Here is a 54,978-nt window from a genome sequence, read left to right as displayed (position 1 = left end):
TGATCGACAGCATGGGAGGCGATTATGCCAACGCACTCGCATGCCTGCATCGGTCTCTCGTCCTCAGCCCCGAGGACAGCATGCTCCATATGTGGATGACGGGACTGACCGCGTCCTACTTTGCCCTCGGGCAGTACGAGGAGGGCGTTGCCTGGGCGCGCAAGTCGGTTCGGCACAATCCGAGCAACGGCACCGGACATCGCATGCTCGCGGCCAACCTGGTCGGGGTCGGCCGGCTGGAGGAAGCCCGCGAGGTCACCCGGGTTCGCGATGCGGCACAAAAAACGACGATCCGCGATCTGCGCGCCATGCGCTTTTTCAAGCAGCACGAGGCGCTTGAACGCTACCTTTCGGCCCAGCAGATCGCCGGCGTGGCCGACTGAGCCTCAAGCGCCGAGTGCAACGAGCAGCGTGCGCACGGTCATGAAGACCAGGATGACCGAGCCGACGGTCCACAGCATTGCGCGAATGTCGTGAATTTGCCCGGTGAGATAGGCGAGAAAATGCAGCAGGCGTGAGGCAACGTAGCCGTAGAGCAGGCATTGCGCGAGAAGCAGCGACGGCTTTGTGAGAACATAAAGAAAGCCCGCGGCCAGGAAATACGGCAGGCTCTCGAGATCGTTCATCTGGATCCGGCGGATCCGCTCCACATCTTCGTTGGGAAGAAGCTGCGCCGGATCGGGTGCGGGATTCAGTGGTGTCTTCTTGATGTCCTCCGGCGAACGGTAGCCGCCCTGGGCCCTCACCATCCGGACCACGGTGAGCCACGACATCGCCACGGCCTTGAGGATGATCAAGCTGGCGGCAACGACATAGGTGGCGAAGAGGGGATCGTGAAGATTGATTCCGTCCAATTTGGTACCCCGCTCCGGCAGGGCCATACTACATGTCCGAGCGGGTTGCGCCACTACGTAAAGGCAGCCGCCAGTCCAGTCCCAGCCTGATCTCGCCTTATGCCTTCGCCAGCGCCGATCGGCCATCCGTTCGGCATGACCGGCGCGCGGCTCACCGGCCACATCCTCCAGGAAGGCAAGCGCCGCAAGGCGAAGTGGGGCGTCGTGACGATGTGCATCGGCGGCGGCCAGGGCGGCGCGGGACTGTTCGAAATCTACAGCTGAGATCGAGCCTCATGAATGCGGAAGGCACGGCGTCGCAAGCGCCGTGCCTTTTGCTTTCTGGCGTGTGCTTGGGGATACGCCCGCGGCAACTCAACCGTTCTTCTCGGGCGCGACAGGTCGGAACACCCACTCGCGCCAGACCACCAGCAACGCCGACATGATCACCGGGCCGAGAAACAAGCCCAGAAGGCCGAAGGCAGCCAAGCCTCCGAAGATCCCGACAAACGCGAACAGAAACGGCAGCCGCGCCGAGTCGCCGACCAGGGTCGGCCAGACGAAATGATCGCCGGCCAACATGACGATCGCGCCCCAGAAGAAGACGCCCGCGGCTGCGAAGCCGCTGCCTCCGCCAGAGACCAGCACCACCGCCGCAGCGGTGAAAGCGAGCCAGGCGCCGAACGGAAGCATGGCGAAGGCCGTGGTCAATATTGTGAATACGATGGCATGCGGCACGCCCGCGACGAAATAGGCCACGCCGATCAATAATCCCTCGCCTGCGGCGACCAGCACCGTACCGTTCACGGTGCCGCGGATCGCATCGACCATTTGCTCGGCGAGACCCTCTCCCGCCTCACCGAAAAGCCGATCGCAGGTTTCCAGCACGCGGTCCGAGATCGACCGGCCGTTGCGCAGCAAGACGAACAAGGCGATCAGCGAAAAGAACAGAAGAAACAGGCGATGAAGCAGCTGTCCGCCGAACGTTCGAAACAGTTCCGATGCGTTGTCTGCGTTGACGCTTTTCAGCCATGCGGTCGCGGCTTTGGGATCGGAAAGATTGCTGCGCCACCACTGCTCGATGCTCTCTGCGGCGATCGGAAGGCGGGCGAGCCAATCAGGCACTTCGATCCCGCTCTCTCCGGCCTGTTTCATCCAGCCCACGAGCAGATCGCCTTGCTGCGCGATCTGATAGACGGCAAGCGACATCGGCGTAAACAGGATGAGGGCGACGACGAGCGTGAAGACCAGCGGGGCCAGGCTGGAGCGGCCGGAGGTCACGCGTGCCGCAAACTTGGTGTAGAGCGGCCACAGGCTGGTTGCGAGTATCGCGGCCCAGATCACCGCGGGCAGAAAGCCCGCCGCCGTCCACAACGCGAGTGCGACCAGCGCAAGGGCAAGCACGACTCGGGCGTTCATGCGCGCGCCTGCGCCGGTAGGCAGCGGCTTTCGCTCAGTCGTGGTCGGGCCTCTGTCGCTCCGCACCGCCTCGCTCCGCTTGGGCGGACGCTGCTTCGATGCCACGGATTTCGCTCGTTCGGTCATTTGAAGTCGCTGGAGTGCGGAGCTGCAGTGTCGAACTGATCAGCAGGAGAAACGCTGGGTCCAGGCTTCAAGCCGCAACGAGGGGCTTCGGTTCCGCTCGGGAAGAAGTCGCAATGAGCTGGCGCCCTTCGCGGGGCGCGGCTCGGCCGAAGCCGCCCGTGCACCGCGGGCAGGAAATCGCGTTCGCCGCTTACGCCTGCGCCAGTGCCGGTGCGAACACCACCTCGATCAGCGAGCCGGAGTTCGCCGCGCTCTTGATGTTGAAGCGGGCGCGGTTGGCTTCGACCAGGGCCTTGGTCAGCGACAAGCTCAGCGCCGAACTGTCTTCGGCGTCGCCGGGCGGCGGCGTGCGGAACGGCTCCATCGCGGCGGCGACTTCGCGCTCGCTGAGGCCGTGACCGGTGTCGCGGATGCGAAGTGCGACCTCGCCGCGGTCGGTGAGCGCGGTCGAGACGATGACCTGGCCGCCGGCGCTGGCGAGCCGGATCGAGTTCGAGATCAGGTTCATGGTGATCTGCCGCATCGCGCGCGCATCCGCGCTCACCTGCGGCAGGGCATGGCCGAGCGAGGTGCGGATGATGATGCGCTCGCGATTGGCCTGCGGCTGCATCACCACCACGCAGGCCTCGACGAGATCGTTGAGGTTGAGGTTGGCGAAGTTGAGGTCGAGCTTGCCGGTCTCGATCCGCGACAGCTCGAGCAGGTCGTCGATGATGGCGATGACGCGCTCGCCGGAGGCGCGGATGTCCTTCATGTACTCGCCGTAGCGCTCGTTGCCGAGCGTGCCGAAGCGTTCCGAGATCATCACCTCCGAGAAGCCGATGATGGCGTTCAGCGGCGTGCGGATCTCGTGGCTGATCCGCGCCAGCATGTCGGCCTTGGCATTGGCCGCGCCGTCGACCAGACGTCGCGCCTGCGTCAGCTCGCTCTCGCCCTGCTTGCTGTGCGAGAGATCGCGGAACACGGCGAAGAAGTTCGGGCCGTCGGGCCGGGTGCGGCCCATGATCATCGCGAGCGGAATGACGCCGCCCTTCTTCTCGCGCCCCAGCACCTCGCGGCCGTGGTCGAGCAGGCTCGCGATGTCCTGGCTCTTGAGGTTTTCCAGATAGTCGATCACGACATGCTGGCTCTCCGGCGCGAACAGCGTCACCAGATTCTGCTGCATCAGCGTCTCGCCGTCATAGCCGAACAGCGCCTCGGCGCTGCGGTTGCAGGCGTGGATGTTGCCTTCGGCATCGAACATCACGATGCCCTCGGCCGTGGTGTCGAGGATCGCGGCGAGATCTTCCGCGGCCGCCTCGCCGGCGTCGGGCTCCGGCGCGGTGGGGAAGGTCTCGGGGACAATGGTCTCGGCGGTGACGGTCTCGGCGATGACGGGCGCAGCCTGCGGCAGCGCGCAGATCAGCGCATGCGCGCTCTCGCCGTCCCAGTCGATCGCGTGCAGATGCGCCTCGGTGGTCGGCAGCGGCGCTTCGCCATTGGCGAGCGTCGCGCTGATCGTGACAGGCGTGCCGGCTTGCGACGTGCTGCTGGCCGCGGACACGCCCGGCTCGACATAGAGCGCATCCAGCCCGCCGGCATTCTCCAGTGCGCTCAGGCTGGCATAGCCCATGCGCGCGAGAAACGCGGGGTTGGCGTAGAGCAGGCGGTCGAGCCGGTAGATCAGGATGCCGGTCGGCAGCAGGTCGAGCAGCGCGCGGTCGCGCGGGCTGTGGCCGTGCGCGGGCGGCGCGGGCGCGGTCAGCCATTCGGCCGGCGCGTGCGGCGTCTCAGGCTCGGGCTCCGGCGTCGCCGCCTCAGGCGTGATCTCGGCATCCGGCGGCTCGGACGATGCCGCGATGGTTTCCTTGTCGCGTTCGAGGCGCTCGGACAATTGGCGGGCGAGCTCGTTGAACGCGCTGTTCTCGACCGGCGTCAGCGTCGGCGATCGCGTGTCGCCGGGCGCTCGGAACGGCAGGACATTGGGAGGCGTTTCCACTGGCGGTTCCGGATCGGTTGGATGTGAATTCGCGTCGGGTGTGGGTTCGGGCAGTTCAGCTTCAGGCTCAGGTGCGGGCGGCTCGATCGGCGGAGGCGGCGGCTCTGGCTCGGGCTCCGGCTCGACCACATTGGCGGACAGGCTTTGCGGCGCCGCCGGTTCGGCCAAAAGCTCAAAACGCCTGAGCGCATCGAGCCGGTTGAGGCCGTCGAGATCGCGGCAGACGCCAAATCCCCTGAAGCCCGCGAAATTGCGCTCGCCGTCATAAACCGGAATTCCGGCAAGCTCGACCGGCAGATGCTCGCCGCCATCGGCCGGCCAGTTCACGGTGATCCCGGCCCAGGTGTCCTTGCTCGCAAGCGCCTGCGCCACGCGGCTCTCAGGATCGAGCGCGAAGGCGTCGGCGATCTCGCGCCAGGGGCGGTCGAAGCCGGCGGCGGTGCGCGCACCGATCAGGTGGATGAATTCGTCGGACAGAAGCACAAAGCGGCCCTCTGCATCCGCCTTCCAGAGGAAGCGCAGCGGATGCTGACGCGGTGCGGGCGGCTCTTCGTGGCCCGACGGCGGCTCGACCATGCCGGTTACGGTCGGCGCGGCCTGCGGCGACACCATGGCTTCGGCCGAGTTTTCAACCGGAGTCTTCGGTTCGACCTCGGCGCGCGCTTCGGCCGCTTGCTCGACGGCTTGCTGGATCGAGACGATCTCGGTCGCCGGCTCGCTTACGGGCGGTTCGTGCGCGATCGTTGCTTGCGGCGCGTCGACCGGCTCGGCGAAGGCGTCGAACAGCGCGATCTCTGATGGCGCCTCGTGCGACGGCGCCGCTTGCACATCCTGCGGTACGGCGGCTGGAGCAGCGGACGGCGCAGCCTCATGCTGAGCGATGTCTTCTCGGGCGATCTCTTCGCGCGCGACCTCTTCGGCGGCCTCGGACTCGACCTCATCAGTCGCAGCCGCCGCCTGCTGCACGGCAGGCTCGATCAGCGCGACCAGGCCGACATCGGCCCCGCTGCCGACCCGCTGCAGCACCATCTGGCCGATGCCGATCGGCGTCTCGGCGCGGCCAAGGCTGAGCGCATCGCTGCGCGCCTGTTCGAGGCCGCCCTCGGTGAGATCGCGGAAGCCGAGCAGGGTGCGGGCCGTTTCGCTGGCCCCGACGAACAGGCCGTCGGGTGCGAACGCCGCCATCGGCGTCTTGGCGCCGTCGACCAGACGAAGCAGCCGCTCGACCAGCGGCATGGTGCGCAAGCCGGGGTCCATCGCGGTGACCAGCACGGCGCGGCCGCCATCGGCGAAGTCGAGCCGGGCGCAGGCGCAGGTCATCAGAGTGCCCAACCGCGCGCCGAAGCCGCGCAGCCGTTCGAGCCGGATCGCGCCGTTCGGAGGCAGCCGGCCGGCAAGCCGGATGATCTGGCGGCGGTGGCTGTCGGCGGGCCCGAAGGTCTTGTCTGCGAGCGCCGTGGCATGGGCCGCGCCGAACAGTCTTGCCCCGACCGGATTGGCCCAGAGCACGCGCGTGCCGTCGATCGACCACAGCCAGACGGGCAGCGGCGAGGTCGCGTGCACGGCCAGCCGGGGATCGCCCACGCCTCGCAACTGGAAATCCGAACTCGTCATCCGACCGGCTTCGCGTCCCGCTTGTGCGCATCAGGCTGCCGGGAATGACAGCCTTAAGAAAGGGTTAGTATCGCCCGCAGGGCCGGGCAGGTCCACGGCCGAAGCCTATGCGCCAAGGCCTAAAGCCGCGATAACCTTAATGTCCCTGACCCCGCAAGCCGTAGCCCGTTCGCATCCCCATTCTTCGAGATCCCCGCGTCCGCAGATACCCATGCCGCCCAGCCTCATCCTGAGGAGATCGCGCAGCGGTCGTCTCAAAGGACGAGGCGCGCGCTCAGGCACCACCTGATTACCTCAACCACCGGTTCCCCATACCGGGAACCTCATCCTCCCCGCGATTAAATTTGCGCAATGCACCCCAAAACCCGTTGCGTTGCACAATGTTGACATCTTAGGCAGGCATGGTCTCCGCGCTGGGCGAGCCATCATTCGTTTTGTGTTTCCAGTCTTCGCACCCGTCACCCGGTTGGCCGGCGGGCGCGCCTGAAGGCTCACTCCGTTTTTTCATTAGTGTGAGGGACAAAGCATGACAGGTACGACTGATCCATTCTCCGCCTCCGTCATTCCGTTCGAGGTTCCGGAGCAGATGCGTGCGTTCGCCGAAAAGGGCGTGTCGCAGGCCCGCGAGAACTACGCCAAGTTCAAGGACGCCGCCGAAACCCACAACGGCACCGTCGAGGCCGTGTTCGCGTCCGCCCACAAGGGCGTCAGCGAATACACCGCCAAGCTGATGGAGTTCGCGAAGGCCAACACCAAGGCCCATCTCGACTTCACCCAGGAGCTGTTCAGCGTGAAGGCGCCGCAGGATGCGTTCGCGCTGTGGACCAACCATTCCAAGACGCAGCTCGAAACCTTCCAGGCCCAGGCCCGGGAGCTCGCCGAGATCACCCAGCGCGCGGCCACTGCCGCCGCCGAGCCGATCAAGGCCTCCGCCGCGAAGCTCTACCCCGCCGCCTGATCTGGCCGGGTCGTTTGAATTAAGAAACCCGGGCCTAGAGCCCGGGTTTTGCTTTGGAAATAACCTCGTTTGCGGGACGTTTTGAGGGTGTTGCGGCCTTGCCAAAAACGCCCGTTGCACCTAGTTTCCGCCCCGTCCAGCCCCCCTCGGTGACCGGCCCTATCAAGGGCGCCCCTCGGGCGGCTCGCAAGGATGCAGTTGTAGCTCAGTTGGTTAGAGCGCCTGTCTGTGGAACAGGAGGTCGGTGGTTCGAGCCCACCCAACTGTACCAGCGGTGCAATTCTCAGACACCTTAAGCCCCGGCACATTTGCGTCTTGAGAAGACCGATGCAGATCCGACCGGGACAAAGATCACTATCGTTGCTCATTATCTTGAACGTTCAAGCGCGTCCGGGGCAGTCCGGGAGCCCAGTTTTGCTCAGCGATGGGCGAACCATCGCAGCGATGATAATCGGCAGTTACGCTCCTAGGGCAGGTGGCGGCATCAGCTTGGGCGGTGTTGACCCTCATACCTTGCATCAGACCACCCACGCGATTTCCGCTGAGTACATTCGCGAGTTGCAGTCATGACCTTCGATTTCGAAAATTCTACGTCACTTGATTGGATAGGAGCGCTTCCGGCCGCTCATGCAAAGACTATAGAAGCGATGCTCTCCAATGGAAACGAGCTTAGAGGAAATCGGTCAGAATTGGCTGTCCAGGGTCGGTCCCGAGAACACCTTCCCTTTTGGAGCAAGTAGCGGGTCGCATAGTTTTTTCCGTCGAGTGATGGAAGAGGTGCGCAAGTTCATTGCGGAGACCCCTCTTACAAGGACTTGCGCAAAAAAGATCGAGAGCCTCACTAACAAGCATAAGGTTGAAGTCGTAGGCGCCATAGCCGCTGGAATTGGCTCTGTCGTTGGTTTATCGGCAGTTGTCTTGGTTCCTGTGGTCGGCATTGCACTTGCAGTAGCTTGTCGGATCGGCGTGAACGCATATTGCGCCGTACCACAGCCTGCAAGCGAGGCGACAAGCGGACAGAGGGGCACATAGACAAAACGCCGCAATAGCAGATTGCCGCTTGAGACGTGGGGTTAGTCGACCTGCCAGGTTACCCATAACAGTGCACTAACCTCTCGATCCCAGGGCACTCGTTTTCTGTAATCCCAATTTCACGCACTGTAACCGGAATCTCTTTTGTTGCAGCGCGTTTAGGTTGCGCTTCCCCGTACGTTGCGGTTGGATGCACGGCTGGGGGAATAGAACATGCGAGTTTTGGGAATCGTAGCGCTTGGCGTCGCGCTATGTGGTTGCGCTTTTCAGCGCGCCGAAATCGCCCAAGATGCACGAACGCAAATGGTAGGCATGTCAAAGGAGCAGGTGCTCTCTTGTATGGGCGCACCGGCCAACAAAGCGGCCGAGGGCGCGACCGAGGTCTGGGGCTATGATTCCGGCAATGGCATGGAGGTCGCCAGCGTCAGCGGCGATCGGTACGGCGCCACCGCGGTCAGCTCACGTCGCTTTTGCAAGATCAATGTGGTGTTTGCCGGCGGCCAGGTCTCTTCAATGAACTACACCGGCCCAACTGGCGGTCTCCTAACTGCCGGGGAGCAGTGCGCTTACGCGGTGGACGCGTGTGTGAAGACGCGGCAATAGCCCAGGTCCTAATTTCACGCCCACGGACATCCGAACACCGAAGCGTTAATCTGCCAAGCCCCTTTCGGGGCGCCTTGGCGCGCGCCTTCTGTTAGAACCTTCGGATGGCTCGCCTCCCGCCGCAACGCGGTGCTGCTCGCCGTCGCGTTTCTCGCTGGCTGGGCCGTCTATCGTTGTTCACGTAAGGAAGCGCCGGTGTCATCGCGGCCGGAGCTGCGGCTTTCGTCGCCTATCGCCTAGGAAGCTCCCAAGCTGAGGCGGCTCGCCTCCAGGCAGAAGTTGCCAAACAAAACTGGCAAACCGAGAATGAGCGCGTCGTGCTAGAGCTGTTCGACTGCCGTATAGCAATCTTTGAAGCAATAAGACATGTGGTAGCCAAGACCATGTCCTCCGGACAACCAGACGATGGCACACTTTATGAGTACGCGGAGGCAATCGAAAAAGCGCCGTTTTATTTTGGACCAGACGTCAACGAATATCTTGAGCGCATCCGAATTGTGATCATCGATCTGATGGACTCGAACTCTGCAATCAAACTACACGACCCGGCTGGCCCGAAGCTGCACTATGATCGAATGAATGAGCTGAACGAGTATTACCGGACTGCTCCCAAGCTGTTTGGCCCCTACATTCAGGCGCATCAAAAAGTTGGGAGTTGGCAATCTTAGTCCTTGGTTGCAATTTGCTCTCGTCAAGGTCGGCTGGGCCGCCTATCGCTGGCTTTAAGCTCGGGGAATAAGCGAATGACCGACAAGGCACCGTACGAAGGCGCGATTGAAGAAAGCGCAAAAGCCGCCAGCAAGGCGCTGGACCTTGTGAAGGCCAGTTCTCAGCAAATCGCCGATGTTTACGGTATTCTGATTGGAGACCCGCTCCACGCTGCACGGCACCGGCGACTGGATGCAATAACCCGGCGAACACAGGAGATATTGCGGGAGCGCGACGCTAAGACGACCGAACTGCCAGAGCAAATCGCTATACCGTTGCTGGAAGCAGCCCAGCAAGAATCTCGCACGGAGATGCAGGAGATTTGGGCAAGACTTTTAGCTAATGCGATGGACACCGATCGTGCCGCGGATGTCCGACCCGAGTTCGTTGCTGCTCTCCAGAAGCTGCAGCCGCTTGATGCACTTCTATTGCAAGAGGCTCGCGCGCTCGTCCAAAACCCCAATCAGGCAACTGTTGATCCAAAAATCTTTGCGGACCGATTGAGTATTCGCGAGACTCTAGCGGCTGTTTCGATCGAAAATTTGGTAATTGCTCGCTGTTTGTCGCGGCATCTTTCTGGTCAAACCGACTACTACAGGTTAGCTGGATTCGGCATCGAGCTGTTGCACGCATGCCGACCTTGAAATTCGGCGCTCAGTTAGCCTGTACTTGAAGCCCGCTCATACAGTGCTGGGGCAGTGCGGCGCCGGACAAGTCGGCCAGCCGTTCCTTTTAAAACTCTTGGGGTTACGGTGACGCAAAACTCCCGATGCGGGGAGTGCCCATCCGCAACGCTGCTTAAAGTGAGTTTTGTGCGCGGTCACCGTAGCTCCCCCGTTCGCAATGCGCTATCGGTAGCGAGCCAAAAGACGTTCATGGACAAGCAAGCCGGGCGAAAAAGATCGTGAGTTTCTTCGAGCGTCTCAAGACAGCAGCATCCGTTGAGTGGCGGGCTTACACCGAGCATCCCTTCACGAGCGGATTGGCAGACGGCTCGCTCCCCGAAGCGGCGTTTCGTCACTACCTCGTTCAGGACTATTTGTTCCTCATCGAGTTTGCTCGCGCCTACGCGCTCGCGGTCTACAAGTCGCCCCGACTTGCCGACATGCGTGAAGCCGCGGCCGGCCTTTCGGCTATCCTCGATGTCGAGATGAACCTGCATGTGAAGCTCTGCGCCGATTGGGGTCTGTCCCCGGCCGACCTTGAACAGGCCCCGCCGGCGGCCGAGATGCTGGCCTATACACGCTACGTGCTCGACGCAGGAATGCGCGGCGATCTGCTGGCGCTCAAGGTGGCGCTTGCCCCCTGCGTGATCGGGTACGCGGAGATCGCAACGCGGCTCGCCTCGCTCCCCCTCGCGGACGCTGCGACGAACGCCTACCGCGTCTGGATCGCCGAGTATGCCGGCGCGCCGTACCAGGAGGTCGCTGCCAAAGCGCAGGCGCACATGGAGCATCTCGCCGATCTCTACGCCACACCGGCCCGCGAGGCAGAGCTGATTGCGATCTTCAAGGAAGCCACCCGACTCGAGGCGGACTTCTGGCAGATGGCCTGGCGCGCGGGCCAGCGTGTTCAATAACTCTTTCGGCAGTCAGGTTCACAGCCTGAACGTCATACAATTCGAATTACTATGACAGTGCACCAAACTCACCAACGTCAGGCGACACTAACAGAACCTCACCACGCGTCACGCAATCATCGCCTTGATCTGCGCAGTGTCCGCAAACTCGATCAGCTCGATGATCTTGCCGTCCTTAAATCTGAACAGATCCAGGATCTCGGTGCTTGAAGCCTGCCCGGTCGGGCGGTATCGAACGACGAGGCGGGAATGGACGGCGACGCGATCTCCGTCGACCAGCTCAGCCAGGATTTCGCGACCTTCGAAGCCGAATTCATCAATCAATCTACTGAAAGCTCCACGCAGGGTCGGGTGCCCTTGCATGCTCCCTGTCAGTGCGAGCGCGCTCTTGTCGCCCATCAAGGTGAACAAGCCCTCGGGATGAAAGGCTGTTACCAAGCCCTCGGCGTCACCGCCATCGCGTGCTGCGTAAGCGCTTCTGATCACTGCCAGTCTCTCTTCACGCTGTCCCATATCACCCTCCCTGCAGGACGTATCAAGTCAGCCTAGCGACCTTTGCGTGTAAACGCAAAATCATCAGTTGAGGGGGGCGAAGGCTCAGCACGCCACGAAGCAGGATCGGTCGCTTTCGTTCCCCCATTTCAGGAGAAATCGGCGTCGGGCAACGCCGAACCTTTTCACGACCTGGAGTGTTTGTGTTGCGGCAGGACTGACAACGCTGAGGAGCTCAGACATGAACGGCATTATCTATTTGGTCGGACTCGTCGTCGTGATTGGTGTGGTGCTCTCGTTCCTGGGCCTGCGCTGATTGTATTTGGGAGGTGGTGCGGCGCACTCGCCAAGCCGCCGACCACCTCACCTCGCCACCACCCACACCACCACCGGCAACGTCACCGCCGCCAGCAGCGTGCCCGGAGCCACCGCAACTGACACCGGGTTCACCCGCCGCTGATACTGCACGGCGAAGATGTACGTATTCGCGCAGGTCGGCACCTGCATTGGGTCGAGCGCGCATACCACCAGGATGCTCGGCTTCTCGCCCCCTCGAAGCACGAAGCCACAGCTCCGTCGGGAAATCAGTCTGCCAGCTACCCGCCCCATCACGGCGTCGGGGCGACCACATCCTTGAAGTCAGACAAAGCGCGAATGGCTGCCGTTCTGTTCAACACAAATCGCTTCACTTCCTCTTGCTGGCTCGAACTCAAATCCGTCCAGTGATGTTTTTCAGTTGGGAAGCTGATCAGAAGGCCTTCGCTGCGGTGCTGTGCGACTTGGACAGGAACAACGTCATCAGGTGTGTCGACGAGATACTGGTCTGACGGATGATTTTCGGCTTTGAGTGTTCCGGATTGCACCTGATTGGATACCTCGGGAATACCCAACGAGAAACCGAGCGCCTTCAGATCGAAGACCAATGAGCCGGGATGAGTATCGACGCTGACGAACTGGAGAAAGCTGGTCTGCGACTTGGTCACGCCGGTTTTAAGATGACCGTGAACGACCCGCACGAGCTGGCCTTCCGATCCGTTGATCCAGTCTTCGAAGTCCATGAGCGGCGTCGTGAACACGACCGGCTTGCCCACTTGCGCATCCCGCAATTGTTTGGGATCGAACTTGTCGAAGCTCACGGGCGACACCTTGGGCACCTTCTTGAACATGCCGGCACCGATGGTCAGATCACCGCCGATAATCGGCCCAAAAAGCGAAAGTTCGCGCCCTGTACTCAAGTTCTTGATCTTCACGCGGAGCAAGCTCGATTTGACGCCGATACCCGAGGCGCCAAAGAGCGCTGCGATTTTCATCTCCCAGAAGGTGCTCGGCGCATAAACAAGCCGAGGCGGACGGTGCACCTTCTTGTAACCGCCCGTACCTGTCCAAACCAGGTCGACCATGAGGACGACACTGCGATCGATGGCGGCGTTATCTTCGCCGGCCGTCGGAAACGGTTCCGTGCTCCCGACTGCCTTTTGGCCAAGCGCGACGGGCAATCCCGGCAGCTGCATTTTGACGATGGGATCGACCTGGTCGAAGATCGTTTTCGCCCTGAATTCCGATAGGCGTTGGTTCAGTGCGGATGCCGCCGCCTTCGTGCGGGCACCTCTCCAGCGTCGGCTGGCGTGACCAACGCATGTGATGCGGACCGAAACCGTCCCATCTTTGGGAATGCCCATGGAACTGCTCCTTTATTGCAGATCTCTTTTTGGTCAGTTGAGCGTTTGGACCGGTTCAATGCGCCGAAATGGATTTATCACGCGTGTGCTGTCAGGGGTTCCACGCAGATCACACGGCTTTGGACAGCGACGACAAGGTGTCGCCACGAACGCTGATATGCGGATTGCGTTCGATGCCAACAGCTGGATGACATCAAAGAAGTTTTGCTCCAAGCGAGTTATCGCGCACAGCCTGCCTCACCTCGCCACCACCCACACCACCACCGGCAACGTCACAGCCGCCAGCAGCGTGCCCAGCGCCACCGCGCCCGATACCGGGTTCACCAGCCGCTGATACTGTACCGCGAAGATATACGCATTGGCGCCGGTCGGCATCGCCGCAAACAGCACGACGACGCCGGCCGCGAGTGGCGGCAGGTCGAGCATCCTTGCCAGCGCGAAGGCGGCCGCCGGCATCGCCAGCAGTTTGAGCGCGCTCATCACGACCACGCTCAACATCTCGCCCTTGACCTCGAACCTGAACAGATTGATGCCGAGCGCGATCAGCGCCGCCGGCGATCCCGCCTGCGCCAGCAGCTCGACGGTCCGGTCGACGACGGGATGCAGGCCGAGGCCGGTGAGGCGCCAGACGAGGCCGAAGCCGATCGCGAGCATGATCGGGTTGCGGGCGAGATCGCGCAGCACCGGCAGGATCAGCGACGCGGCAGAGGCGGTCTGCTTGCGGTCGACCAGCTCCATCTGCAGCGTGCCGCAGAGCCAGAGCAGCGGCGTGTTCACCGACAGGATCAGCGCCATCGGGCCTGCCGCCTCATTGCCGAGCGCCGAGAGCGTCAGGGGAATGCCGAGCATCACGATGTTGCCGTAGACCGAGCCGATCGCGAACACGACGCCGTCCTCGCGGTCCTCGCGCCGCTGCCGCAGCAGCGCCGAGAGCAGGAGCGCCGCGATCCAGGTCAGCGCGAGCGCGCCGTAATAGGCGCCCCACATCCGCCACGGGCTGACGCCGGAAAATTCCGAGACGACGATGGTGCGGAACAGCAGCGCGGGAATCGCGATGCTGAAGGCGAATTCGCTGATGCCCTTGTGCGCGGTCTCCGAGACGAAGCGAAACAGCACCGCGGCATAGCCGGCCGCGATCAGCGCAAACACCGGCGCGACGATCAGCACCGTGGTCATGCGCCGCTACGACCCCATCTCGATGATCCGGCGCGCCATCCGCACATTGGCATAGTCGATCATCTTGCCGTCGAGCGTCACCGCGCCCTGGCCCTGCGCCTCGGCGTGCTCCATGGCCGCGACCACCCGCCGCGCGTGCGCGAGCTCGGTGTCGGACGGGACGAACGCCCGCAGCGTCGGCTCGATCTGGTCGGGATGGATCACCTGCTTGCCGTCAAAACCCATCGCAGCCGCCTTGAGCGCGCTGCTTTCCGTCAGTCTGCCATCCCGGAACGCGCCGCACGGACCGTCGATGGCGCGCAGGCCGAACGCGCGCGCCGCCACCAGCAGGCGCATCATCGGATAGGCGAACAGATCGAGCGGGGCGGTGGCATAGCCGCTCTGGATGGAGCCGACATGGCGGTAGTCGTCCGGCGACGCGCCGATTTCCGAGGAGCGGGCGCCGATCGACGCCGCGAAATCGCCGACGCCGAGATGAAGGGCGGCGACGCTGTCGTGCGCGGCCGCGAGCGCGTCGACATTGACGAGACCGAGCGCAGTCTCGATCAGCAGTTCGAGCGCCACAGGCGAGGGGCGATCCGGCGCGGCGGCGCGCAGCTGATCGGCAATGGCGGCGATGTCGCTCGCGCGCTCCGCCTTCGGCACGATCACCGAATCCAATCTGGGAAGCGCAGCGAGCGTGCCGATTTCCTGCGCGATGAAGGGGCTGTCGACGGCGTTGAGCCTGACGGCGACGACCTTGTTGCCCCAATCCAGCGAGGATAGCGCCCGCGCAGCTTCCTCCAGCGCCGCGCTCTTCTCGGAGGGCGGGACGGCGTCCTCGAGATCCATAAACACCGCATCCGCGGCCGAGGCAGCCGCCTTGGCGACGAGACGGGAGCGATGCGCCGGAACGGCCAGATAGACCCGCGTCGGCCGCTGAGGGGCCATCGTCATGTCTCCTTTGCGAGACCGAGTTCGCTGAGGATGGATTGGTTGTGTTGCCCGACGTCAGGCACGGGATCCATCCGGGGCGACAGGCCGGGAATGGTGAGAGCCGGCAGGAAGCTCATCACCGGGCCGCAACGAGATCCCACCGTTTGCACCCGGGAGCGGGCGCGGAGCTGCTCGTGCTCCAGGAAAGCCTCGACCGAATTCAGATGCGCGTTGGCGATCGAGGCCTCGTCGAGCAGCCGCAGCACCTCGTCACTGGTCATCGCTGCAAAACGCTGCTCGATATGGACCTGCAGATCGTCCCTGTTCTGCATGCGCAGCGGATTGCTGCGGAAGCGGGGGTGGTCGGCAAGGGCCGCCTCGCCAAGCACGACGGCGCACAGCGATCGCCATTCCCGGTCGTTCTGGATGCCGAAGAAAATCGTGTTGCCGTCTCCGACGCGGAACGGGCCATACGGCGCTATCGTTGCGTGCCTTGCCCCGGTTCGCGGCAGTGGCCGGCCCGTACTCTGCGTATAGAAGGCGGGATAGCTCATCCAGTCCGTGATGGAATCGAACAGCGAGGCCTGGAAGGCGGTGCCCTTGCCGGTGCGCTCGCGGCGATATAGCGCCATCAGCACGCCGTTGAGGATGTACATGCCGGTGGCGATATCGACCACCGACAGCCCAACCTTGGCGGGCTCCGCCTCGGTGCCGTTGATGGCGAGAACGCCGGCCTCGCACTGCACGAGGAGATCGTAGGCCTTCTTGTCGCTGTAGGGACCGCCCGCGCCATAGCCCGACACGTCGCAGGCGATGATCCGGGGATACTTCCGCAGCAGCGATGCGGCATCGAGGCCCAGCCGCTCCGCCGCGCCGGGCGCCAGGTTCTGGATGAAGACGTCGGCCTGCGGCAGCAGGGCCTTGAGCACCTCCTGGCCTTCAGGGCTCTTGATGTCGATGGCGAGGCTTTCCTTCGACCTGTTGGTCCAGACGAACTGGCTGGACATCCCGTTCATCACGTGATCGTAGTCGCGGCAGAAATCGCCGTCGCCCGGCCGCTCGATCTTGATGACGCGCGCGCCCCAGTCCGCAAGATGCCGGCTGGCAAGAGGAGCCGCGATCGCCTGCTCGAGCGAGACCACCGTCACGCCGGACAGCGGCAGCTCCGCCTCATGTCGCTCCATGCAATCGTCTCCGCTCCCGCTCACGCTTTTGTCCAGCGCAGGAGACAAGCCGACCACCCCACGCACGTTCTGTGATGATGGCATCATGCTCCTGTTTTGCCCGACGAGTCAAACCTCATTTCGTAAAATCCGCAAATCGCGATCCGCAAAGTTCAATCGCCACATGGACTTGGCTACTGTGCATGGGGTTGTTTTCGCGTTTTTTGTTTTGGGGGTCCCTGTTGCCGAGACCGCACACGTCCCGCCTTTCGCATCTCCCCTCGGTTGCCAACGAACCCCCGTTCACCCACTATCGTCTCCGACTCGACATTTGGGGGATCGATGCCGGCGTTCCGCTTTAAGAAATCCGTGAAGACATACACGGCTGCCGCGATCACGGGGATCGCCCTGGCCGTCCTGATCCAGCCGGGTGAAGGCTTTGCCTACTCCCAGGAGGAGCAGCAGGCCTGCACGCCGGATGCGATGCGGCTGTGCGGCGAGTTCGTTCCGAACGTCGACGCCATCACCGCCTGCATGATCCAGAAGAAGTCGCAGCTCTCGCCGCAGTGCCGCGCGTTCTTCCGGCCTGGACCGGAGCCGGGCATGGCGGCCGCGCCCCGCGCCGGCAAGCCGACCAGCATCGCGCCCAGGAGCTCGGGCCGGACGGCGAAGAAGAGCACCAAGCCGGCCAAGAAGAAGAAAGCCAGCGAAGGCTGAACGCGGGCGCCGCGTTCCCTTTTTGAAACTCGATCATGCCCGGGCCACAGCGCGCAGTGCGTTTGATGTCCCGGGCATTTGCGTGTCCAGCCCTCGTTCGCTCGCCCCTTGAGTCAAACTGACCCAGGCATCAGCCCCACACCAGCCACCGGACTCCTTTTGTTCGCCTCGGCGTGCGGAAGCTTGCGATAAGGCAGGACGGAAACGGCTAGCGAAACGGATTGCGCGGCGAGGTTGCATTCCGCTTCGTCCTGCCAAGGCTGCTCAAAAAACGCACGATTGCTGGCGTGAAGGTGTTGCGATGCAGCTCGCACCCGTCGTCGCACGCAGTAGTGTGACTCAAAAGCCAACGCGCTTTGTTATTTCATGGCGCCAGCATAACTTATGATAAATTTTTCTTTCCCGAATCACCGCGGTGATTCATTTTCGCCGCCTGGGGTCAATCTGGAGGCAGAGGTATGAACGTTATTGTTTTTGCATCGCGTAAAGGTGGCTCAGGCAAGAGTACGCTGGCCGCACATCTCGCCGCGCAGATCAAGGCGACCAAGCCGATCCTGCTCGTCGATGCGGATCCGCAAGGCTCGCTCACGCTGTGGCACAAGCTGCGTGGCACCAACGAACCGCCGATCAAGTCCGCGGTGAACTCGGTCAGCGGCATCGTCTCCGCGGCCAAGCGCGACGGTTATGAATGGGTGTTGATCGACACGCCGCCGAACCTGTCGGCCGTCGTCGACGACGCCATCCGCAACGCCACCATGGTGGTGATTCCCGCCCGTCCCGGCGTGTTCGACGTCAACGCGGTGCAGGAAACCATCCAGATGTGCCGTGCGGCACGCAAGCCCTACGCGGTCGTGCTCAACGGTGCGCCGGCGCGCCGCGACGAGTCCGAAAGCCCGATCGTCACCATCGCCCGCGAGGCGTTGGCGAAGTTCCGTGCTCCGGTGTGGGGCGGCCAGATCACCAACCGTTCGGATCTGCTGATGGCGCTGAGCCACGGCGAGGGCGCGCGGGAATATCAGGCCGAGAGCCGTGCGGCGCAGGAAATCGCAAGGCTGTGGGCGGCGATCGAACGTTCGGTAAAGGCTATTCGCGGCACGGCGTCGGCGTCCGGCGCAATGCACAAGCAGGCGGCGTAATTTTCATAAATCATTCCCCGGACGAAAAACGCGCGGACATCCGCGCGTTTTGCGTTTTTGGGCGAGCACGATCCGGAAAAGTGTGAAGCGGTTTTCCGATAAGATCGTGCTCAAGAAAGTGGATGGAAGTTACGCCACCATCAGCATGTAGAACACGATCACCGGCGACAGAGTGAGGATCACCGACCAGATGCCGGCGGCCCACAGAATGTCCTCGGTGGTAAAGCCCTGCTGTCCAGCGTCGTAATGCGACGCCATCTCGTTATGACTATTCACAAACGCCCCCGCGATTTCTTCGCTTATGGGCATGAACGCTACACGGGATATTTTAAAATTCCGGGTCGCAGTTTCGCGCGCTTTTGAACACAGCTGCTACCACGAGTTAACCATCGCGGCGCGCTGGCATCACGCCAGCCAGACTCGAAACACCAGCACCGGCATCAGGCCGAGCATCACCGCCCAGAAGCCGAACGACGACACCACCACAATTCCCCGCAAGAAATCAGCCGACGCGAACATGTCTGCCGCCGTCGGGCGGATGCGTTGCCCCATGATCATTCCCCCATTTGAAAAGACTTTGAATGAAGACGATAGGCGCGTTTGCGTAAACGAGCCGTGGATGCGCCATGCGGCAGCAGCGAAGGCCGTTGGGGCGGGGTTAACCACGGTGCGTCTTCCCTTCTCCCGCAAGAGAGAAGGGAAGCCTGCCGGGAGAGGTGAAGCATCTAAGCCGCGACTTGCATCCGCCGTTCGATCTCGCAATCGAGCTGCACGGCGAGTTCGCTGCCGATCTCGACCATCGGCAGGCGCACTTCGGGGCTGTCGATCAGGCCCGCGCGCCACAGCCAGTATTTTGCCGGGGCGGGACTGGGCTCGGTGAACAACAGGCGCGTCAGGTCCGCGACCTCCTGCCAGCGCGCCAGCGCTGCATCGTGATTGCCGCGCTTCAGCTCGGCATGGACAGCCGCGAACGTCGCGGTCTCGAGATGGGCTGACAGCACGATGCCGCCATCGGCGCCGTCGCTGAGCGCCTCGAAATAATTCGCATCCTCGCCGGTCAGCACGCGAAAGTCCGCAGGGCGGTCGCGCAGCAGCGCGATGGATTGCTCGCGGCTCGCGCCGCAATCCTTCAGGCCGATGATGCTCGGATGCCCGGCGAGCCGCAGCAGCGTCTGGTTGGTGATGTTGACCGAGGTGCGATAGGGAATGTTGTAGAGCGCGAACGGCCAGGCGGCGTGATCGGCGAGCGCCTCGAAATGCGCCAGCAGCCCCCGCTGCGACGGCCGCACATAATACGGGCTCGCGATCAGATAACCGTCGATCGGCCAGTCCGCGGTCTCGTCGAGACGCTCCTTCAGCCGCGAGGTGTCCGCGCCTGAAAGTCCGAGGCAGATCGGAAGCTTGCTGTGGGCGGTGGTCAGCTCGTCGCGCACGATGGCGACGAGGCGTTCGAGTTCGGCTTCGCGCAGCGTCATGCCTTCACCGGAGGTCGCCCCCAGGATGAAGCCGTCGACGGCCTGCCCGCTGTAATGCCGTGTCAGCCGGCGCAGCGACCTCTCGTCGAGAGCGCCGTCGCGAAACGGCGTTATCAGCGGCAGCCAGAGCCCGTGCAATTGTTCCTGTAGTCCGGTCATGTTCCATCTCCTTCTCGGGAAAAATCCTGAGACGGGGCACATGAAAAAACCCCGTCCAGGCGGCGGGGTTTTCGAAGTTTCGGCTCGCGATGACGAAGGCTGTTAGCGCGCGCAAAAATCCGAGGTCCCCAGATGGGGGCCTTTTTTCGAGGCGACTGCCTGCGAGGAGATTGCGCACGACTTCGTGATCATTCGCAAATGATGCGGGGTAAGCATGGAACTGTCAATACACGCGGAGGGCGATGGCCGGATTTGCCAAAAAAAAGCCGGGCTCGATCGAGCCCGGCTTAAGGTATTGGCCACGTGAGGCCGACACAATCACCTTCCAAGAGGGATTACTGAACTCCCGCGCCACTGGAGGAGGGGGACAAATGCGCAACGCGAAGGCTCAGCGTAGAAACATTATGGGCTAGCCTCGCGCCATGCATCAAGCGTCCAAGCCGCATGTCAGACATGCGGAAATCAGGACGGCCAGCGCTGCGCTTTGCTCACCACGAAGTCGCGGAACACTTGCACGCGCGCGACCGTCTTCAGCTCTTCCGGATAAACAAAATACGTATCGAGCTGGATCGAATCCGATTCGCCGAACAGCTGCACGAGGCGGCTCTGTTCTTCGATCAGATAGTCCGGCAGCGCCGCGATGCCGAGGCCCTGCTGACAGGCGCGGACGAGGCCGAGAATGTTGTTGACCCTGAAATAGGCTTCGCGCGGACCCGAGCCGTTGCGCCCCGCTTCGACCAGCCAGTTGCGGTTCTGAAGATGCGGGGCGAAGTTGCCGTCAGAGAGCGTGATGATGCGGTGGGAGTCGAGCTCCTCCAGCGTGCGCGGCGTGCCGAAGCGCTTGATGTAATCAGGCGAGCAATAGGCGTGGAAGCCCATCGCGAACAGCTTGCGCTGAATGAGATCCGGCTGCGTCGGCTTGCGGGTGCGGATCGCGACGTCGGCCTCCCGCATCGACAGGTCGAGCTCCTCGTCGGTGACGATCAGCGAGATCCGGATTTCCGGATAGAGCGCGGTGAATTCGCCGAGCCTGGGGATCAGCCAGTTGATGCCGACGCCGGGCGTGGTGGTGATCTTGAGATCGCCGCTCGGCCGCTCGCGGCTGTCGGTCAGTTTCGCGCGCGCCGCCTGCAGCTGCATGAAGACGTCATGGGCGGTGCGGAACAGGAGGTCGCCCTGTTCGGTGAGGATCAGGCCGCGGGCGTGGCGGTGGAACAGCGAGACCGAGAGCTCCTGCTCCAGTGCCGAGACCTGGCGTGACACCGCCGATTGCGACAGGCCGAGCTGCTCGCCCGCGTGCGTGAAGCTGCCCGCTTCCGCCGCGGCGTGAAACACCTTCAGCTTGTCCCAGTCCATATCCGTAAATCCGTCGCGTGTTCTTGCCATGATGTCTATTCCGCTGCCGCGCGCTCGCTGGCGCGCAGGGCCAAAAATCGTTCCGCCTCGAGCGCCGCCATGCAGCCGAGGCCGGCCGCCGTGACCGCTTGACGATAGGTCTCGTCGGCGACGTCGCCGGCGGCGAACAGGCCGGGGACCGAGGTCGCGGTCGAGTTCGGGGCGACCTCGACATAGCCCGACGGTTTCAGCTTGACCTGCCCAGCCACGAGCTCGGTCGCCGGGGCATGCCCGATGGCGATGAAGACGCCGTCGGTCGGCACATCGGTCAACGCGCCGGACTTGACGTTCTTGAGTCGCACATGGGTGACCTTGTTCGGGTTCTCGGTGCCGCAGATCTCGTCGACGGCTGAGTCCCAGACCACCTTGATCTTCGGGTGCTTGAACAGACGCTCCTGCAGGATGCGTTCGGCGCGGAAGTGATCGCGACGATGCACGATGGTGACCTGCGAGGCATGGTTGGTGAGATACAGGGCTTCTTCGACCGCGGTATTGCCGCCGCCGACCACCACGACTTGCTTGTTGCGGTAGAAGAAGCCGTCACAGGTGGCACAGGCCGACACGCCGCCGCCCTGGAATTTCGCTTCGGACGGCAGCCCGAGCCAGCGCGCCTGGGCGCCGGTGGCGAGGATCACGGTGTCGGCGAGATAGACGTCACCGCTATCGCAGGTGAGGCGAAAGGGTCGCTGCGAGGTGTCGAGCTTCGTCACCAGATCGGTCTTGATCTGGGTGCCCACATGCAGCGCCTGCTTCTCCATCTGCTCCATCAGCCAGGGGCCCTGGATCACGTCGGCGAAGCCGGGATAGTTCTCGACCTCGGTGGTGATGGTGAGCTGGCCGCCTGCCTGGATGCCCTGGATCAGGATCGGCTCGAGCATCGCGCGCGCGGCGTAGATCGCCGCCGTGTAGCCTGCGGGGCCGGAGCCGATGATGACGACCTTTGCATGGACAGCGGCGGACATTTCGACAGATGCCTTTCACGGGGGACTGCAGCGCGGGCGCGGAACGTGCCGGGAGGCCTCGCGGAGGCGCTGAAATATCAGAGGTAATCTAAGCCTTCTGGTGAGCTATGCAAGAATTGCATTCCCTATCGGCGGATTTTTCCAACAGGGAACAAAAGTCGATTGCGCTGCACGCGCAATAAAATTGCGCCGGTCGTGCGGTCTGGGCTATGAGGATTGCGACAAAGCCACCGATACCGCCGCAAGACCAGGAGTTCCAATCACGTGTCGCGGAACCTAGACGAGATCGACCTGAAGATTCTCACCGAGATTCAGGCCGACGGTCGAATCACGAATGTCGAGCTGGCCAAGCGCGTCGGCATTTCGCCCCCGCCCTGCCTGCGCCGCGTGCGGGCGCTGGAGGAGGAGGGGTATATCCACGGCTATCGCGGGCTTCTGGATGCACGCAAGCTCGGCTTCGACGTCACGGTGTTTGCCGCAGTGCACCTCTCCAGCCAGGCGGAGGCCGATTTGCGCGCCTTCGAGGAGTTCGTCCGCGCCGAGCCGCTGGTGCGCGAGTGCTGGATGCTGTCGGGCGAAGTCGATTTCATCCTGAAATGCGTCGCACCCGACATGGCCACCTTCCAGGATTTCGTCACCCACCTGACCGCCGCCCCGCACGTCCGCAACGTGCGGACCTCGCTGGTGCTGCACAATTCGAAATACGAGGCGGCCGTGCCGCTCGACGTGAGAGGAAGAAGGTAGTTCGTCCTCTCCCCGCAGGCGGAGCGAGGTGGAGTAAGCCGCACCCCCTCGGCAACACTAGATATAAAAAGGCCGCGCATCGCGCGGCCTTTTCAAATCACGCGCGACGGCAAATCGTTACCGCCACTCCACCTTGGTGATCTCATAAGCCTTGGCGCCGCCGGGTGCGTTGACCTCGACGGTTGAGCCCTTCTTCTTGCCGATCAGCGCGCGCGCGAGCGGCGAGGTGATGGAGATGCGGCCCTTCTTGGCGTCGGCCTCGACCTCGCCGACGATCTGCCACACCGTCTTCTTTTCGGTGTCCTCGTCGACCAGTGTCACGGTCGCGCCGAACTTGATGGTGTCGCCGGACAGCTTCGAGATGTCGATGATGTCGGCGCGCGCCAGCTTGTCCTCGAGCTCGGCGATGCGGCCTTCATTGTGGGACTGCTCTTCCTTCGCGGCGTGGTATTCCGCGTTCTCCGAAAGGTCTCCGTGCGAGCGCGCCTCGGCGATATGCTCGATGATCCGCGGACGGTCCTCCGACTGGCGCTTCTTCAGTTCTTCCCCGAGCGCGGCAAAGCCGCCCGCTGTCATCGGTACCTTTTCCATCTCTTCTCTCGTCCTTCGGTCGCGCGCGCCCTGAAAAGTCAGCGCGCACGCAACTTGATTCGTCAGTCTGTCCGGGGGCTCAACGCGCGTGCCGCCGAACGTTCATATGGGCTTGGCACCGGAACAGAACAACCATATGGCCGGACAGTTCCTCCGGCCATAGTGGCTTCACCGCCAATCACTAACAGAAGGTTGGGCCTTCCGCTCGCGATCAGGTTTCCGAAAAGTAGCTCTGCAGGGTCCGAACCTCAAGGTCCCCGCCCAGATAGGCGCGGATGCCCTGCGCGGCCGCCACGGCCCCGGAAAGAGTGGTGTAATACGGCACTTTATGCAAGAGGGCCGCGCGCCGCAGAGAACGGCTGTCGGCGAGCGCCTGCGGGCCTTCGGTGGTGTTGAAGACGAGCTGGACGTCGCCATTGGTGATGGCATCGACGATGTGCGGCCGGCCCTCCAGCACCTTGTTCACCTTCTCGGTCGGGATCCCCTGGTCGGTCAGGAAGCGGGCCGTGCCCGACGTCGCCAGCACCTTGAAGCCGAGCGAATGCAGCTCGCGAACGGCCTCGGTGATGCGCGTCTTGTCGCTCTCGCGAACCGAAACGAACACCGTGCCCTTGCGCGGCACCCGCGTGCCGCCGCCGAGCTGGCTCTTGGCGAACGCCACCGCAAAGGAGCGGTCGATGCCCATGACCTCGCCGGTCGAGCGCATCTCGGGGCCGAGCACGGTATCGACCCCGGGGAAGCGGGCGAACGGAAACACCGATTCCTTCACGCCGACATGATCGAGGTTCGCCTTCTTCAGGTTGAAATCGGCGAGCTTCTCGCCGGCCATGATGCGCGCCGCGATCTTCGCCACCGGCGTACCGACCACCTTGGCGACAAAGGGCACCGTGCGCGAGGCCCGCGGATTGACTTCGAGCACGTAGATCTCGCCGTCCTTGATGGCGTATTGCACATTCATCAGGCCGACGACGTCGAGGCCGAGGGCCAGCTCGCGGGTCTGCCGCTCCAGCTCCTCGATCATCTTGTCGTCCAGCGAGTGCGGCGGCAGCGAGCAGGCGCTGTCGCCGGAATGGATGCCGGCTTCCTCGATGTGCTCCATGATGCCGACGATGAAGGTGTCCTTGCCGTCGCAGAGGCAGTCGACGTCGATCTCGGTCGCATCGGACAGATAGCGGTCGAACAGCAGTGGGTTCTTGCCGAGCACGGTGTTGATCTGGCCGGTCTTGTCGTTCGGGTAGCGCGCCTTGACGTCGCCCGGCACCAGCTCCGGCAGCGTGCCGAGCAGGTAATCACTGAGCTGGTTTTCCTCGCGGATGATTTGCATCGCGCGGCCGCCGAGCACGTAGGACGGGCGCACCACCAGGGGCAGCCCGAGATCGGTTGCGACCAGGCGCGCTTGCTCGACCGAATAGGCGATGCCGTTCTTGGGCTGCTTCAGCCGCAGCTTGTCGAGCACCCGCTTGAAGCGGTCGCGGTCTTCCGCAAGGTCGATGGCGTCGGGCGAGGTGCCGAGGATCGGCACTTCGGCGGCTTCCAGCGCGCGCGCGAGCTTGAGCGGGGTCTGGCCGCCGAACTGCACGATCACGCCGTGCAGCGTGCCGTTCGTGCGTTCCTTCGCGATGATCTCCAGCACGTCCTCGGCGGTGAGCGGCTCGAAATAGAGCCGGTCGGCGGTGTCGTAGTCGGTCGACACCGTCTCCGGGTTGCAGTTCACCATGATGGATTCGTAGCCGGCGTCGTGCAGCGCGAAGCAGGCGTGACAGCAGCAATAGTCGAACTCGATGCCCTGGCCGATGCGGTTCGGTCCGCCGCCGAGGATGATGACCTTCTTCTTGTCGGACGGCGAGCTCTCGTCCGCAGGCGCGCCCGCGAACGGCGCCTCATAGGTCGAGTACATGTAGGCGGTGGGCGAAGCGAACTCGGCCGCGCAGGTGTCGATGCGCTTGTAGACCGGGCGAACGCCGAGCGCGTGTCGCTTCGCCGTGACCTCGGCCTCCGTCGTCTCTGCGATCACCGCGAGCCGGGCATCGGAGAAGCCCATGGCCTTGAGCGTGCGCATGCCGAAGGCGTTGCCCGGCAGGCCGTTCTTGCGGACCTTCGCTTCCATCTCGACGATGCCGCGCATCTCGCTGAGGAACCACGGATCGATCTTGCAGGAATTGAAGATCTCCTCGTCCGACCAGCCGAGCCGCATCGCCTGCCCGACCTGGAGCAGCCGGTTCGGTGTCGGCGTGCCCAGCGCAGCGCGGATCGCATTCTTATCGTCGTCGCGACCGAGACCTTCGATCTCGATCTCGTCGAGGCCGGTGAGGCCGGTCTCGAGCCCGCGCAATGCTTTCTGAAGGCTTTCCTGGAAGGTGCGGCCGATCGCCATGACTTCGCCGACCGACTTCATCGACGTAGTCAGCGTGGTGGAGGCACCGGGGAATTTCTCGAAAGCGAAACGCGGCACCTTGGTGACGACATAGTCGATCGTCGGCTCGAACGAGGCCGGCGTGGCGCCGCCGGTGATGTCGTTGGCGATTTCGTCGAGCGTGTAGCCGACCGCAAGCTTGGCGGCGACCTTTGCGATCGGAAAGCCGGTGGCTTTCGAAGCCAGGGCGGAGGAACGCGACACGCGCGGGTTCATCTCGATGACGACCATGCGGCCGTCTTCGGGATTGACGCCGAACTGCACGTTGGAGCCGCCGGTCTCGACGCCGATCTCGCGCAGCACCGCCAGCGAGGCGTCGCGCATGATCTGGTATTCCTTGTCGGTCAGCGTCAGCGCCGGCGCCACCGTGATGGAATCGCCGGTGTGAACGCCCATCGGATCGAGGTTCTCGATCGAGCAGACGATGATGCAATTGTCGTTCTTGTCGCGCACCACCTCCATCTCGTACTCTTTCCAGCCGAGCACGGATTCTTCGATCAGCACTTCGTTGGTGGGAGACGCATCCAGGCCGCGCTCGATGATGTCGAGGAACTCTTCCTTGTTGTAGGCAATGCCACCGCCGGTGCCGCCCATGGTGAAGGAGGGGCGGATGATCGCGGGCAGGCCGATCTCGGACAGCGCCATCAGCGCCTGGCCAAGCGCATATTCCTGGTAGCGCTTGCGGCGGTCGCTTTCGCCGAGTGTCCATTGCCGCTCGAGTTCTTCGAGTGCAGCGCCCGATGCCTTGGCGCGTTCGGCCTGGTACTTGTCGCGGAACGACTTCTTCAGGGCGGAGGCGTTGGCGAGCCGCGACTTAGGCGTCTCGAGCCCGATCTTGGTCATGGCCTCGCGGAACAGCTGGCGGTCCTCGGCCTTGTCGATCGCGTCCGCGGTGGCCCCGATCATCTCGACGTCGAACTTGTCGAGCGTGCCTTGCTGGCGCAGCGACAGCGCGCAGTTCAGCGCGGTCTGTCCGCCCATGGTCGGCAGCAGCGCGAAGCCGCCGGGAATGACGTGACGTTCCTTCTCGATGATTTTCGCGACGATCTCTGGCGTGATCGGCTCGATATAGGTCGCATCAGCCAATTCCGGATCGGTCATGATGGTGGCCGGATTGGAATTGACGAGGACGATGCGATAGCCCTCTTCCTTCAGCGTCTTCACCGCCTGGGTGCCCGAATAGTCGAACTCGCAGGCCTGGCCGATCACGATGGGACCGGCGCCGATGATCAGGATGGTGGTGATGTCTGTACGTTTGGGCATCAACTCTCGCCGAAGTGGAATTTGGGCACAAAAAAAGGGCGCGCCTGCTGCGCGTCCCTTTGGCCGAGAGCGCGGTGGTCCCCCCTCGCGCGCGGGGTGGGTCTTAGACCAGTTTTCCGGGCGGCGAAACCCCGAAAAACGCCCATCAACCGGCAATTTTGACCGGTTTTGGCCGGGCCTGCCAACCGCGGGCGAGATGGACCAGAAGAGCCGCCGAAACGCTTAATCCGCCGACCCAGCCGAGATCGGCGGGGCTCCACGCCGCAAGCACGGCGCCGCCCAAGGCACCGCCGATCGCAAAGCCGAGATACATGGCCGAGGCGTTGAGCGAGAGCGCGATCATCGAGGCCTGTGGCTCGATCCGGATGATGCTGGCGACCTGGGCCGGGTAGAACGCCCATCCCGAGATGCCCCAGAGGAAGATCGCACCTAGCACCGCGTAATGCGCCTGTTCCGGCATCAGCTTCAGGACCAGCGAATGCAGGATCAGCGCGCTGGCCATGCCGGCAAGTCCGAGACCTGCTGTGGCGAGCGTGCCGAGCCGGTCGGCCAGGACGCCACCGAACATGTTCCCGATCGCGGCGGCGCCGCCGAACACCAGCAGCGCGAGGCTGATCTGCGACGCATCGAATCCAAGGCCGCGCAGCGGGACCGCGAAATAGGTGAAGACGGTGAAGCCACCGAGCGCCCATAAAATCGTGATCAGAAGCGCCGTCAGGACATTGCGGTGACGCGCCACTGCCAGCCGATCGCTGAGCGAGGCCGTGTTGCGTGGCAGGCCGCGGGGCAGACCGAGCAGGAGGCCGGCGAGCGCAACGGCACCGATCAGGGCGACCATGGCAAAGGTCGCGCGCCAGCCGAGCAGGCTGCCGACGAGATTGCCGAGGGGAACGCCGATGACGGTCGCAACCGTGAGGCCCGAGGTAACCAGCGCCACCGCGCGGCCGCGTCGCTCCGGCGCGGCGACGGCCACGGATACGGCCAGCGCGGTCGGCATGCACAGCCCGGAGCCCAGCGCCATCAGCATGCGCGAGGCCAGCAGCAGGGCGTAATTCGACGCCACCATCGCCGCGAGGTTTCCGGCGATGAAGGTCGATAGCGCCAAGGCCAGCACGGTGCGGCGGTCGATATTGTTCAGTGTCACCGCCAAGATCGGCGAGCCGACCGCATAGGTGAGGGCGTAGGCTGTGACCAACTGCCCGGCGGCGGGGACGGAAATCGCCAGGTCCGTGGCGATCGACGGCAAAAGCCCAGCAATGACAAAGCCTTCCGTGCCGATCGCAAAGGCTCCCAAGGCCAACCAGAATACGCTCATCGGAGAAATCCCTATGTTCAACGTTTATTGAACTATTGATGGGACCGGGTCAGGAGTCAATTGGTTCAAGAACTATTGAACATCCAGGTCATTTCGCTATGCTCTTCGGACGATGAGCCGCACCCCACCCCACCCCACCCGCGAGCAGATCGAACTGCCGATGGTTCTGGATTGCCTGAGCGATCCGATCAGATTGGCGATCGTGTACCAGCTCGCGCAGCAGGAACGTGTCAGCGGCGAGCTGTGCTGTGGCGATTTCAACGGGCTCAGCGGCAAGTCGAATCTTGCCTATCACTTCGCCAAGCTGCGCGAATGCGGCCTGATGCAGACCCGCGTCGCCGGCACCAACCGCTTCGTGCGCCTGCGCCGCGACGATCTGGACGCACGCTTTCCGGGCCTGCTCGATGCTGTCATCACCTCCGCGGCAAAAGATGCCGACCGGCTGCGGCTTGTGTCGGAATGTGAAGTGGTTGAGGCTGATTGAGGATTGGGCGGCCAGTCCCTCTACGCTTGCCCTTCGCTCCAGCTACGCCGGACACGCTTAGCCCCCTTCGGGCCTCGCGTGGCTGCGCCACGCGTAGCCCCGTGAGGGGCGAAGCGTGGAGACCCGGCCTGGATTTGAACCAGGATAAAGAGCGATGCATCGCCCTCGCGTAGACACTTCCGCCACCGGGCCGCGGCGATCATTACCGATCGGGGTGCGACAAGCCACCTCAGGCAGACGTTATGCTTAACGGATCCACCAAGCTCAACGGACCAGCGGCGGCCGCGCGACGAACGTCATGCGCCAGCTATTGTGGCCGATATTGCGGTGAGCACGCTGGACCGCGAAGCCGACTCCCTTGAGCGTGGCGGTGATCTCCTCCTCACTGTAGCGCTGTAACCCGATGCGCGTTCGCAGCTGACGGTAATCCGACAGTGCGGTGCTGATCAGCCCGATCAGTGCATCTTTCAAAAAGCCGTGACGCAGGCCGAAGCTGAGCAGCGCCGTAACGTCCCTGAACATGCCGACATTGGGCTGGAGGATATCGCCCAGCACGAGCTTGCCCGAGGGCTTCAGGATACGGGAGAAGTTGAGGAGCGCGGCGTCGAGCTCGTCCGGCGTCATGTATTGCGCGACCGAGTTCATCACGACGAGATCGATCGACTGCTCCTGCATCTTGCGGACGTCGTCGAGCGAGCGGACGCGGATTTTCGTGTTCGGGGCAAACCGCGCGATCAACCGGCCGCGTACGCCGGGCGCAGGCTCGGCGAGGATCAGCTTGCCGCAGGCCGCCGCGACCTGGCTCGCCGACAGCGCCTCGCCGCAGGCATAGTCGAGCACGGTCGCCTCGGGCGAAGAGATGTAGCCGATGATGTCCCGCGCGATGATCTGGAAGTGCAAGTCGCGATGCAGCTTGCTGACATAGATCGTGTGCGTCGAGTCGTAATAATCGATCCAATCGTCCATGGTCGTCGAGGGCCCCGGCCAAACGGTTCCGTTGCAGGAACCGGCGCTGCCCGCCTGCGTTAGGGGTGCGGCGGCGCGCCGTCAATGTCTGCGTCCTAACAGGAAGGTTTCCCGTGAGCAAAGCTCCACAAAAGGTCTCGCCCGACCTCGACACGCCCACCGATCTGTCGTCCCAGGCGGTCAACAAGGTTTCGGAGGCACTCAACGTGCTTCTGGCCGACGCGTTCGCGCTGTATCTGAAGACCAAGAATTTCCACTGGCACATCAGCGGCCGGCATTTCCGCGACTATCATCTGCTGCTCGACGAGCAGTCCGACCAGATCTTCGCCACCACCGACCAGCTCGCCGAGCGCGTCCGCAAGATCGGCGGCACCACGCTGAAATCGATCGGGCAGATCGCCAAGCTCCAGACCATCAAGGACAACAACGAAGACTATGTCCCGCCGCGCGAGATGCTGCGCGAGCTGATGCAGGACAACAAGCATGTCGCCGCCGCAATGCGCAAGGCGCACGAGGTCTGCGACGACGCCGGCGACGTCGCCAGCGCCAGCATCCTCGAGAACTTCATCGACGAGACCGAGCGCCGCACCTGGTTCCTGTTCGAAGCCACAAGACAGGAAGGCGCGAACGAGGCGTAGGGGCACACTGTCGTAGGGTGGCCAAAGGCGCGCTCTTCGCGCGCCGTGCCCACTATCTCTCCGCAGTTCAAACTGTTTGGTGGGCAGGCTTCGCTTTGCCCACCCTACTGCACCGTCTTTGTAGCTACCGCCACAACCGCATCAACGCCCCGTTCTTGCCCCTCACCGGATCGGCCGGCGGCCGCGCGACGTTTGGAATCGTCTTCAGCGCCTTGGCGTGGTTCTCCGGTGTTGCGCGGGTGACCTCCATCTTCGCGCCCGGCGGATAGGCGCCGATCACGCAGAAATCCGCGCTGGCCTTGATGCGTTGGTGACCTGTGCCGGCGGGCAGGATCGCGACGTCGCCGGCCTTGATCTCCAGCTCCTGGCCGTGGTCGCCGCCGAAGCGGACGCGCGCGCTGCCACGCGCAACGCCGAGCACCTCGTGCACCGTTGCGTGATAATGCAGATAATCGAACACGCCATTGCGCCACGTGCCGCCCCAGCCGTTCGCTTCGAACAAGCGTTCGATCGTCTCTTCCGGCTGTCTGGAATCGAGCTTCACCGCGGCCTGGTAGACCAGGAAGGGGAGGATATTGTTGGGCACGAGCCCGTCATCCTCAAATACGATGGCGAGCGGCTCGGCATTGTCGCGGACGACAGACATAAGAGGCTCCTGCGTGAGCGTAGCAGTGATCAACGAAGGGAGTTAAGCGGCGTTCCTCGTTCCGCTGTCATTCCGGATTCGCGCTGCGCTGCGCCCGGAACGACAAGAGCCCGGGCGAAGGCCCGGGCTCGATGTCGTCAAAGCAGTTGCAGGAGAGCGCGCGCCCTACACGCTCTTGTTCTGCCGCATCAGATCGGCAAAGCGCTGGAACAGATAGTGCGAGTCGCGCGGACCCGGTGAGGCCTCGGGGTGGTACTGCACCGAGAACACCGGCTTGCCGTCGAGCTGGATGCCGCAATTGGAGCCGTCGAACAGCGAGATGTGGGTCTGCGTCGCGCCCGTCGGCAGGGTGCTCTCGTCGACGGCAAAGCCGTGGTTCATCGAGGTGATCTCGACCTTGCCGGTGGTCTCGTCCTTCACGGGATGATTGGCGCCGTGATGGCCCTGGTGCATCTTCTTGGTCTTGGCGCCGACGGCGAGGCCGAGCATCTGATGGCCAAGGCAAATTCCGAATGTCGGCGTGCCCGACTTGATCACGTCCTGGATCACGGGCACGGCATATTTGCCGGTCGCGGCCGGATCGCCGGGACCGTTCGACAGGAACACGCCATCCGGCTTCATCGCCAGGATATCCTCGGACGACGTCGTTGCCGGCACCACCGTTACCTTGCAGCCGACGCCGGCGAGCAGGCGCAGAATGTTGCGCTTGATGCCGTAATCGATGGCGACCACGTTGAACTCAGGCTTGTCCTGGCGGCCAAAGCCCTTGTCCCAGAGCCAGGGCGTCTCGTCCCAGGTGAAGCGCTGGCCTGAGGTGACCATTGGCACCAGGTCCATGCCCTCGAGGCCGGGCCATTCGCGCGCTTCTTCCTTCAAGCCGTGCAGGTCGAACTCGCCGTCCCTGGCGTGCGCGATTACGGCGTTGGGCATGCCCTTGTTGCGGATCAGCGCGGTCAGCGCGCGGGTGTCGATGCCGGAGAGGCCGATGATGCCGCGCGCCTTCAGCCACTGGTCGAGGTGCTTGGTGGCGCGATAGTTCGAGGGATCGGTGATCGCGGTGCGCAGGATCACGCCGCGCGCGCCGGGCGTCGCGGCCATGTTCACCGTCTCGATGTCGTCGTCGTTAGTGCCGACATTGCCGATATGCGGGAAGGTGAAGGTGATGAGCTGGCCGGCATAAGAGGGATCGGTGAGGATCTCCTCATAGCCGGTCATCGCGGTGTTGAAGCAGACCTCGCCGACGGCTTGGCCTTCGGCGCCGAGGCCAAAGCCTTCGAGCACCGTGCCGTCGGCAAGCACCAACAGCGCGGTCGGTTTGTGGTCCGGCCAAGCGTGATCGTTATCATGTTGTGTCATGAGCCCGGTTCATAGTCCCCGCGGGCGCTGCCGTCAAAGCGGAGATGCGCCGATTCACATGCGTTTTTGCATATTTGACAGGTCGGCTTGGGCCCCTAAGCTCCGCAGCATAATTTCCGGCAAATTCCGGGGCTCGGGAGGCAATAATGGACCAGACGACGCCGATTCTGCTGGTTCCGGGATTAGCCTCCTCGGCCCGGATCTATGCACCGGTGATCCCGTCGCTGTGGCAGTTCGGCCCGGTGATGGTCGCCAACCATATTCGCGATGACAGCATGGCGGCGATCGCCCGGCGGGTGCTGAGCGAGGCGCCGCCGCGCTTCGCGCTCGCCGGCCATTCCATGGGCGGCTACATCGCCCTCGAGATCATGCGCCAGGCGCCCGAGCGGGTGGCCAGGCTCGCGCTGATCAACACTCAGGCGCGGCCCGACACGGAGGAGGCGACCGCACGCCGCCGCGGCCTGATGGAGCTGGCCCGGCGCGGGGAGCTGCGTGCCGCGCGCGAGGAGATGTTTCCCGAACTGGTGCATCCGTCGCGCCGCGACGATGCAGGCATTCGCCAGCTCGTACACGAGCAGGGCGATGACGTCGGCGTCGAAGGCTATCTGCGGCAGCAGACCGCGATCATCGCGCGGGTGGATTCACGGCCGACGCTTGCGACGATCAAATGCCCGACATTGGTGCTGACGGGCGATCAGGACAACACGATTCCCAACGCATTCTCGAAGGAGATGGCGGAGGGCATTGCCGGCGCAAGGCTCGTCGTTCTGGAGAATTGCGGACACCTGCCGCAACCGGAGCAGCCTGCGGCGACGGTGCGGGCGCTGGTCGAATGGCTGGGAACCCCGGTTGTCTCCGGGCTGCGAACGGCCTAGATCAGGCGTCGGATAGTCTAGGGGATCACGATCATGCTGCGCGACGACATCAACAATGCGGTCAAGGAGGCCATGAAGGCCAAGGAAGAGCGCAAGCTGTCCACGCTGCGCATGGTCAACTCGACCATCAAGAACGCCGACATCGAGGCGCGCGGCAACGGCAAGCCGCCGCTCTCGGACGCGGACTTGCTCGGCGTGTTTCAGAAGATGATCAAGCAGCGCCAGGAATCGGTTGAGCTCTACGAGAAGGGCGGCCGTGCCGAACTCGCCGCGCAGGAGCGCGACGAGATCGCGGTGATCTCCGCGTACTTGCCGAAGCAGATGTCGGATGACGACGTCAAGAAGGTGATCTCGGACGCGATCGCCGAGACCGGCGCCGCCGGCATGAAGGACATGGGCAAGGTGATCGCCGTGTTGAAGACCAAGTACGCCGGCCAGATGGATTTCGGCAAGGCCTCTGGTTTGGTGAAGGCTGCTCTGACGGGCTAGGCGGCCGCGCCGAAGGTTTGCCAGGAGCTGACAGACTATCATCCTGGTCACGCCCGGCCTTGTGCCGGGCATCCACGTTCTTCAAAATGGAGAGAAAGAACGTGGATGGCCGGGACGAGCCCGGCCATGACGAGAACCTCCGATGAGCAGGGCCTCTCCCATGACCGCCATCAAGCCGTTCCGCATCGCCATCAGCGACGACGTCCTCACCGACCTCAAGTCGCGCCTCGCCCGCACGCGCTGGCCGGAGGCGGAGCTGGTCGATGATTGGAGCCAGGGCGCGCCGCTGGCATGGATCCAGGAAATCTGCACCTATTGGGCTGATGGCTACGACTGGCGCGCGCGCGAAGCGAAACTCAACTGCTTCGAGCAGTTCACCACCGAGATCGACGGGCTCGACATCCACTTCCTGCATGCGCGCTCGAAGGAGCCGTCGGCACTGCCGCTGATCATCACCCATGGCTGGCCCGGCTCGATCGTCGAATTCCAGAAGGTGATCGCGCCCTTGGTCGATCCTGTCGCGCATGGCGGCAATCCTGCCGATGCCTTCCACGTTGTCTGCCCGTCGCTGCCGGGCTTTGGCTTTTCCGGCAAACCCAAGACCACCGGCTGGGGCGTCGATCGTATCGCCGCGACCTGGGCCCAGCTGATGGACCGGCTCGGCTATATCAGGTACGGCGCGCAGGGCGGCGACTGGGGCTCGGCAGTGACGACCTCGCTTGGCATGCAGGACGCCGAGCATTGCGCCGGCATCCACATCACGCTCGCCTTCAACGCCGCGCCGAAAGTCGAGGGCGAACCGACGCCGGAAGAGAAGCGCGCGCTCGCCGGCCTCCAGCATTACGTCGACCTCGACTCCGGCTATTCGAAGCAGCAATCGACGCGGCCGCAGACACTCGGCTACGGCTTGACGGATTCGGCGAGCGGGCAGGCGGCCTGGATTCTGGAAAAATTCTGGGCCTGGACCGATTGCAACGGTCATCCCGAGAACATCTTCACCAAGGACGAGCTGCTCGACAACGTCATGCTCTACTGGGCGACGGAGACCGCGACCTCGTCGGCGCGGCTCTATTGGGAAAGCTTTGGCAAGCGCCGGACCACGCCGGTCGTCAAGGTGCCGACGGGCGTGGCTGTCTTTCCCAGGGAGATCATCACGCCGGTGCGGCGCTGGATGGAGCCGAACTTCCGCAACATCACGCATTGGAGCGAGATGGAGAAGGGCGGCCATTTCGCCGCATTCGAGCAGCCGGAGCTGTATGTCGGCGAGGTCAGAAAGTTCTTCCGGACGGTGCGCTGAGACGCATTCTCCGTCAGGCCCGGACTTGTCCCGGGCATCCGCGCCCTTAAACTCAGGTCAAACAAGAACGTGGATGGCCGGGACAAGTCCGGTCAGACGACGCTGCCGGGAAACGACCATGCTCACCGAAGCCAGCACCTATGACGAACTCTACGGCAATTTCCGCTGGGAGATCCCGGCGCGCTTCAACCTGGCGGAGGCCTGCTGCGATCGCCACGCCGACGGCACCGGCCGGCTGGCGCTGGTCTATCTCGATGAGAACGGCGCCATCACGCGCACATCCTTCGACGATGTCGCGGAGATGTCGCGCCGCTTCGCCAATGTGCTGAGGGCGGATGGCCTTGTCCGCGGCGACCGCGTCGCGGTGTTCCTGTCGCAGTCGCTGGAGCTGCCGATCGCGCACATGGCCGCGTTCCGTTCGGCGATGATCTCCATTCCGCTGTTCGCATTGTTCGGCGAAGACGCGCTGGAATTCCGCCTGTCGAACTCGCAAGCGAGGGCGATCGTCACCGACGAGGGTGGCTGGGAGAAGCTTTCGAAGATTCGCGACCGTCTGCCGGAGCTGAAGAAGGTCTACATCGTTGGCGAACGAACGCCGGCGGGTACGACATCGTTCTGGAATTCGGTCAAGGCTGCATCGCCCGACTTCAGGCTGGTGGACACGTCTGCTGACGATCCCGCGCTGATCATCTACACCTCGGGCACGACGGGCAATCCGAAGGGCGCGCTGCACGCCCACCGCGTCGTGCTCGGACATCTCCCCAATGTCGAGATGTGCCACAACTTCCTGCCGCGCCCCGGCGATCTGATGTGGACGCCGGCGGACTGGGCCTGGATCGGCGGCCTCATCAACGGCCTGTTCGCGTTCTGGTACCACGGCATTCCCCTGGTCGGTCACCGCGCGCGAAAGTTCGAGCCGCAAGCGGCGATGCAGATGATGGCCGATCTCGGCGTGCGTAATGTGTTCCTGCCGCCGACCGCGCTGAAGCTGATGCGGCAGGCCGGCGTGACGCATTCCGGCATCAAGCTGCGCAGCATCTTTACCGGCGGCGAGTCCCTCGGCGGCGAGCTGCTCGGCTGGGTGCGCGAGACCTTCGGCGTCGACGCGCACGAGGTGTTTGGCCAGACCGAATGCAATCTCGTGATCGGCAGCAACGCGAATCTGTTTCCGATCCGCCCCGGTTCGATGGGCAAGGCGACGCCGGGTTTCGACGTCCGCATCGTCAATGACAGAGGCGAGGAGCAGCCACGTGGCCAGCGCGGCATCATCGGGGTGCGCCAACCCTGTCCTTGCACGATGCTCGAATACTGGCGCAATCCGGAGGCAACGTCGAAGAAATATGCCGGCGAGTTCCTGCTCACCGGCGATCTCGGGGTGCAGGACGAGGACGGTTACTTCTGGTACGTCAGCCGCGAGGACGACGTCATCACCACCGCCGGCTATCGTGTCGGCCCGTCCGAAATCGAGCACACGCTGATGAAGCACCCGGCGGTGGCGATGGCGGCGGTGGTCGGCATTCCCGATCCGATCCGCACTGAATCGATCAAGGCCTGGATCGTGCTGCGCCCGGGCTTTGCCGCCAGCGACGCACTCGCGCGCGAGATCCAGGAGTTCGTCAAGGTGCAACTCGCCGCCCACGAATACCCACGGTTCGTGGAGTTCGCGGAGACACTTCCAATGACCGCCACCGGAAAGGTGCTGCGGCGCGAGCTGCGGACGAGGGGTTAGCTTCCTGCAATGGCAAAGACGTCTCAAGCCGCGGGGCTTCACCGCGCTTCACTTGCGAAGCTGAGCGAACTCGATGCGGCGCTGGAGCTCATGTATTACGGCTGGCGCGGCATGACACTCGAAGCCGACGCATATCTCGCCAAGCAAGGACTGTCGCGCCCGCACCATCGCATCCTCTACGTGGTGGCGCGCCGGCCCGATATCGCGATCGGCTCGCTGATCGAGATCCTCGGCATTTCCAAGCAGGCCCTGAACCGGCCGCTCAATTTGTTGCTTGAGCGCAAGCTCCTGACCTCAAAACGCTCGCCCGAGCAGCATCGCTCGAAGCTGCTGCGCCTGACGGCCGCGGGGCAGCGCATCGAGCAGCGCGCATCGGACCACGAGCGCAAGGTGCTGCGCGAGGCGTTCGATCGCGTCGGAGCGACAGGTGCGGCTGCGTGGATGGGCGTGATGGAGGCGATCGCCGACACCAACTGACGATTCCTGAAGTCAACATGGTTGACATGAGGAGCGGGCTTTGCCACTTTCCTGGCCAACGAGCCGTGGGAGGGCTCCGCCATGCGTCTTTCGGATATCGTGCTGCTCCTCAACGCGCTCTGGTTCGGCGGCGCCTTCATCCAGTTCAGCATTGCGCAAGCCAATACACTGAAGATTCTCCTGCCGCGGGAAGAGCGCACCAATCCGATCGCGCCGACATTGTCGGCCAGCGTGGCATTCCTTGGCGGCATCAATCTGCCGATCGGCCTTCTGTCGCTCTACCTTCTGGCAGCCCGTCCGGTCTTCTTCCAGCCGGTCGAAGCGCAGCTGGTGCTGTTCCTGTTCTTTGCCGCCTGCCATTTCAGCCAGTTCGCCTACAACCTTCCGGTCCTGCTGCGCGGAGGACGCGTCGGGGTCGCTTATTGGCCCGTGTTGAAAGGCCCGATGCTCAGGATCTTCGTCATCGACGCGGCCTTGTTCGTGGCCAATCTGGGTGCGGCGCTTCTCCTCGCGTCGCGCTCCTGACTACCGCGACGGCGTCGACAGCGCAGATCGCAGCATGGCGGCGAGGTCTCGCCGCCGGAACGGCTTGGTCAGGATGCGGGCATCGCCGATTGCGTCGGGCGCCGAGACCGGATTTTGGCTGTAGCCGGAGGTGAAGAGCACCTTGAGCCCGGGTCGCAGCTGGATTGCTTGCCGGGCAAGCTCCGGCCCGAACATGCCGCCGGGCATCACGACGTCGGTGAACAGCAGGTCGATATCCCCGGACTGGCGCAACAAGTCGAGCGCCGCCGGGCCGCTCGCGGCCGTGATGACGCGATAGCCGAGCGTCTTCAGCTCGCTTTCGACATAAGTCCGAACCATGTCGTTGTCTTCGACGACGAGAATGGTCTCGCTTCCTTCGCGCGTGACGATCCCTTCGGCGGGTGAGGCGTCCTCGTTTGGCGGTGTTGCCAGGCGGGGAAAGAACAGCCTGACGGTGCTGCCTTGTCTCGGTGCGGACTGCATCTGCACCAGCCCGCCGGACTGCCGCACAAAACCGTAGACCATGCTCAGGCCGAGCCCGGTCCCCTTGCCGACCTCCTTGGTGGTGAAGAACGGCTCGAACGCCCGGCTCGCCACCTCGGCGGTCATGCCGCTGCCGGTGTCGATCACGGCCACCATGACATAGTCGCCTGGTCGCGGTTCGCCATTGATGTCCAAGTCGGATTCACCGAGCGAGACGTTGCGCGCCTCGATGGTCAGCCTGCCGCCCAACTGCATGACATCGCGCGCGTTGAGCACGAGATTGAGCAGCGCAGTCGTGAGCTGGCCGGGATCGACGCTGATCAACCACAGGTCCGGTGCGAGCGCGAAGGTGCATTCGATGTGCTCGCCCAAGGGGCGGCGCAACAAGTGCTCCACCTCCTTAATCTTTTCGCCGATGTCGATGTCTCGCGGCCTCAGGGGCTGCTTGCGCGCGAAGGCGAGCAGGCTCCGCGTCAGGTCGGAGCCGCGTTCGGCAGCTGTCGCGATGTCGCCGGCGATCCGGTGCAACTCCTTGTTCCCCGCCAGCCTGTCGGCAAGGTGCTCCGAATTGCCGAGAATGACGGTGAGGAGATTGTTGAAGTCATGCGCCACACCGCCGGTGAGCTGACCCATGGCCTCCATCTTCTGGGATTGGCTGAGCTTCTGGTTGAGGTCCGCGATGGCCGCCCGTTGCTGCTCAAGCGATTCGGCAGTGTCGTTGAGCAGGGTCATCAATCCGCCCAGCTCGCCGCGCGGATGGGGAGGAGGAATTCGCGCGTTGAGATCGCCGAGCCCGAGTCTCTTCGCCATGTTGGCGAGCCGCCCGACCTGGCGCCCGACGCTCACGGTCGCGAGGATCCATACGCCGGCCAGCAGCAGCAGCAAGGCCACCGCGAGGATCGCCATATCCTCATAGAGCCGGCGATTCGCCGCCGCGACCAATCCGTCCTTGGACCGTCCGACCAGGATGTAGAGGCCGGCATCACGGATCGAAGGTGAGTGGGCGACGGCCCAGACCTGCGTGCGGCCGTCGCGATCGGTCACTTCCTGAAATGCCTTTTGATCGGGAGCCGTCGCGAAGCCGAGCAGGTCGGATCCCGCGATCGACGCGCCCACGGGCGCGGTCCAGCCGGCTCCCAAGGGAGCGACGAGAACGGTGCCCTTGCCGTCGATGAGCAGAATATCCTTCTCGGCGAGCAGCCGCTTGTGGTGATACTCGGCGAATTTGCGCAGGTTGAACGAGGCAAGCAGCACCAGCTTCAGCGCGCCCGCCTCCGATCGCACCGGATATGCGATCTGGAGCACCGATATTCCGGTCAGCCGGCCGAATACCGGCTCAACCACGACGTTGCGCGAGACCAGGGCCTGCTTGAAATAGGCGCGATCCCTCAGATCGAGGGTGCGGTTGGTCCGCAGCGAGTCGCAGAACAGGCTGCCGTCCGGATCGATGGTCAGGATTCCCGTGAACTGAGGGTATTCCTCGCGCACGTCCGACAGAAACGCCGAGCACGCCGCCTTGTCGCGCGTGTCGAGGTCGCGCGCGCGGGCCAGACCATAGTGAAGCTGAGCGGTGCCCTGAATCTTCCCACCCAGATCGCTCGCAATGTCGTCGGCCGAGGCCGACAGATTGGCCAGGGCGGCGTTGACTTCACTGCTCCGGTTCTGCACGAAACGCAGCCCGACGAGGCTCGCCGGCACCAGCATGGCCGCGATGACGAGTATCAGTAGTCGGGTACGCAAGCTCATCGGTCGGACGGTCCATTCGAGTCATCGCGCTCGTTCAAAGACTCAATTTGCGGCACCACCCGCCGCTCAGTCCATAGGCATCGGGTCGAAAAAGTCCCCGACGGGGAAAGATTTCGAGCCGCGGGCAGGACGGATGAGCTTCCCGAAGGACGCGCGCCGTCGGCGCGGTGGTTTTCCCGGGTCTGCGCCGGCGGCTTCGGGATACTGTCGTCCAGCCAACAACTCGCGCGTGCGCACCTGCCGCGGGGACGCTAAGATCGAGTCAATCCGCGTGCGACGGAGATCGCGCCGGCGAACGAGGAGGAAGCTGATGTCCATTTCGGGCAAGGTCGACCCGGTGGTGCGTCCCGTCGCGGCGACCGACATCGCCGAGGCGCTGGTCGAAGGCCTGCGGGATTTCCAGGCGCTGCCGCTTTACGGCCTCTGCTTCGGTACGCTCTACGCCGCCGGCGGCATCGCCATCATGCTGTGCTTCACTGCGTTCGGCATGGTCTATCTGGTCTATCCGCTGGCCGCCGGCTTCGCGCTGCTCGGGCCATTCGTGGCGATCGGGCTCTATGAAGTCAGCCGCCGTCGCGAGCGCGGCGAGCCCGTCTCGCTCGGCGCGATCTGGTCGGCTGTGCGCGCGCGCAGCGAGATCGGCTGGATGGCCTTCGTCACGCTGTTCGTGTTCGTGGTCTGGATGTATCAGGTGCGGCTTCTGATCGCGCTGCTGCTTGGCCTGCATGCCTCGTTCTCGAGCCTGCAGGAGTTCATGACGGTGGTGCTGACCACGAACGAGGGCCTGCTGTTCCTCGGCATCGGCAACGCGGTCGGCGCGGTGCTGTCGCTGATCCTGTTTTCGCTGACGGTCGTGTCGTTTCCGCTGCTGCTCGACCGCGAGGTCGATTTCGTCACGGCGATGGTGACAAGCGTGCGCGCGGTCGTGGCCAGCCCGCTGCCGATGATTGGCTGGGCCGCGGTGATCGTGATGGTCCTGATCGTCTCGGCGCTGCCGTATTTTCTGGGGCTGGTGGTGACGCTGCCCGTGCTCGGGCACGCGACCTGGCATCTTTATCGGCGGATCGTGGTGCCGGTGGCGTAGCGGGAAGCCGGACGCAACGGCAGCGAGCTATTCGCCGGTTGCCAGCCGGCGTTCGCCGGATGAGGTCAGTTCGAGTTCGCCGAGGCGCCTGATTGCATAACCGAGGTTGGTCAGGCGCTCGCCGTGCGCTTGCGGGATTTCGCCTTGCGCCTTGCCCTTGCCGATCTCGGCCAAGGACGCAAATTCATCGGCGCTGAGTGCAACGCTGCTGTCTGTCATCAGGCAACCTCGTCGGTCCATACCTTGAAATTGACAAGGGTATTCGGACCGAAGGTTTGGGTGATCGGGACGTCCGCGGCATCGCGTCCTTGTGCGATCAACACGCGACCGATCCGCGGCGTGTTGTTGCGCGGATCGAACATGTGCCAGCTTCCGCCGAGATAAGCCTCAAACCAGCCGGCGAAATCTCCCACGGCCCAGGGCTTCGGCGTGCCGATGTCGCTGAGATAACCGGTGCAGTAACGCGTCGGGATGTTCATGCAGCGGCAGAACGCGATGGCAAGATGAGCATAGTCGCGGCACACGCCCTTGCCTTCGTCGTAGGCTTCCCGCGCCGTCTTGGTCGCGCGCGCGTGCTCATAGCCGAAGGCGATGTGACGATGAACGAAATCGCAGATGGCCTGGACCCGCGCCCAGCCGGGCGGCGTGTGCTCGAACAACTTCCATGCGATATCCGACAGGCGATCGGTCTCGCAGTAGCGACTGCCGAGCAGATAGACGAGCGTGTCGGTCGGCAGCGCCTCGACGGCGTGCTGAGCCGCGTTCGGGAACACTGGATCGGGCAGGCCGCTGTCGCTCACGACGCCGTCGCCGGCAAGGCGAAAGGCGCCAGCCGGCGCCACGATGCGGCTGCACCAATTGCCGAAGAGGTCGCGATAGGGAGTGATCGGCACCGAGGGTCTGGTGGTCAGCAGGTCGGGCACGATGACATCGGAGGCGCGGGTGAAGTGCGTGCCCAGCACCATGATCATAGGCGTGGGCTGCGGGAATTCGTACAGCATCTCAAACCCGACGCGGAGCTTCATACGATTTTCCCTTGGCTAAGCTCGTAACATGGCTACGAAGCGGCCGATCACAAGGCTTTGACGGCTTATTCGGTCGCGGGCGGCAATTGGCGCCTCAAAAGTGCGGCACGGGCGAGAAAATGATAGCTAATTGCGGCGATTGCGCGCACGGTGCGGGAATGTCGAAAGATCTGTCGTTTCTGCGCCTATGCAGCGCCACGACTATTCGCGCGACGTGAAGCGCCTCATTCCCTCGCAGCGGCGGAGCCGACTCGTAGCGACGTCGTAACAGCGGTCGTCGCGCATATTGCCCACTCCAGCGGTGAGTTGGACGCGGCAGGCGCGTGCCGCGGACACCTGAAGGTTTCACCGCGATCGATCATGAGATCGAACGCCAACCGAAAGCACCCGATGCAAACTCAACCGATGCAAGCTCTCTCGCCACGGCACGTCAAGACAGAAGAAGCGCTCCGGCTCGGCGTCGAGTCGGGCTGGTACGCGATCAAGGTCAGTGGGACCTTTGTCTCGGGCCCGCACGACTCGGAAGCGGATTGCAGTCGCAAGATCGACGAAATCAATCCGCCTCCGGTGAAGAAGAAGCGATGACGACACGGAGTTCGCCCGCTACGGCGTCTTGATACCCATCGCCTTCAACGCTTCCAGCATCTGCGCCGGCGGCGCCATCTTGATCTGCGGCGCCTTGCCCGTTTCCAGCAGGCTCTTCAGCCCCGACAGGATTGCGGGCCAGCCGGTGCGGCCGCCGGAAAGGATGTCGTCGCTGAGCGGGCGGTCGTGGCGTTCGCTCACGGTGAGGCGGACGGCCTCGCCGGCTTGTTCAATCTCGTAAGTGACAAGCATCGCGCCGAGCTTTGCGACGAGGTCGGGCCAGTTGACGTTCCACGTCACCGTCAGCTTGTTCGGCGGATCGTATTCGAACACATCGCCCGAAATGTGTTCCGAGCCATCAGGCGCGCGCACGACGAATTTGCCGCCGAGTCTTGGCTCCATCTCGACCGCAAAGCCGGAGAAATATTGGCGGCTGAACTCGGCGGAGGTCAGCGCCTCCCACACCTGGTCCGGCGTCGCGGCGATGTAAATCGTGTAGACGGTGAGCGGCTTGAACCGATCGAGGTTCATCTTGCATCGAATCCCTTGTTGAGGGCTGCGTGCGGAATGGCCAGCACCTTGCCGCTTTCCAGCAGGCTCTTGAGCCCGGACAGGATCGCCGGCCACCCGTTGGAAACGGCGCCGAAATATTTGCCGCCTTCGACGAAGCCGTCATGCAGCACCGTCAAACGCACGAGCGAGCCGAACGGTTCGATGGTAAAGACCACCCGCGAGATCGGCTCACCGCGCAGCTCCTCGTATTTTTGGTGCTTGAAGCTGTAAGACAGCCGCCGCGGCGGATCGGCTTCGAGGATCTCGCCGGAATCGGTGGTCTCGCCGTCCAGCAGCAGCGCGAAAGGGGAGCCGATTTTCCAGTCGGACCTGACCTCGGCGCCGAACCAGTATTGCTTGGTGAACTCGCTCGATGTCAGCGCCTCCCACAGCCTCGTTGGCGTTGTCTCGATGTAGGTGACATAGACGAATTGCGGCTTACTCATCACGCTTCTCCAACTGGCGTTTCAACTCGCCGAGTGCGGCGAGCTTGCCGCGCTCGAATTTCTTGATCCAGCGTTCGCCGATCTGATGGATCGGAACCGGATTGAGATAGTGCAGCTTCTCGCGGCCGTGCCTGATGGTCGTGACCAGATTGGCCTCTTCCAGAATGGCAAGGTGCTTGGTCACGGCCTGGCGCGTCATCGCGAGGCCTTCACAGAGTTCGTTCAGCGTCTGGCCGTTCCTGGCGTGAAGTCTGTCGAGCAGCGACCGTCGTGACGCATCGGCGAGCGCTTTGAAGACCTCATCCATGGCGGCGATAATAGGCAACCAAATGATTGCATGTCAAGCGCAAGGTCGTGACTTCCGTTCCCGCCCTCGCCATGCATTAATGCCGCAAACCGCTCCCAGCGAGTCCTCCCCATGATGTCTCTGCAAGCCTATCTCGCCTTCCTTGCCGCCTGCATCGCGCTCGCGCTGTTGCCGGGGCCGATCGTCACCCTCGTTATCGCCAACGGGCTGCGCCACGGCACGCGCGCGGCGCTGACCAATGTGGCCGGTGCGCAGGCCGGCCTCGCCATCGTCATCGGCATCGTCGCGGTCGGACTGACCTCGCTGATGGCGACCATGGGGTATTGGTTCGACTGGGTGCGCTTTGCCGGCGCCGCCTATCTGGTCTGGCTCGGCATCAAGCTGATCTGGGCGCCGGTCGAGGGCGTCAATGTGGATGAGCCGCCGGCGCCGCCGCGCGGCGGATTCTTCCTGCAAGGTTTCCTGGTGCTGCTGTCGAACCCGAAGGTGCTGGTGTTCTTCGGCGCCTTCATCCCGCAGTTCATGGACATGAACCGCGACCACTTCCCGCAGGTCGCGCTGCTGGGAGCCACCTTCATGGTCACTGCGGTGATGACGGACGCGCTCTACGCCATCGCCGCGGGGCGGGCCCGGAAGTTCTTCTCGGCTCGCCGCACCCGCATGATGTCGCGCATCTCCGGCGGCTTCATGATCGGCGGCGGCATCTGGCTGGCGCTGACCAGGGCGAAATAACCGCCGTCGGGCTAATCGACCAGCCTTTCCGCCCGCAGTTCAACCTCGATCTCTGCAAAAATCCGCGCCAGCCGCTCGGCCCATTGTTGCTGGCCAGACTGGTCGGCGATCAGATCCTGGCGGATCTCAATGCCGGTATTGACGAGGCCGCGAGCTTCGCCGTGCACGGGGATGGTGTAGTCGGTGAGGTCGTTCACCGCATAGGGCTCGTTGTCGCCCACGACGAGATCGCTCTCGCTGCGGAGATGCCTGAGCAGCAGCTGCGGCAGCACGGTGTCGCGATTGTAGAGCGCGCCGATGTGCCAGGGACGCGCGACGCCGGCGTAAACGGGCGTGAAGCTGTGCAGCGACACCAGCACCGTCGGCCGCTTGTCGTGCACGCGGCGGTCGATCGCGGCATGGATATGCCGGTGATAGGGCTCGAAAATCTCGCGGCGGCGCGCTTTGCGCTCCTGCTCCGAAATTCCCTCGTTGCGCGGGATCGCGGTTGCTTCGGAAATCAGGGGAATCGAGCTCACGGCGGCGGGCGGGCGGTTGCAGTCGATCACCAGCCGCGAATAGCGCTGGGCGATCAGATGTGCGCCCAGCATCTCTGCCAGCCGGTCGGCGACGCCCCCAATGCCGATGTCCCAGGCGATATGCCGCGTCAGCTCGTTCTCGGCGACGCCAAGATCGCCAAGCGCAGCCGGCAGGACCCTTCCGTAGTGGTCCGAGGTGAGCAAAAAAGGCGATGTCCCTTGCGCATTCACCTCGTGCACCGGGGGGACGTCACCCTCGCTGAGGAGTTGATTGGTCGCCCCGATTGTGTCTAAAGCCATCCTGATTGCCTAATGAAACAGCAGTCACCCCGAAGAATCGGGCGGGATTGCTATAGATTGGTCCGCCCGACATCACCATGATTGCCTGACGATGCCGTTGCTGACGATTCATCACAAGACCGAATATCGCTACACCCGCCCCGTGGCGTTCGGCGAACACAGGATCATGCTGCGGCCGCGCGACGGGCATGATCTGCGCGTGCTCGACTCCAGGCTCGAGATATCGCCCGAGCCGATGTCGCTGCACTGGATCCACGACGTGTTCGGCAATTCCGTCGCGATCGCGAATTTCGACGAGCGCGCGGACGCGCTGATCTTCGACTGGCACGTCACCGTCGAGCACAATCCGGTCGAGGAGTTCGCGCTGACGCCGGACGACTCGGCCTATTTCTATCCTTTCGCGTATGACGATGAGGAGTTTCCCGACCTCGTCCACTACATCACGCCGCAATATACCGATCCCGATGGCGAGATCGCGGAATGGGCGCGCGGCTTTCTCGACGAGGACGCGCCGACGCCGACCTTCAAGATCCTGAGCGGCATGACCCACGGTATCCGCGAGCGGTTCAAGTACCGCAAGCGCCACGAGCTGGGCACGCAGCATCCGCTCGACACCTTGCAGTCCGGTAGCGGAACCTGCCGCGACTACGCTCTGTTCATGATCGAGGCGCTGCGTCATCTCGGAATCGCCGCACGATTCGTCTCCGGCTACATCTTCCTGCCGGAGGATATCGAGCAGCGCCATGTCGGCGGCGGTTCGACGCATGCCTGGGTCCAGGTCTACCTGCCCAGCGCGGGCTGGATCGAGTTCGATCCGACCAACGGCATCGTCGGCACCCGCGACCTCATCCGCGTCGCGGTCGCCCGCGATCCGCGCCAGGCAATCCCGCTGCACGGCGTCTATATCGGCCCTGCCGGCGCGTTCGACGCCATGGACGTGACCATCAGGGTGGTGTCGGACGAGCAATGCAGCGGCGAGACACTCGAGGCGGAGGTTTTGTAGATCCGCTGCGATTTGCACGCTGCCGATTGATGGTTATAGAAGGCCATGACCTCCAATCGTCTCTTCGTCTACGGCACGCTGATGCGCGGCTTCGACCATCCGATGGCGCGGTTGCTTGCGGGCCACGCGGATTTTCTGGGTGAAGCGACCTGCCGCGGCCGGCTCGTTCTGGTGACGCATTATCCGGGGCTGCTGCTCTCCGATGTGCCGTCCGACCGCGCCCACGGCGAACTCTTTCACCTGCGCGTGCCCGACGAACTCTTGCGCGAGCTCGACATGTACGAGGCCTGCGGCGAGGGCTTTCCGGAGCCGACCGAATATCTGCGCCAGCTGGTCGACGTGACAGGTGCAGACGGGGTGACGGCACCGGCCTGGACTTACATCTACAACTGGCCCGTCACCGATCTGCCGCGCATCGAATCCGGCCGCTTTCTTGGGCTCTAGCCCGACAGCACTTCCTTCACTGCGCGCACGTCGACCTCGCGCTCGACATAACTCCACTCCTCGGTTCGCCTGAGCATCGCGACCAGCTCCTCGAACAGCGAGGCGTGCGCAGGCGCGAATTCGAACCAGGTCAGGAAGTCGAAGGGCCCGCCGAGGTCGCGGCAATGATAGAGCTGCCGCGCAATCGCAGGGAGGAAGCGCAGGCTGTTCGCGATGTGATGCGACTTGTCCTCGAAGATCCTGCGGCGCTCTTCCTGGGTCAGATCCCACCAGGCCTGCGACTTGCGGATCGGGATCAGCGCCCCACTGGTTGCTTCCAGCCGGCCGAGGCCGGCCTGCACGGCAGTGAGCTGCTGCTTCTCCGGGCGCTCGGTGTAGCGCAAGCTGCTCGCGACACCGACCAGGCGCCAAGCATTGCGCGAGGGCACCAGCGGCAACGCGATGGCCTCGCTGTCGGTGACCGACAGCGTTGGCATGAAGGCGAGGGGCTCGCCCGTCACCGGCGAAATCGAGGTGATGCGCCAACCCCCGCTCTGGCCGCCTCGGAAGGTCCTGAACATGGCCCCCATGGAAGCGTGGAACCGGGCCGGGTTCAAGCTTTCCGTCGAATCTTCGACCTGTGAATAGCCGGGAGAAGCCCTAAGTGCATCGTATTTCCCGGGGGCATCCTTATATGCCTATTCGTTGGCAAAACGCCCGACTCACCCCAGAAATCAACCTGATGCGCTTCACGCCCCAATTCCTCGACGAGCTTCGGGCCCGGCTTTCGGTCTCCGAAGTCGTGGGCAAGCGCGTCAAACTGAAGAAGGCGGGGCGAGAGTGGAAGGGGCTGTCGCCGTTCCAGCAGGAAAAGACGCCGTCCTTCTACGTCAACGACCAGAAGGGCTTTTACCACGACTTCTCCTCCGGCAAGCACGGCGACATCATCAGCTTCATGATGGAGACCGACGGCCTGCCGTTCGCGGAGGCCGTGGAGCGGCTCGCCAATATGGCGGGCCTGCCGCTGCCAGCGGTGACGCCGGATGCAGCGCGTCAGGAGCAGCGGCGCCGCTCGCTGCATGACGTCATGGATCTCGCCGCCAAGTTCTTTGCCGAGACGCTGGCCTCGCGCGTCGGCGCCAAGGCGCGCGGCTATCTCGCCGACCGCGCGATCTCGCCGGCGACGCAATTGCAGTTTCGGCTGGGCTATGCGCCACCTGATCGCTTTGCGCTGAAAGAGCATCTCGGCAAGCTCGGCGTCTCCGTCGACGACATGGTCGAAACCGGCATGCTGGTGGCCGGCAACGACATCCCGGTGCCCTATGATCGCTTCCGCGATCGCGTGATGTTTCCGATCATGGATCTGCGCGGCCGCGTCATCGCCTTCGGCGGGCGCGCGCTGGAGAAGGACGTTCCGGCCAAGTACCTGAACTCGCCGGAGACGCCGCTCTTCCACAAGGGCGACAATCTGTACAACCACCAGACCGCGCGCAAAGCCACCCATGACGGCAGCCCCCTCATCGTGGTCGAAGGCTATGTCGACGTCATCGCCATGGTCACCGCGGGCTTTGCCGGCAGCGTGGCGCCGCTCGGCACCGCGCTCACTGAAAACCAGCTCGCGCTGCTCTGGAAAATGGCGGACGAGCCGATCCTCTGCTTCGACGGCGACCGCGCCGGCCAGAAAGCCGCTTATCGTGCCGCGGATCTCGCCTTACCCTTCCTCGCGCCCGGCAAGAGTCTGCGCTTCGCCCTGCTGCCGGAAGGGCAGGACCCCGACGATCTCGTGCGCTCCGGCGGTCGTGGCGCGATCGAGGAGGTGATCGCGGCGGCGCGTCCGCTCGCCGAGATGATCTGGTCGCGCGAGCTCGAAGGCGGCAATTTCGCCACGCCCGAGCGCCGCGCCGCGCTAGAGGCGCGCATCAAGGAGCTCTCCAACGGCATCCGCGACGAGGTGGTGCGGCGCTATTACCGGCAGGATCTTGCCGAGCGGCTTCAGCGCGCCTTTGCCCCCGAAGGCGCACGCGGCGGCTTCGGCGGCGGCCGTGGCAATTTCCGCCCCGGCTCGGCCGGCCGTCAGTTCCAGCCCCGCGGTGGGGGAGGCGCGAATCGATTCGGCGGTCAGGGATTTGGAGGCCGCCGCGGCCCACCCGGGCCCATCCAGCTGCCCTCCGGACCCTACCAGGCGGCGAGCGCGCAGCTCGCGGCAAGCCCGATCATGCGCGGCCAGCGCAGCGCCATCTCCCGCCGGGAGGCCCTGATCCTGCAAATCCTGATCAATCACCCCTGGCTGCTGCACGATCATCTCGAGGAAGTCGCGGCCCTGGAGCTCGCCCATCCCGAGGTCCATAAGCTCCGGGCCGGCATCATCGCCGCCTTTGCCAACGACCATCACCATTCGCCGGACCCCGGCGAGCTCGCCGAGAAGATGCGCAGCGATCTCGAGAAGGGCGGATTTTCGCAGGCTCTTCAAAGGGTTGAGAGCGGTATCACGACCGCGGCGGTGTGGGGCGCCCGTGAGGGCGCCGCACGGGACGACGTTCTCTCCACCTGGCATCAGCTGGTCGCCTTGCATCGGCAGTACCATTCACTACTTAGAGAGCTGAAAGACGCCGAGCTGGCCTTGGGGGATGATCCCAGCGAGGCCAACATGGCGTGGCTGCGCGACGTCAAGGCTCGGATAGGCGAAGTCGACGGCACCGAGGCCCTGATCGAGGGTTTTGGCGAGCTGTCGGGCCGGTTCCAGAAGAGCGTGTGATGAAAGAATCATGCGGACGGCCGGGACCGGAACCGCTAAAAGACTCGCCAAATCCGAGGTTTGGCGGCAAAAACAGGGTTAATCGAGGCTTAACGGTCTTGTAGCACTTTGGCCACCAGGCGGCCGCAGGCAGAACAGACGCGTCAGGAATGAATCCGCGCAATTGCTGTTGGCACTACACCTGTATCCGCTGCGACAAAGAGGCTCTACGAAGCGTTAGGCAAATCCGGCGAGTGAAAGGTCGGGGGTGGCGACAAGAGGTCCGCGCCGCCCTTTCCGTGTCGAGATCTGACGAAGCGAGAGCATCGAGCAACAGGTTCAAGTGATTTTGCGCGGGCGCGGCGAACGTCTGTGTGAAACGCGTTTAGGAGCAATGGATGGCCACCAAGGCAAAGACGCTGCAGGCGAAGGACAAGGAAAAAGACGACAAGGCAGCGGACGCGCCGGAGAAGGACTCCCAGGACGCGCCCTCGCCGTTGCTCGATCTGTCCGACGCGGCCGTGAAGAAGATGATCAAGCAGGCCAAGAAGCGCGGCTTCGTGACCTTCGATCAGCTCAACGAAGTTTTGCCGTCCGACCAGACCTCTCCCGAGCAGATCGAGGACATCATGTCCATGCTCTCGGACATGGGCATCAACGTCACCGAAGCCGACGATAGCGAAGGCGAGGAGGACAAGGACGAGGGCGGCGAGGACGAGACCGACAACGAGCTCGTCGAAGTCACCCAGAAGGCCGTCACCGAGGTCAAGAAGAGCGAGCCGGGCGAGCGCACCGACGATCCCGTGCGCATGTATCTGCGCGAGATGGGCACCGTCGAGCTGCTGTCGCGCGAAGGCGAAATTGCGATTGCGAAGCGCATCGAGGCCGGCCGCGAGGCGATGATCGCAGGTCTGTGCGAAAGCCCGCTGACCTTCCAGGCCATCATCATCTGGCGCGACGAGCTCAACGAAGGAAAAATCTTTCTTCGTGACATCATCGATCTCGAAGCCACCTATGCCGGGCCCGATGCCAAGGCCGGCATGAACAATGCGATGATCGCCGGTCCGAACGGCGAGACCGGTGAAGCGACGGCCGAAGGCGGCCAGGCCACCGGCGCCGCGCCCGCGCATGTCGCGCCGCCGGCCGCACCGCCGGCGCCGACCCCGTTCCGCGCCGCGCCTGCGCCCGGCAATGTCGGCGACGCCGCGAAGGATCCGGCGGAATCCGCCGCCGAAGCCGACATGGACGAGGACGACGAGTTCGAGAACCAGATGTCGCTTGCGGCGATCGAGGCCGAGCTCAAGCCGAAGGTCGTCGAGATCTTCGACAAGATCGCCGACAGCTACAAGAAGCTGCGCAAGCTGCAAGAGCAGGACATCCAGAACCAGCTCGAGAGCACCTCGCACGGGCCCTCGCTCTCGCCGCACCAAGAGCGCAAATACCGCAAGCTCAAGGACGAGATCATCGTCGAGGTGAAGTCGCTGCGCCTGAACCAGGCGCGTATCGACAGTCTCGTCGAGCAGCTCTACGACATCAACAAGCGCCTCGTCTCGCATGAGGGCCGCCTGATGCGCCTTGCCGACAGCCATGGCGTCGCGCGCGAAGACTTCCTGCGCAACTACACCGGCTCGGAGCTCGATCCGCGCTGGCTCAACCGTGTCTCGAAGCTGTCGGCCAAGGGCTGGAAGAACTTCGTCCATCACGAGAAGGACCGCATCAAGGACCTCCGCCACGAGGTGCATCAGTTAGCTGCGCTGACCGGCTTGGAGATCATCGAGTTCCGCAAGATCGTGCACTCGGTGCAGAAGGGCGAGCGCGAAGCCCGCCAGGCCAAGAAGGAGATGGTGGAAGCCAACCTCCGTCTCGTGATCTCGATCGCCAAGAAATACACCAATCGCGGCCTGCAGTTCCTCGACCTGATCCAGGAAGGCAACATCGGCCTGATGAAGGCGGTCGACAAGTTCGAGTATCGCCGCGGCTACAAGTTCTCGACCTACGCCACGTGGTGGATCCGGCAGGCGATCACCCGCTCGATCGCCGACCAGGCGCGTACCATCCGCATCCCCGTGCACATGATCGAGACGATCAACAAGATCGTGCGCACCTCGCGCCAGATGCTCAACGAGATCGGCCGCGAGCCCACTCCTGAGGAATTGGCCGAGAAGCTCGGCATGCCGCTGGAGAAAGTCCGAAAAGTCCTCAAGATCGCCAAGGAGCCGTTGTCGCTGGAGACGCCCGTCGGTGACGAAGAGGATTCACACCTCGGCGATTTCATCGAGGACAAGAACGCGATCCTGCCGATCGACGCCGCGATCCAGTCCAACCTGCGCGAGACCACCACGCGCGTGCTGGCCTCGCTCACCCCGCGCGAAGAACGCGTGCTGCGCATGCGCTTCGGCATCGGCATGAACACCGACCACACGCTGGAAGAAGTCGGCCAGCAGTTCTCGGTGACGAGAGAGCGTATTCGACAGATCGAGGCGAAGGCGCTGCGAAAGTTGAAGCATCCGTCAAGGTCAAGGAAGCTGCGGTCGTTCCTGGATAACTAGTTCAAACGCCGCCACTTGGTGGTCTGTTGAAACAAGAACGGCGGGCGAAAGCCCGCCGTTTTCGTTCACGCCTACTTCGACAGCGTTCAGCCCAATAGAGGCTCATGCTTTTCCAATCGAATATACACCCGACCAGAGAGGCGCATCGATTCTGGAATTCCGGGTGGATGGCTCCAGCCTCGACGTCGCAAGGATCGACATCTATGCTTTGATGATGCCGGCTCACCTCACCGTCTGGTACAACACCCGTTGCCCTGTCTGCAATGCCGGCATCGACTGGCAGCGCAACAAGCTGTTGGCGCTGGTGCGCGCGGGTAGGATCGAATTCAGGGATATCAACGAGCAGCCCGAGGCGCTGGCGTGCTTTGGCGCCACGCTCGGCGACATCAGGCGCCGCCTGCATGCGACCGATGAGGCCGGCCAACTCATCGTCGGCGCGGATGTCGCGATTGCGCTGTGGAGGCTGACGCCGAGGGAGGGGTGGCTTGCGGGGTTGTTCGGAAATCGCGTGGCGCTGCCGTTCACCCGGTTCTTCTATGACCGGTTTGCCGATCTGCTGTTTGCCTGGAACAGGCGGAGCGGACGCTGGTGAGCGCCTGCCTGGATTGACCTACTTCTTCTTCGCGCCGACCCGCTCGAGGTTCTTGATCTCAAGCGCCGGGCGGCCGGATTTTTCGGCGATCTCGCGGTCCTGCTCCATGATATAGGCGCGGGCCGGCTCGTCGCCGTCGAGGCCGCCGAGCAATTCGGCGGGCACGCGCCGGTTGGAGCGTTGTGAGCCGTCTTCATAGAAGACGTTGAAAAAGGCGAATTCGCCCTTGGGATTGGTTCCGGGTTTTTTGGCCATGGCCGGCTTTTCGTCGATCAGGGGGCCATAGTCAAATGACTTTGGCAGGTTTCCGGTGGCTGGGCGCGGACCCTGCAGCGGCAGAACCAGCTGCGCGATCGATCGACGAACCCATTTACGAGGCGCCTCGATGTCGGGCGGAAGAGTCCAACGCTTCGTAAAACCCGATGCGCTCCTTAGGAGATCCTTGCCTCACCCTTGCCTCAACAAACGGCGGGCCGCGAAGCCCGCCGTTTATTTTGGTCTTCAGCGTCGCCCGGGGCTGGCGGGGCGACAACCTAGAATAGAATGTTATAACCGGCGCCATGCCATGGCAAGGCAAATCGCTGGCGCTGCGATGCCGCAGCGAGCGCATGAGATATGCAGTGGTCGCGACATCGGACTTCATTCGTCGAGCCAGGATGCGATTGGTTCTGGTGAGGATTTGCCGCTTTGACGCGAATCTGGTTCCCGGGCATGATCGCGCGCCGCTCTCCCGCCCATTCCCTGTAGGATTCATCCGAATGTCGAAATACGCCTTGGCCATCGCCTTCATCGCCTGTCTGGCCGGCGGATCGGCGCAAGCCGCGCGCTGCGGCGGCGACTTCAACAGCTTTGTCGCCAGCATGGCCTCGGAAGCGCAGGCCGCCGGCGTCTCGGCGAGCGTGACCAGCGCGGCGCTCAGCGGCGTGCAGCAGGACGGCGCGGTGCTCGCCTTCGACCGGCGCCAGCGCTACACCTTCAACAAGAGCTTCGAGCAGTATGTCTCGACCCGCGTCGGCCCCGGCCGCATCAATGGCGGCAAGGCGCTGTTGCAGCGCCATGCCGCGCTGCTCTCACGCATCGAGCAGCAGTTCGGCGTGCCCCGCTATATCCTGGTTGCGATCTGGGGGCTGGAGAGCGATTTCGGCAAGGGCGACATCGGCAAGCTGCCGGTGGTCCGCACGCTGGCGACGCTCGCGCATGACTGCCGCCGCACCGAGCTATTCCAGGGCGAGCTGCTCGCGGCGCTGAAGATCGTGCAGCGCGGTGACCTGCCGCTGCGCGACCTGATCGGCGCCTATGCCGGCGAGATCGGCCAGACCCAGTTCCTGCCGTCCTCCTACATCAAGTACGGCGTCGATTTCGACGGCGACGGCCACGTCGATCTCCGCCACAGCGTCCCCGACGTGCTCGCCTCGACCGCGAACCTGCTCCACACCAGCGGCTTCAAGATGGGCCAGCCCTACGGCGAAGGCACCGCCAATTTCGAGGCCATGCGCGAATGGAACAGGGCGGTGATCTATCGCAAGACGATCGGGTATTTTGCCGATCGGCTGGCGGGGCAGTGAGGGGAGCCAAAGAGACGGAGCACTCGCGCACATACTTGGTGTCATCGCCCGCGAAGGCGGGCGATCCAGTATTCCAGAGACCGCGCGAGAATACGGAGAGGCTGCGGCGTACTGGATTCCCCGCCTTCGCGGGGAGTGACAACGGAGAGGTCCGTGAACGCTCGCCAGGACGACGGTTTAATTCGACGGCGCCCCTCACTCCGTCCCCTTCGCCATCCTCTCCAGCTTGCGCTGCAACGGCGCCCAGTACGTTGCCGGGCGGAAGCGCTGCAGGAGATCCATGAAGCGGGCGTCGTTGCCGATCAGGATGCGCGGCTCGTTTCTCTCGATGCCCTTGATGATGCGCAGCGCGGCGTCCCGGGGCGTGGTCCTTGCCGCGTTCTCGAACCGCTCGATCGATTGCGACC

At 63.6% G+C, this 54,978-nt stretch carries 56 protein-coding genes, 1 tRNA gene and 1 pseudogene (2 of these 58 running past the window's edge); 28 read left to right on the top strand and 30 right to left on the bottom strand.

Features of this window, described 5'->3' with window-relative positions; all coding sequences use genetic code 11:
* On the top strand, positions 1-383 hold the 3' end of the coding sequence (locus IVB50_RS14815) for a BTAD domain-containing putative transcriptional regulator (protein ID WP_247296216.1). Its footprint begins 1,621 nt before the window's first position; 383 of the gene's 2,004 nt are visible here — the last part of the coding sequence; its start codon lies beyond the left edge, outside the window; the stop codon is at positions 381-383.
* A gap of 3 nt (positions 384-386) precedes the next feature.
* Here the strand turns inward: IVB50_RS14815 and IVB50_RS14810 are convergent, their stop codons facing one another.
* Positions 387-881 carry an MAPEG family protein gene (locus tag IVB50_RS14810; RefSeq protein WP_143273320.1) on the bottom strand — a complete coding sequence of 165 codons (495 nt, stop codon included), beginning with the start codon at positions 879-881 and terminating at the stop codon, positions 387-389.
* Positions 882-971: 90 nt separating this feature from the next.
* On the opposite strand from IVB50_RS14810, the pseudogene IVB50_RS14805 reads away from it, so the two are divergent.
* Positions 972-1,118, top strand: a pseudogene (locus IVB50_RS14805) (acetyl-CoA C-acyltransferase); the annotation flags it as partial.
* Between the two features lie 90 nt (positions 1,119-1,208).
* On the opposite strand, the gene IVB50_RS14800 reads toward IVB50_RS14805, so the two are convergent.
* Together IVB50_RS14800 and IVB50_RS14795 are read right to left on the bottom strand one after the other, a co-directional pair.
* Positions 1,209-2,252, bottom strand: a complete 1,044-nt coding sequence (locus IVB50_RS14800) for an AI-2E family transporter (RefSeq protein ID WP_063745866.1) — start codon at positions 2,250-2,252, stop codon at positions 1,209-1,211.
* A gap of 316 nt (positions 2,253-2,568) precedes the next feature.
* Entirely contained in the window at positions 2,569-5,970 is a 3,402-nt protein-coding gene (locus IVB50_RS14795; RefSeq protein WP_247296213.1) for a PAS domain-containing protein, read from the bottom strand.
* Between the two features lie 526 nt (positions 5,971-6,496).
* Here IVB50_RS14795 and IVB50_RS14790 point away from each other — a divergent pair.
* The 6 genes from IVB50_RS14790 to tenA all read left to right on the top strand — a co-directional run bounded on the left by IVB50_RS14790 (position 6,497) and on the right by tenA (position 10,850).
* Entirely contained in the window at positions 6,497-6,928 is a 432-nt protein-coding gene (locus IVB50_RS14790; RefSeq protein ID WP_018453573.1) for a phasin, read from the top strand.
* Between the two features lie 194 nt (positions 6,929-7,122).
* A tRNA-His gene (locus tag IVB50_RS14785) sits at positions 7,123-7,199 on the top strand.
* 1,064 nt (positions 7,200-8,263) lie between these two features.
* Entirely contained in the window at positions 8,264-8,563 is a 300-nt protein-coding gene (locus tag IVB50_RS14780; RefSeq protein WP_247296211.1) for a hypothetical protein, read from the top strand.
* 317 nt (positions 8,564-8,880) lie between these two features.
* Positions 8,881-9,231 carry a hypothetical protein gene (locus tag IVB50_RS14775; protein ID WP_247296209.1) on the top strand — a complete coding sequence of 117 codons (351 nt, stop codon included), beginning with the start codon at positions 8,881-8,883 and terminating at the stop codon, positions 9,229-9,231.
* 75 nt (positions 9,232-9,306) lie between these two features.
* Positions 9,307-9,915 (top strand): Abi-alpha family protein, encoded by a 609-nt coding sequence (locus tag IVB50_RS14770; protein WP_247296207.1) that lies wholly within the window; start codon positions 9,307-9,309, stop codon positions 9,913-9,915.
* A gap of 260 nt (positions 9,916-10,175) precedes the next feature.
* A complete protein-coding gene (gene tenA, locus IVB50_RS14765) occupies positions 10,176-10,850 on the top strand; it encodes a thiaminase II (protein WP_247296205.1) in 675 nt (224 codons plus the stop codon).
* Positions 10,851-10,958: 108 nt separating this feature from the next.
* Here tenA and IVB50_RS14760 read toward each other — a convergent pair whose 3' ends face one another.
* From IVB50_RS14760 to IVB50_RS14735, 6 genes are all read right to left on the bottom strand, one after another.
* The gene (locus IVB50_RS14760) at positions 10,959-11,363 is read right to left on the bottom strand and encodes a nuclear transport factor 2 family protein (RefSeq protein WP_247296203.1); all 405 of its coding nucleotides are present in this window, start codon (positions 11,361-11,363) and stop codon (positions 10,959-10,961) included.
* Positions 11,364-11,705: 342 nt separating this feature from the next.
* On the bottom strand, positions 11,706-11,849 hold the full coding sequence (locus IVB50_RS14755) for a hypothetical protein (RefSeq protein WP_247296202.1): 144 nt from the start codon (positions 11,847-11,849) through the stop codon (positions 11,706-11,708).
* 101 nt (positions 11,850-11,950) lie between these two features.
* Positions 11,951-13,021 (bottom strand): hypothetical protein, encoded by a 1,071-nt coding sequence (locus IVB50_RS14750; RefSeq protein WP_204512338.1) that lies wholly within the window; start codon positions 13,019-13,021, stop codon positions 11,951-11,953.
* Positions 13,022-13,258: 237 nt separating this feature from the next.
* Positions 13,259-14,197 carry an AEC family transporter gene (locus tag IVB50_RS14745; protein WP_247296200.1) on the bottom strand — a complete coding sequence of 313 codons (939 nt, stop codon included), beginning with the start codon at positions 14,195-14,197 and terminating at the stop codon, positions 13,259-13,261.
* Positions 14,198-14,203: 6 nt separating this feature from the next.
* Entirely contained in the window at positions 14,204-15,127 is a 924-nt protein-coding gene (locus IVB50_RS14740) for a CoA ester lyase (RefSeq protein WP_247296197.1), read from the bottom strand.
* A 2-nt stretch (positions 15,128-15,129) separates the two neighbouring features.
* On the bottom strand, positions 15,130-16,296 hold the full coding sequence (locus tag IVB50_RS14735) for a CaiB/BaiF CoA-transferase family protein (protein ID WP_247296195.1): 1,167 nt from the start codon (positions 16,294-16,296) through the stop codon (positions 15,130-15,132).
* A gap of 321 nt (positions 16,297-16,617) precedes the next feature.
* On the opposite strand from IVB50_RS14735, the gene IVB50_RS14730 reads away from it, so the two are divergent.
* Both IVB50_RS14730 and IVB50_RS14725 read left to right on the top strand, forming a co-directional pair.
* On the top strand, positions 16,618-16,992 hold the full coding sequence (locus tag IVB50_RS14730; protein WP_247296193.1) for a hypothetical protein: 375 nt from the start codon (positions 16,618-16,620) through the stop codon (positions 16,990-16,992).
* Positions 16,993-17,450: 458 nt separating this feature from the next.
* On the top strand, positions 17,451-18,128 hold the full coding sequence (locus IVB50_RS14725) for a ParA family protein (protein ID WP_007596685.1): 678 nt from the start codon (positions 17,451-17,453) through the stop codon (positions 18,126-18,128).
* 129 nt (positions 18,129-18,257) lie between these two features.
* Here IVB50_RS14725 and IVB50_RS14720 read toward each other — a convergent pair whose 3' ends face one another.
* The 5 genes from IVB50_RS14720 to trxB form a co-directional block, all read right to left on the bottom strand.
* Positions 18,258-18,437 (bottom strand): hypothetical protein, encoded by a 180-nt coding sequence (locus tag IVB50_RS14720; protein ID WP_007596684.1) that lies wholly within the window; start codon positions 18,435-18,437, stop codon positions 18,258-18,260.
* 96 nt (positions 18,438-18,533) lie between these two features.
* A complete protein-coding gene (locus IVB50_RS14715; RefSeq protein ID WP_166517545.1) occupies positions 18,534-18,680 on the bottom strand; it encodes a hypothetical protein in 147 nt (48 codons plus the stop codon).
* Between the two features lie 173 nt (positions 18,681-18,853).
* Positions 18,854-19,762, bottom strand: a complete 909-nt coding sequence (locus tag IVB50_RS14710; RefSeq protein ID WP_247296191.1) for a 4-hydroxy-tetrahydrodipicolinate synthase — start codon at positions 19,760-19,762, stop codon at positions 18,854-18,856.
* 462 nt (positions 19,763-20,224) lie between these two features.
* Complete coding sequence (locus IVB50_RS14705; RefSeq protein WP_007614700.1) at positions 20,225-21,148, bottom strand: LysR family transcriptional regulator; 924 nt, start codon at positions 21,146-21,148, stop codon at positions 20,225-20,227.
* Between the two features lie 5 nt (positions 21,149-21,153).
* On the bottom strand, positions 21,154-22,119 hold the full coding sequence (gene trxB, locus IVB50_RS14700; protein ID WP_247296188.1) for a thioredoxin-disulfide reductase: 966 nt from the start codon (positions 22,117-22,119) through the stop codon (positions 21,154-21,156).
* A 264-nt stretch (positions 22,120-22,383) separates the two neighbouring features.
* Here trxB and IVB50_RS14695 point away from each other — a divergent pair, with 264 nt between their 5' ends.
* Positions 22,384-22,863, top strand: coding sequence for an Lrp/AsnC family transcriptional regulator (locus IVB50_RS14695; protein ID WP_007596676.1), 480 nt, complete (start codon positions 22,384-22,386; stop codon positions 22,861-22,863).
* Between the two features lie 117 nt (positions 22,864-22,980).
* Here IVB50_RS14695 and greA read toward each other — a convergent pair whose 3' ends face one another.
* The 3 genes from greA to IVB50_RS14680 all read right to left on the bottom strand — a co-directional run bounded on the left by greA (position 22,981) and on the right by IVB50_RS14680 (position 28,445).
* Positions 22,981-23,454: a transcription elongation factor GreA gene (greA, locus tag IVB50_RS14690; RefSeq protein WP_007596674.1), complete on the bottom strand. Its 474-nt coding sequence runs from the start codon at positions 23,452-23,454 to the stop codon at positions 22,981-22,983.
* A gap of 211 nt (positions 23,455-23,665) precedes the next feature.
* A complete protein-coding gene (gene carB / locus IVB50_RS14685) occupies positions 23,666-27,130 on the bottom strand; it encodes a carbamoyl-phosphate synthase large subunit (RefSeq protein WP_085348771.1) in 3,465 nt (1,154 codons plus the stop codon).
* A 145-nt stretch (positions 27,131-27,275) separates the two neighbouring features.
* Positions 27,276-28,445: an MFS transporter gene (locus tag IVB50_RS14680; protein ID WP_247296186.1), complete on the bottom strand. Its 1,170-nt coding sequence runs from the start codon at positions 28,443-28,445 to the stop codon at positions 27,276-27,278.
* A 112-nt stretch (positions 28,446-28,557) separates the two neighbouring features.
* On the opposite strand from IVB50_RS14680, the gene IVB50_RS14675 reads away from it, so the two are divergent.
* A complete protein-coding gene (locus tag IVB50_RS14675) occupies positions 28,558-28,929 on the top strand; it encodes a helix-turn-helix transcriptional regulator (RefSeq protein ID WP_247296184.1) in 372 nt (123 codons plus the stop codon).
* A 264-nt stretch (positions 28,930-29,193) separates the two neighbouring features.
* On the opposite strand, the gene IVB50_RS14670 is transcribed toward IVB50_RS14675, so the two are convergent.
* Positions 29,194-29,895: a class I SAM-dependent methyltransferase gene (locus tag IVB50_RS14670; RefSeq protein WP_247296182.1), complete on the bottom strand. Its 702-nt coding sequence runs from the start codon at positions 29,893-29,895 to the stop codon at positions 29,194-29,196.
* 113 nt (positions 29,896-30,008) lie between these two features.
* On the opposite strand from IVB50_RS14670, the gene IVB50_RS14665 reads away from it, so the two are divergent.
* Positions 30,009-30,533, top strand: coding sequence for a DNA starvation/stationary phase protection protein (locus IVB50_RS14665; RefSeq protein ID WP_007596666.1), 525 nt, complete (start codon positions 30,009-30,011; stop codon positions 30,531-30,533).
* Between the two features lie 124 nt (positions 30,534-30,657).
* On the opposite strand, the gene IVB50_RS14660 is transcribed toward IVB50_RS14665, so the two are convergent.
* Both IVB50_RS14660 and carA read right to left on the bottom strand, forming a co-directional pair.
* Positions 30,658-31,179, bottom strand: coding sequence for a hypothetical protein (locus IVB50_RS14660; RefSeq protein WP_247296179.1), 522 nt, complete (start codon positions 31,177-31,179; stop codon positions 30,658-30,660).
* Between the two features lie 165 nt (positions 31,180-31,344).
* Positions 31,345-32,535: a glutamine-hydrolyzing carbamoyl-phosphate synthase small subunit gene (gene carA, locus IVB50_RS14655; RefSeq protein WP_026232561.1), complete on the bottom strand. Its 1,191-nt coding sequence runs from the start codon at positions 32,533-32,535 to the stop codon at positions 31,345-31,347.
* A 146-nt stretch (positions 32,536-32,681) separates the two neighbouring features.
* Between carA and IVB50_RS14650 the strand changes: the two genes are divergently transcribed.
* The 6 genes from IVB50_RS14650 to IVB50_RS14625 all read left to right on the top strand — a co-directional run bounded on the left by IVB50_RS14650 (position 32,682) and on the right by IVB50_RS14625 (position 37,927).
* Positions 32,682-33,410: an alpha/beta hydrolase gene (locus IVB50_RS14650; protein ID WP_204512331.1), complete on the top strand. Its 729-nt coding sequence runs from the start codon at positions 32,682-32,684 to the stop codon at positions 33,408-33,410.
* A gap of 33 nt (positions 33,411-33,443) precedes the next feature.
* Positions 33,444-33,899, top strand: coding sequence for a GatB/YqeY domain-containing protein (locus IVB50_RS14645; protein ID WP_018453597.1), 456 nt, complete (start codon positions 33,444-33,446; stop codon positions 33,897-33,899).
* Between the two features lie 160 nt (positions 33,900-34,059).
* Positions 34,060-35,196 carry an epoxide hydrolase family protein gene (locus tag IVB50_RS14640; protein WP_247296249.1) on the top strand — a complete coding sequence of 379 codons (1,137 nt, stop codon included), beginning with the start codon at positions 34,060-34,062 and terminating at the stop codon, positions 35,194-35,196.
* A 118-nt stretch (positions 35,197-35,314) separates the two neighbouring features.
* Entirely contained in the window at positions 35,315-36,925 is a 1,611-nt protein-coding gene (locus tag IVB50_RS14635) for an acyl-CoA synthetase (RefSeq protein WP_204512330.1), read from the top strand.
* A 9-nt stretch (positions 36,926-36,934) separates the two neighbouring features.
* On the top strand, positions 36,935-37,402 hold the full coding sequence (locus IVB50_RS14630) for a MarR family transcriptional regulator (RefSeq protein WP_018453600.1): 468 nt from the start codon (positions 36,935-36,937) through the stop codon (positions 37,400-37,402).
* Positions 37,403-37,483: 81 nt separating this feature from the next.
* Positions 37,484-37,927: a hypothetical protein gene (locus tag IVB50_RS14625; RefSeq protein WP_018453601.1), complete on the top strand. Its 444-nt coding sequence runs from the start codon at positions 37,484-37,486 to the stop codon at positions 37,925-37,927.
* Here the strand turns inward: IVB50_RS14625 and IVB50_RS14620 are convergent, their stop codons facing one another.
* Positions 37,928-40,156 carry an ATP-binding protein gene (locus IVB50_RS14620; RefSeq protein WP_247296177.1) on the bottom strand — a complete coding sequence of 743 codons (2,229 nt, stop codon included), beginning with the start codon at positions 40,154-40,156 and terminating at the stop codon, positions 37,928-37,930.
* Between the two features lie 310 nt (positions 40,157-40,466).
* Between IVB50_RS14620 and IVB50_RS14615 the strand changes: the two genes are divergently transcribed.
* Positions 40,467-41,240, top strand: coding sequence for a DUF2189 domain-containing protein (locus IVB50_RS14615; RefSeq protein ID WP_018453603.1), 774 nt, complete (start codon positions 40,467-40,469; stop codon positions 41,238-41,240).
* A gap of 27 nt (positions 41,241-41,267) precedes the next feature.
* On the opposite strand, the gene IVB50_RS14610 is transcribed toward IVB50_RS14615, so the two are convergent.
* Together IVB50_RS14610 and IVB50_RS14605 are read right to left on the bottom strand one after the other, a co-directional pair.
* Entirely contained in the window at positions 41,268-41,459 is a 192-nt protein-coding gene (locus IVB50_RS14610; protein WP_018453604.1) for a hypothetical protein, read from the bottom strand.
* Positions 41,459-42,265 carry a transglutaminase family protein gene (locus IVB50_RS14605; RefSeq protein ID WP_247296175.1) on the bottom strand — a complete coding sequence of 269 codons (807 nt, stop codon included), beginning with the start codon at positions 42,263-42,265 and terminating at the stop codon, positions 41,459-41,461. Before IVB50_RS14605 ends, IVB50_RS14610 begins: the two co-directional genes overlap by 1 nt.
* Before the next feature lie 360 nt (positions 42,266-42,625).
* Between IVB50_RS14605 and IVB50_RS14600 the strand changes: the two genes are divergently transcribed.
* Complete coding sequence (locus IVB50_RS14600; protein WP_007614662.1) at positions 42,626-42,850, top strand: hypothetical protein; 225 nt, start codon at positions 42,626-42,628, stop codon at positions 42,848-42,850.
* Positions 42,851-42,868: 18 nt separating this feature from the next.
* Here IVB50_RS14600 and IVB50_RS14595 read toward each other — a convergent pair whose 3' ends face one another.
* The 3 genes from IVB50_RS14595 to IVB50_RS14585 are packed head-to-tail and all read right to left on the bottom strand — an operon-like array spanning position 42,869 to position 44,155.
* Positions 42,869-43,381: an SRPBCC family protein gene (locus IVB50_RS14595; protein WP_247296174.1), complete on the bottom strand. Its 513-nt coding sequence runs from the start codon at positions 43,379-43,381 to the stop codon at positions 42,869-42,871.
* Positions 43,378-43,848: an SRPBCC family protein gene (locus IVB50_RS14590; protein ID WP_204512327.1), complete on the bottom strand. Its 471-nt coding sequence runs from the start codon at positions 43,846-43,848 to the stop codon at positions 43,378-43,380. Before IVB50_RS14590 ends, IVB50_RS14595 begins: the two co-directional genes overlap by 4 nt.
* A complete protein-coding gene (locus IVB50_RS14585; protein WP_007614659.1) occupies positions 43,841-44,155 on the bottom strand; it encodes a metalloregulator ArsR/SmtB family transcription factor in 315 nt (104 codons plus the stop codon). Before IVB50_RS14585 ends, IVB50_RS14590 begins: the two co-directional genes overlap by 8 nt.
* A 111-nt stretch (positions 44,156-44,266) precedes the next feature.
* On the opposite strand from IVB50_RS14585, the gene IVB50_RS14580 reads away from it, so the two are divergent.
* Positions 44,267-44,887: a LysE family translocator gene (locus tag IVB50_RS14580; RefSeq protein ID WP_085384410.1), complete on the top strand. Its 621-nt coding sequence runs from the start codon at positions 44,267-44,269 to the stop codon at positions 44,885-44,887.
* 11 nt (positions 44,888-44,898) lie between these two features.
* On the opposite strand, the gene IVB50_RS14575 is transcribed toward IVB50_RS14580, so the two are convergent.
* Positions 44,899-45,705, bottom strand: a complete 807-nt coding sequence (locus IVB50_RS14575; protein ID WP_247296173.1) for an N-formylglutamate amidohydrolase — start codon at positions 45,703-45,705, stop codon at positions 44,899-44,901.
* 91 nt (positions 45,706-45,796) lie between these two features.
* On the opposite strand from IVB50_RS14575, the gene IVB50_RS14570 reads away from it, so the two are divergent.
* Complete coding sequence (locus IVB50_RS14570) at positions 45,797-46,708, top strand: transglutaminase family protein (RefSeq protein ID WP_018453611.1); 912 nt, start codon at positions 45,797-45,799, stop codon at positions 46,706-46,708.
* A 45-nt stretch (positions 46,709-46,753) separates the two neighbouring features.
* A complete protein-coding gene (locus IVB50_RS14565; protein WP_247296171.1) occupies positions 46,754-47,152 on the top strand; it encodes a gamma-glutamylcyclotransferase family protein in 399 nt (132 codons plus the stop codon).
* Here IVB50_RS14565 and IVB50_RS14560 read toward each other — a convergent pair.
* Positions 47,149-47,712, bottom strand: coding sequence for a chlorite dismutase family protein (locus IVB50_RS14560; RefSeq protein ID WP_018453613.1), 564 nt, complete (start codon positions 47,710-47,712; stop codon positions 47,149-47,151). The two genes, IVB50_RS14565 and IVB50_RS14560, sit on opposite strands and share 4 nt — an antisense overlap.
* Before the next feature lie 161 nt (positions 47,713-47,873).
* Between IVB50_RS14560 and dnaG the strand changes: the two genes are divergently transcribed.
* The 3 genes from dnaG to IVB50_RS14545 all read left to right on the top strand — a co-directional run bounded on the left by dnaG (position 47,874) and on the right by IVB50_RS14545 (position 53,006).
* A complete protein-coding gene (gene dnaG / locus IVB50_RS14555) occupies positions 47,874-49,886 on the top strand; it encodes a DNA primase (RefSeq protein WP_247296168.1) in 2,013 nt (670 codons plus the stop codon).
* Between the two features lie 377 nt (positions 49,887-50,263).
* Positions 50,264-52,414, top strand: coding sequence for an RNA polymerase sigma factor RpoD (rpoD, locus tag IVB50_RS14550; protein ID WP_247296166.1), 2,151 nt, complete (start codon positions 50,264-50,266; stop codon positions 52,412-52,414).
* A 214-nt stretch (positions 52,415-52,628) separates the two neighbouring features.
* Positions 52,629-53,006: a DCC1-like thiol-disulfide oxidoreductase family protein gene (locus IVB50_RS14545; RefSeq protein ID WP_247296247.1), complete on the top strand. Its 378-nt coding sequence runs from the start codon at positions 52,629-52,631 to the stop codon at positions 53,004-53,006.
* 18 nt (positions 53,007-53,024) lie between these two features.
* Here the strand turns inward: IVB50_RS14545 and IVB50_RS14540 are convergent, their stop codons facing one another.
* Positions 53,025-53,261, bottom strand: a complete 237-nt coding sequence (locus tag IVB50_RS14540) for a hypothetical protein (RefSeq protein WP_007614643.1) — start codon at positions 53,259-53,261, stop codon at positions 53,025-53,027.
* 503 nt (positions 53,262-53,764) lie between these two features.
* Between IVB50_RS14540 and IVB50_RS14535 the strand changes: the two genes are divergently transcribed.
* A complete protein-coding gene (locus IVB50_RS14535) occupies positions 53,765-54,571 on the top strand; it encodes a lytic murein transglycosylase (RefSeq protein ID WP_085360517.1) in 807 nt (268 codons plus the stop codon).
* 195 nt (positions 54,572-54,766) lie between these two features.
* Here the strand turns inward: IVB50_RS14535 and IVB50_RS14530 are convergent, their stop codons facing one another.
* Positions 54,767-54,978, bottom strand: the final stretch of a protein-coding gene (locus tag IVB50_RS14530) for an SDR family oxidoreductase (protein ID WP_247296164.1). 622 nt of this gene lie beyond the right edge of the window; the window shows 212 of its 834 coding nt (coding positions 623-834); the start codon falls outside the window, past its right edge — the gene reads right to left on this strand; its stop codon occupies positions 54,767-54,769.

Source organism: Bradyrhizobium sp. 87, assembly GCF_023073015.1.
In the GTDB taxonomy this organism is placed as follows: domain Bacteria; phylum Pseudomonadota; class Alphaproteobacteria; order Rhizobiales; family Xanthobacteraceae; genus Bradyrhizobium; species Bradyrhizobium canariense_D.
This window is presented reverse-complemented; position numbering and strand designations above follow the sequence as displayed.

Coding starts and splice junctions, on each gene's coding strand:
- IVB50_RS14540 (WP_007614643.1), bottom strand. CDS start 53,261: ATGGCCAAAAAACCCGGAACCAATCCCAAGGGCGAATTCGCCTTTTTC.
- IVB50_RS14740 (WP_247296197.1), bottom strand. CDS start 15,127: ATGGCCCCTCAGCGGCCGACGCGGGTCTATCTGGCCGTTCCGGCGCAT.
- IVB50_RS14595 (WP_247296174.1), bottom strand. CDS start 43,381: ATGAACCTCGATCGGTTCAAGCCGCTCACCGTCTACACGATTTACATC.
- IVB50_RS14640 (WP_247296249.1), top strand. CDS start 34,060: ATGACCGCCATCAAGCCGTTCCGCATCGCCATCAGCGACGACGTCCTC.
- IVB50_RS14575 (WP_247296173.1), bottom strand. CDS start 45,705: ATGGCTTTAGACACAATCGGGGCGACCAATCAACTCCTCAGCGAGGGT.
- IVB50_RS14780 (WP_247296211.1), top strand. CDS start 8,264: ATGGTAGGCATGTCAAAGGAGCAGGTGCTCTCTTGTATGGGCGCACCG.
- IVB50_RS14770 (WP_247296207.1), top strand. CDS start 9,307: ATGACCGACAAGGCACCGTACGAAGGCGCGATTGAAGAAAGCGCAAAA.
- carB (WP_085348771.1), bottom strand. CDS start 27,130: ATGCCCAAACGTACAGACATCACCACCATCCTGATCATCGGCGCCGGT.
- greA (WP_007596674.1), bottom strand. CDS start 23,454: ATGGAAAAGGTACCGATGACAGCGGGCGGCTTTGCCGCGCTCGGGGAA.
- IVB50_RS14580 (WP_085384410.1), top strand. CDS start 44,267: ATGATGTCTCTGCAAGCCTATCTCGCCTTCCTTGCCGCCTGCATCGCG.
- IVB50_RS14585 (WP_007614659.1), bottom strand. CDS start 44,155: ATGGATGAGGTCTTCAAAGCGCTCGCCGATGCGTCACGACGGTCGCTG.
- IVB50_RS14810 (WP_143273320.1), bottom strand. CDS start 881: ATGGCCCTGCCGGAGCGGGGTACCAAATTGGACGGAATCAATCTTCAC.
- IVB50_RS14610 (WP_018453604.1), bottom strand. CDS start 41,459: ATGACAGACAGCAGCGTTGCACTCAGCGCCGATGAATTTGCGTCCTTG.
- trxB (WP_247296188.1), bottom strand. CDS start 22,119: ATGTCCGCCGCTGTCCATGCAAAGGTCGTCATCATCGGCTCCGGCCCC.
- IVB50_RS14710 (WP_247296191.1), bottom strand. CDS start 19,762: ATGACCGGACTACAGGAACAATTGCACGGGCTCTGGCTGCCGCTGATA.
- IVB50_RS14800 (WP_063745866.1), bottom strand. CDS start 2,252: ATGAACGCCCGAGTCGTGCTTGCCCTTGCGCTGGTCGCACTCGCGTTG.
- IVB50_RS14725 (WP_007596685.1), top strand. CDS start 17,451: ATGAACGTTATTGTTTTTGCATCGCGTAAAGGTGGCTCAGGCAAGAGT.
- IVB50_RS14675 (WP_247296184.1), top strand. CDS start 28,558: ATGAGCCGCACCCCACCCCACCCCACCCGCGAGCAGATCGAACTGCCG.
- IVB50_RS14650 (WP_204512331.1), top strand. CDS start 32,682: ATGGACCAGACGACGCCGATTCTGCTGGTTCCGGGATTAGCCTCCTCG.
- IVB50_RS14715 (WP_166517545.1), bottom strand. CDS start 18,680: ATGGGGCAACGCATCCGCCCGACGGCGGCAGACATGTTCGCGTCGGCT.
- IVB50_RS14795 (WP_247296213.1), bottom strand. CDS start 5,970: ATGACGAGTTCGGATTTCCAGTTGCGAGGCGTGGGCGATCCCCGGCTG.
- IVB50_RS14730 (WP_247296193.1), top strand. CDS start 16,618: ATGCCGGCGTTCCGCTTTAAGAAATCCGTGAAGACATACACGGCTGCC.
- rpoD (WP_247296166.1), top strand. CDS start 50,264: ATGGCCACCAAGGCAAAGACGCTGCAGGCGAAGGACAAGGAAAAAGAC.
- IVB50_RS14660 (WP_247296179.1), bottom strand. CDS start 31,179: ATGTCTGTCGTCCGCGACAATGCCGAGCCGCTCGCCATCGTATTTGAG.
- IVB50_RS14720 (WP_007596684.1), bottom strand. CDS start 18,437: ATGCCCATAAGCGAAGAAATCGCGGGGGCGTTTGTGAATAGTCATAAC.
- IVB50_RS14745 (WP_247296200.1), bottom strand. CDS start 14,197: ATGACCACGGTGCTGATCGTCGCGCCGGTGTTTGCGCTGATCGCGGCC.
- IVB50_RS14750 (WP_204512338.1), bottom strand. CDS start 13,021: ATGGGCATTCCCAAAGATGGGACGGTTTCGGTCCGCATCACATGCGTT.
- IVB50_RS14625 (WP_018453601.1), top strand. CDS start 37,484: ATGCGTCTTTCGGATATCGTGCTGCTCCTCAACGCGCTCTGGTTCGGC.
- IVB50_RS14755 (WP_247296202.1), bottom strand. CDS start 11,849: ATGCAGGTGCCGACCTGCGCGAATACGTACATCTTCGCCGTGCAGTAT.
- IVB50_RS14570 (WP_018453611.1), top strand. CDS start 45,797: ATGCCGTTGCTGACGATTCATCACAAGACCGAATATCGCTACACCCGC.
- IVB50_RS14635 (WP_204512330.1), top strand. CDS start 35,315: ATGCTCACCGAAGCCAGCACCTATGACGAACTCTACGGCAATTTCCGC.
- IVB50_RS14790 (WP_018453573.1), top strand. CDS start 6,497: ATGACAGGTACGACTGATCCATTCTCCGCCTCCGTCATTCCGTTCGAG.
- IVB50_RS14735 (WP_247296195.1), bottom strand. CDS start 16,296: ATGGAGCGACATGAGGCGGAGCTGCCGCTGTCCGGCGTGACGGTGGTC.
- IVB50_RS14605 (WP_247296175.1), bottom strand. CDS start 42,265: ATGAAGCTCCGCGTCGGGTTTGAGATGCTGTACGAATTCCCGCAGCCC.
- IVB50_RS14680 (WP_247296186.1), bottom strand. CDS start 28,445: ATGAGCGTATTCTGGTTGGCCTTGGGAGCCTTTGCGATCGGCACGGAA.
- IVB50_RS14760 (WP_247296203.1), bottom strand. CDS start 11,363: ATGGGACAGCGTGAAGAGAGACTGGCAGTGATCAGAAGCGCTTACGCA.
- IVB50_RS14560 (WP_018453613.1), bottom strand. CDS start 47,712: ATGTTCAGGACCTTCCGAGGCGGCCAGAGCGGGGGTTGGCGCATCACC.
- carA (WP_026232561.1), bottom strand. CDS start 32,535: ATGACACAACATGATAACGATCACGCTTGGCCGGACCACAAACCGACC.
- IVB50_RS14565 (WP_247296171.1), top strand. CDS start 46,754: ATGACCTCCAATCGTCTCTTCGTCTACGGCACGCTGATGCGCGGCTTC.
- IVB50_RS14645 (WP_018453597.1), top strand. CDS start 33,444: ATGCTGCGCGACGACATCAACAATGCGGTCAAGGAGGCCATGAAGGCC.
- IVB50_RS14705 (WP_007614700.1), bottom strand. CDS start 21,148: ATGGCAAGAACACGCGACGGATTTACGGATATGGACTGGGACAAGCTG.
- IVB50_RS14615 (WP_018453603.1), top strand. CDS start 40,467: ATGTCCATTTCGGGCAAGGTCGACCCGGTGGTGCGTCCCGTCGCGGCG.
- IVB50_RS14535 (WP_085360517.1), top strand. CDS start 53,765: ATGTCGAAATACGCCTTGGCCATCGCCTTCATCGCCTGTCTGGCCGGC.
- dnaG (WP_247296168.1), top strand. CDS start 47,874: ATGCGCTTCACGCCCCAATTCCTCGACGAGCTTCGGGCCCGGCTTTCG.
- IVB50_RS14600 (WP_007614662.1), top strand. CDS start 42,626: ATGAGATCGAACGCCAACCGAAAGCACCCGATGCAAACTCAACCGATG.
- IVB50_RS14590 (WP_204512327.1), bottom strand. CDS start 43,848: ATGAGTAAGCCGCAATTCGTCTATGTCACCTACATCGAGACAACGCCA.
- IVB50_RS14630 (WP_018453600.1), top strand. CDS start 36,935: ATGGCAAAGACGTCTCAAGCCGCGGGGCTTCACCGCGCTTCACTTGCG.
- IVB50_RS14620 (WP_247296177.1), bottom strand. CDS start 40,156: ATGAGCTTGCGTACCCGACTACTGATACTCGTCATCGCGGCCATGCTG.
- IVB50_RS14670 (WP_247296182.1), bottom strand. CDS start 29,895: ATGGACGATTGGATCGATTATTACGACTCGACGCACACGATCTATGTC.
- IVB50_RS14545 (WP_247296247.1), top strand. CDS start 52,629: ATGCCGGCTCACCTCACCGTCTGGTACAACACCCGTTGCCCTGTCTGC.